Annotated in this window: 50 protein-coding genes, 1 pseudogene and 1 riboswitch; of the genes and pseudogenes, 26 read left to right on the top strand and 25 right to left on the bottom strand. The window is 66.1% G+C overall.

The genetic code is table 11. From position 1 onward, the window contains the following. Positions 1-9 precede the first annotated feature (9 nt). Positions 10-372 carry a hypothetical protein gene (locus IE097_RS09455; RefSeq protein ID WP_189460096.1) on the top strand — a complete coding sequence of 121 codons (363 nt, stop codon included), beginning with the start codon at positions 10-12 and terminating at the stop codon, positions 370-372. Here IE097_RS09455 and IE097_RS09450 read toward each other — a convergent pair. The 6 genes from IE097_RS09450 to IE097_RS09425 form a co-directional block, all read right to left on the bottom strand. Further along, on the bottom strand, positions 361-1,041 hold the full coding sequence (locus IE097_RS09450) for a Dph6-related ATP pyrophosphatase (RefSeq protein WP_189460094.1): 681 nt from the start codon (positions 1,039-1,041) through the stop codon (positions 361-363). The two genes, IE097_RS09455 and IE097_RS09450, sit on opposite strands and share 12 nt — an antisense overlap. Positions 1,042-1,092: 51 nt before the next feature. Beyond that, positions 1,093-1,818, bottom strand: a complete 726-nt coding sequence (locus tag IE097_RS09445; RefSeq protein ID WP_189460093.1) for a hypothetical protein — start codon at positions 1,816-1,818, stop codon at positions 1,093-1,095. Between the two features lie 149 nt (positions 1,819-1,967). Beyond that, complete coding sequence (locus IE097_RS09440; protein WP_189460091.1) at positions 1,968-3,518, bottom strand: DHA2 family efflux MFS transporter permease subunit; 1,551 nt, start codon at positions 3,516-3,518, stop codon at positions 1,968-1,970. A gap of 12 nt (positions 3,519-3,530) precedes the next feature. Further along, positions 3,531-4,691: an HlyD family secretion protein gene (locus IE097_RS09435; RefSeq protein WP_189460090.1), complete on the bottom strand. Its 1,161-nt coding sequence runs from the start codon at positions 4,689-4,691 to the stop codon at positions 3,531-3,533. 13 nt (positions 4,692-4,704) lie between these two features. Then, on the bottom strand, positions 4,705-6,159 hold the full coding sequence (locus tag IE097_RS09430; RefSeq protein ID WP_189460088.1) for an efflux transporter outer membrane subunit: 1,455 nt from the start codon (positions 6,157-6,159) through the stop codon (positions 4,705-4,707). A 63-nt stretch (positions 6,160-6,222) separates the two neighbouring features. Then, positions 6,223-6,744 carry a MarR family winged helix-turn-helix transcriptional regulator gene (locus tag IE097_RS09425; RefSeq protein WP_189460086.1) on the bottom strand — a complete coding sequence of 174 codons (522 nt, stop codon included), beginning with the start codon at positions 6,742-6,744 and terminating at the stop codon, positions 6,223-6,225. Between the two features lie 461 nt (positions 6,745-7,205). On the opposite strand from IE097_RS09425, the gene IE097_RS09420 reads away from it, so the two are divergent. Both IE097_RS09420 and IE097_RS09415 read left to right on the top strand, forming a co-directional pair. Continuing rightward, the gene (locus tag IE097_RS09420) at positions 7,206-7,931 is read left to right on the top strand and encodes a pseudouridine synthase (protein ID WP_189460083.1); all 726 of its coding nucleotides are present in this window, start codon (positions 7,206-7,208) and stop codon (positions 7,929-7,931) included. Further along, a complete protein-coding gene (locus IE097_RS09415) occupies positions 7,928-8,989 on the top strand; it encodes a patatin-like phospholipase family protein (protein WP_189460082.1) in 1,062 nt (353 codons plus the stop codon). Before IE097_RS09420 ends, IE097_RS09415 begins: the two co-directional genes overlap by 4 nt. A 91-nt stretch (positions 8,990-9,080) precedes the next feature. On the opposite strand, the gene IE097_RS09410 is transcribed toward IE097_RS09415, so the two are convergent. Continuing rightward, positions 9,081-9,989 (bottom strand): Rossmann-like and DUF2520 domain-containing protein, encoded by a 909-nt coding sequence (locus IE097_RS09410; protein ID WP_229797513.1) that lies wholly within the window; start codon positions 9,987-9,989, stop codon positions 9,081-9,083. Positions 9,990-10,073: 84 nt separating this feature from the next. Here IE097_RS09410 and IE097_RS09405 point away from each other — a divergent pair, with 84 nt between their 5' ends. Further along, the gene (locus IE097_RS09405; RefSeq protein WP_189460195.1) at positions 10,074-10,502 is read left to right on the top strand and encodes a tetratricopeptide repeat protein; all 429 of its coding nucleotides are present in this window, start codon (positions 10,074-10,076) and stop codon (positions 10,500-10,502) included. Between the two features lie 137 nt (positions 10,503-10,639). Here the strand turns inward: IE097_RS09405 and gnd are convergent, their stop codons facing one another. Beyond that, positions 10,640-11,551 carry a phosphogluconate dehydrogenase (NAD(+)-dependent, decarboxylating) gene (gene gnd / locus IE097_RS09400; RefSeq protein WP_189460078.1) on the bottom strand — a complete coding sequence of 304 codons (912 nt, stop codon included), beginning with the start codon at positions 11,549-11,551 and terminating at the stop codon, positions 10,640-10,642. Positions 11,552-11,845: 294 nt separating this feature from the next. Between gnd and ubiU the strand changes: the two genes are divergently transcribed. The 4 genes from ubiU to IE097_RS09380 all read left to right on the top strand — a co-directional run bounded on the left by ubiU (position 11,846) and on the right by IE097_RS09380 (position 15,473). Beyond that, positions 11,846-12,847 (top strand): ubiquinone anaerobic biosynthesis protein UbiU, encoded by a 1,002-nt coding sequence (ubiU, locus tag IE097_RS09395; RefSeq protein WP_189460076.1) that lies wholly within the window; start codon positions 11,846-11,848, stop codon positions 12,845-12,847. Between the two features lie 14 nt (positions 12,848-12,861). After that, on the top strand, positions 12,862-13,737 hold the full coding sequence (locus tag IE097_RS09390) for a U32 family peptidase (RefSeq protein ID WP_189460075.1): 876 nt from the start codon (positions 12,862-12,864) through the stop codon (positions 13,735-13,737). A 2-nt stretch (positions 13,738-13,739) separates the two neighbouring features. Next, a complete protein-coding gene (ubiT, locus tag IE097_RS09385; RefSeq protein ID WP_189460073.1) occupies positions 13,740-14,168 on the top strand; it encodes a ubiquinone anaerobic biosynthesis accessory factor UbiT in 429 nt (142 codons plus the stop codon). Between the two features lie 195 nt (positions 14,169-14,363). Further along, the gene (locus IE097_RS09380; RefSeq protein WP_189460071.1) at positions 14,364-15,473 is read left to right on the top strand and encodes a porin; all 1,110 of its coding nucleotides are present in this window, start codon (positions 14,364-14,366) and stop codon (positions 15,471-15,473) included. Positions 15,474-15,544: 71 nt separating this feature from the next. Here the strand turns inward: IE097_RS09380 and IE097_RS09375 are convergent, their stop codons facing one another. Together IE097_RS09375 and IE097_RS09370 are read right to left on the bottom strand one after the other, a co-directional pair. Beyond that, positions 15,545-16,201, bottom strand: a complete 657-nt coding sequence (locus tag IE097_RS09375; protein WP_189460069.1) for a thiol:disulfide interchange protein DsbA/DsbL — start codon at positions 16,199-16,201, stop codon at positions 15,545-15,547. A gap of 48 nt (positions 16,202-16,249) precedes the next feature. Beyond that, entirely contained in the window at positions 16,250-16,927 is a 678-nt protein-coding gene (locus IE097_RS09370; protein ID WP_189460067.1) for an SPOR domain-containing protein, read from the bottom strand. A gap of 235 nt (positions 16,928-17,162) precedes the next feature. On the opposite strand from IE097_RS09370, the gene IE097_RS09365 reads away from it, so the two are divergent. The 6 genes from IE097_RS09365 to IE097_RS09340 all read left to right on the top strand — a co-directional run bounded on the left by IE097_RS09365 (position 17,163) and on the right by IE097_RS09340 (position 22,683). Further along, positions 17,163-17,693 carry an iron transporter gene (locus tag IE097_RS09365; RefSeq protein ID WP_229797512.1) on the top strand — a complete coding sequence of 177 codons (531 nt, stop codon included), beginning with the start codon at positions 17,163-17,165 and terminating at the stop codon, positions 17,691-17,693. 266 nt (positions 17,694-17,959) lie between these two features. Next, a complete protein-coding gene (locus IE097_RS09360; RefSeq protein WP_229797511.1) occupies positions 17,960-18,283 on the top strand; it encodes a cupredoxin domain-containing protein in 324 nt (107 codons plus the stop codon). 67 nt (positions 18,284-18,350) lie between these two features. Further along, on the top strand, positions 18,351-19,169 hold the full coding sequence (locus tag IE097_RS09355; protein WP_189460063.1) for an FTR1 family iron permease: 819 nt from the start codon (positions 18,351-18,353) through the stop codon (positions 19,167-19,169). Between the two features lie 3 nt (positions 19,170-19,172). Further along, positions 19,173-20,546, top strand: a complete 1,374-nt coding sequence (locus tag IE097_RS09350) for a 4Fe-4S binding protein (RefSeq protein WP_189460061.1) — start codon at positions 19,173-19,175, stop codon at positions 20,544-20,546. A 104-nt stretch (positions 20,547-20,650) separates the two neighbouring features. Beyond that, positions 20,651-22,036, top strand: a complete 1,386-nt coding sequence (argH, locus tag IE097_RS09345) for an argininosuccinate lyase (protein WP_189460059.1) — start codon at positions 20,651-20,653, stop codon at positions 22,034-22,036. A gap of 197 nt (positions 22,037-22,233) precedes the next feature. After that, positions 22,234-22,683, top strand: a complete 450-nt coding sequence (locus IE097_RS09340; protein WP_189460057.1) for a GNAT family N-acetyltransferase — start codon at positions 22,234-22,236, stop codon at positions 22,681-22,683. A 3-nt stretch (positions 22,684-22,686) separates the two neighbouring features. Here IE097_RS09340 and IE097_RS09335 read toward each other — a convergent pair whose 3' ends face one another. Beyond that, entirely contained in the window at positions 22,687-23,190 is a 504-nt protein-coding gene (locus IE097_RS09335; RefSeq protein WP_189460055.1) for an MgtC/SapB family protein, read from the bottom strand. A gap of 143 nt (positions 23,191-23,333) precedes the next feature. Here IE097_RS09335 and IE097_RS09330 point away from each other — a divergent pair, with 143 nt between their 5' ends. Then, positions 23,334-24,605, top strand: coding sequence for a D-amino acid dehydrogenase (locus tag IE097_RS09330; protein WP_189460053.1), 1,272 nt, complete (start codon positions 23,334-23,336; stop codon positions 24,603-24,605). 75 nt (positions 24,606-24,680) lie between these two features. Continuing rightward, positions 24,681-25,694 carry a porphobilinogen synthase gene (hemB, locus tag IE097_RS09325; protein ID WP_189460051.1) on the top strand — a complete coding sequence of 338 codons (1,014 nt, stop codon included), beginning with the start codon at positions 24,681-24,683 and terminating at the stop codon, positions 25,692-25,694. A gap of 55 nt (positions 25,695-25,749) precedes the next feature. On the opposite strand, the gene IE097_RS09320 is transcribed toward hemB, so the two are convergent. The 4 genes from IE097_RS09320 to IE097_RS09305 all read right to left on the bottom strand — a co-directional run bounded on the left by IE097_RS09320 (position 25,750) and on the right by IE097_RS09305 (position 31,187). Next, on the bottom strand, positions 25,750-27,405 hold the full coding sequence (locus tag IE097_RS09320; protein WP_189460049.1) for a M30 family zinc metallopeptidase: 1,656 nt from the start codon (positions 27,403-27,405) through the stop codon (positions 25,750-25,752). 82 nt (positions 27,406-27,487) lie between these two features. Next, positions 27,488-28,687 carry a GGDEF domain-containing protein gene (locus IE097_RS09315; RefSeq protein WP_189460047.1) on the bottom strand — a complete coding sequence of 400 codons (1,200 nt, stop codon included), beginning with the start codon at positions 28,685-28,687 and terminating at the stop codon, positions 27,488-27,490. A gap of 80 nt (positions 28,688-28,767) precedes the next feature. Continuing rightward, a complete protein-coding gene (locus IE097_RS09310) occupies positions 28,768-30,075 on the bottom strand; it encodes an NAD(P)/FAD-dependent oxidoreductase (protein ID WP_189460045.1) in 1,308 nt (435 codons plus the stop codon). A gap of 137 nt (positions 30,076-30,212) precedes the next feature. Next, positions 30,213-31,187 carry a bile acid:sodium symporter family protein gene (locus IE097_RS09305; RefSeq protein ID WP_229797510.1) on the bottom strand — a complete coding sequence of 325 codons (975 nt, stop codon included), beginning with the start codon at positions 31,185-31,187 and terminating at the stop codon, positions 30,213-30,215. A 136-nt stretch (positions 31,188-31,323) separates the two neighbouring features. Further along, a riboswitch (TPP riboswitch) is annotated at positions 31,324-31,423 on the top strand. A gap of 18 nt (positions 31,424-31,441) precedes the next feature. Here IE097_RS09305 and thiM point away from each other — a divergent pair. The 3 genes from thiM to thiD are packed head-to-tail and all read left to right on the top strand — an operon-like array spanning position 31,442 to position 33,755. After that, complete coding sequence (gene thiM / locus IE097_RS09300; RefSeq protein ID WP_189460041.1) at positions 31,442-32,311, top strand: hydroxyethylthiazole kinase; 870 nt, start codon at positions 31,442-31,444, stop codon at positions 32,309-32,311. Continuing rightward, a complete protein-coding gene (gene thiE, locus IE097_RS09295) occupies positions 32,308-32,958 on the top strand; it encodes a thiamine phosphate synthase (protein ID WP_189460039.1) in 651 nt (216 codons plus the stop codon). Before thiM ends, thiE begins: the two co-directional genes overlap by 4 nt. Further along, positions 32,955-33,755, top strand: coding sequence for a bifunctional hydroxymethylpyrimidine kinase/phosphomethylpyrimidine kinase (thiD, locus tag IE097_RS09290; protein WP_189460037.1), 801 nt, complete (start codon positions 32,955-32,957; stop codon positions 33,753-33,755). Before thiE ends, thiD begins: the two co-directional genes overlap by 4 nt. A 33-nt stretch (positions 33,756-33,788) precedes the next feature. On the opposite strand, the gene IE097_RS09285 is transcribed toward thiD, so the two are convergent. Beyond that, positions 33,789-34,691: a DUF2950 domain-containing protein gene (locus IE097_RS09285; protein ID WP_189460035.1), complete on the bottom strand. Its 903-nt coding sequence runs from the start codon at positions 34,689-34,691 to the stop codon at positions 33,789-33,791. Between the two features lie 18 nt (positions 34,692-34,709). Beyond that, the gene (locus IE097_RS09280) at positions 34,710-35,942 is read right to left on the bottom strand and encodes a DUF3300 domain-containing protein (protein WP_189460033.1); all 1,233 of its coding nucleotides are present in this window, start codon (positions 35,940-35,942) and stop codon (positions 34,710-34,712) included. 247 nt (positions 35,943-36,189) lie between these two features. On the opposite strand from IE097_RS09280, the gene IE097_RS09275 reads away from it, so the two are divergent. Continuing rightward, positions 36,190-37,278 (top strand): NADH:flavin oxidoreductase/NADH oxidase, encoded by a 1,089-nt coding sequence (locus tag IE097_RS09275; RefSeq protein ID WP_189460031.1) that lies wholly within the window; start codon positions 36,190-36,192, stop codon positions 37,276-37,278. Here IE097_RS09275 and IE097_RS09270 read toward each other — a convergent pair. Together IE097_RS09270 and hslU are read right to left on the bottom strand one after the other, a co-directional pair. Then, positions 37,275-37,934, bottom strand: a complete 660-nt coding sequence (locus IE097_RS09270; protein ID WP_189460029.1) for an alanyl-tRNA editing protein — start codon at positions 37,932-37,934, stop codon at positions 37,275-37,277. The two genes, IE097_RS09275 and IE097_RS09270, sit on opposite strands and share 4 nt — an antisense overlap. A 71-nt stretch (positions 37,935-38,005) precedes the next feature. Continuing rightward, a complete protein-coding gene (hslU, locus tag IE097_RS09265; RefSeq protein ID WP_189460027.1) occupies positions 38,006-39,334 on the bottom strand; it encodes an ATP-dependent protease ATPase subunit HslU in 1,329 nt (442 codons plus the stop codon). 122 nt (positions 39,335-39,456) lie between these two features. Here hslU and yedA point away from each other — a divergent pair, with 122 nt between their 5' ends. Both yedA and ilvA read left to right on the top strand, forming a co-directional pair. Then, a complete protein-coding gene (gene yedA / locus IE097_RS09260) occupies positions 39,457-40,323 on the top strand; it encodes a drug/metabolite exporter YedA (protein ID WP_189460025.1) in 867 nt (288 codons plus the stop codon). Between the two features lie 57 nt (positions 40,324-40,380). Continuing rightward, positions 40,381-41,955 (top strand): annotated as a pseudogene (ilvA, locus tag IE097_RS09255) (threonine ammonia-lyase, biosynthetic); the annotation flags it as partial. Positions 41,956-41,999: 44 nt separating this feature from the next. Here ilvA and IE097_RS09250 read toward each other — a convergent pair. The 3 genes from IE097_RS09250 to IE097_RS09240 all read right to left on the bottom strand — a co-directional run bounded on the left by IE097_RS09250 (position 42,000) and on the right by IE097_RS09240 (position 45,705). Continuing rightward, positions 42,000-42,374 carry a lysozyme inhibitor LprI family protein gene (locus tag IE097_RS09250; protein ID WP_189460021.1) on the bottom strand — a complete coding sequence of 125 codons (375 nt, stop codon included), beginning with the start codon at positions 42,372-42,374 and terminating at the stop codon, positions 42,000-42,002. Positions 42,375-42,493: 119 nt separating this feature from the next. After that, on the bottom strand, positions 42,494-43,258 hold the full coding sequence (gene fabI, locus IE097_RS09245) for an enoyl-ACP reductase FabI (protein ID WP_189460020.1): 765 nt from the start codon (positions 43,256-43,258) through the stop codon (positions 42,494-42,496). Beyond that, positions 43,255-45,705 carry a DUF3141 domain-containing protein gene (locus tag IE097_RS09240; protein ID WP_229797509.1) on the bottom strand — a complete coding sequence of 817 codons (2,451 nt, stop codon included), beginning with the start codon at positions 45,703-45,705 and terminating at the stop codon, positions 43,255-43,257. The genes fabI and IE097_RS09240 overlap by 4 nt, the downstream gene beginning before the upstream one ends. Before the next feature lie 168 nt (positions 45,706-45,873). Here IE097_RS09240 and metH point away from each other — a divergent pair, with 168 nt between their 5' ends. Both metH and IE097_RS09230 read left to right on the top strand, forming a co-directional pair. Further along, on the top strand, positions 45,874-49,620 hold the full coding sequence (metH, locus tag IE097_RS09235) for a methionine synthase (protein ID WP_189460018.1): 3,747 nt from the start codon (positions 45,874-45,876) through the stop codon (positions 49,618-49,620). Positions 49,621-49,669: 49 nt separating this feature from the next. Then, a complete protein-coding gene (locus tag IE097_RS09230; RefSeq protein ID WP_189460016.1) occupies positions 49,670-50,497 on the top strand; it encodes a hypothetical protein in 828 nt (275 codons plus the stop codon). Between the two features lie 88 nt (positions 50,498-50,585). Here the strand turns inward: IE097_RS09230 and IE097_RS09225 are convergent, their stop codons facing one another. Beyond that, positions 50,586-51,323, bottom strand: coding sequence for a sporulation protein (locus tag IE097_RS09225; RefSeq protein WP_189460014.1), 738 nt, complete (start codon positions 51,321-51,323; stop codon positions 50,586-50,588). Between the two features lie 266 nt (positions 51,324-51,589). On the opposite strand from IE097_RS09225, the gene IE097_RS09220 reads away from it, so the two are divergent. Both IE097_RS09220 and IE097_RS09215 read left to right on the top strand, forming a co-directional pair. Then, positions 51,590-52,096 (top strand): SRPBCC family protein, encoded by a 507-nt coding sequence (locus IE097_RS09220; RefSeq protein WP_189460012.1) that lies wholly within the window; start codon positions 51,590-51,592, stop codon positions 52,094-52,096. A 225-nt stretch (positions 52,097-52,321) separates the two neighbouring features. Next, positions 52,322-53,527, top strand: coding sequence for a glycoside hydrolase family 18 protein (locus IE097_RS09215; RefSeq protein WP_189460010.1), 1,206 nt, complete (start codon positions 52,322-52,324; stop codon positions 53,525-53,527). A 21-nt stretch (positions 53,528-53,548) separates the two neighbouring features. On the opposite strand, the gene IE097_RS09210 is transcribed toward IE097_RS09215, so the two are convergent. Both IE097_RS09210 and IE097_RS09205 read right to left on the bottom strand, forming a co-directional pair. After that, a complete protein-coding gene (locus IE097_RS09210; RefSeq protein WP_189460008.1) occupies positions 53,549-54,739 on the bottom strand; it encodes a GGDEF domain-containing protein in 1,191 nt (396 codons plus the stop codon). Positions 54,740-55,038: 299 nt separating this feature from the next. Then, positions 55,039-56,370: a methyl-accepting chemotaxis protein gene (locus tag IE097_RS09205; RefSeq protein ID WP_189460006.1), complete on the bottom strand. Its 1,332-nt coding sequence runs from the start codon at positions 56,368-56,370 to the stop codon at positions 55,039-55,041. Positions 56,371-56,506 lie beyond the last annotated feature (136 nt).

The raw sequence follows: 56,506 nt of genomic DNA, 5'->3' as shown, positions 1-56,506 counted from the left end.
TTTCAAACCATGACTTTCGATCCGACGCTGGCCTTCGGTCTGGCCGCCGGCTTTGCCTTCGCGGCGGGCTGGCTCGAATGGTCCGGCTGGCGCCGGCGCCGGCATGCGGTGCGCCAGCATCACCGGCTGGAGCGCCTGGCCGAACAGAGTCACAGCCGTTTTCTTGCCACGCTGATCCCCGAACCGGCCGCCGCACCCGGTTTCCGGCTCTGGGTCGACGACCGCAGTACCGATTGCGATGATGCGCAGCTGACGCTGCTGCTGTTCGTGCTCGGCGCCGACGAACAGCTGGCGGTCCGGCAGCGCCTGATGAACGGCACGCCGTTCCGGGTCGCCGGACGCACGGTGAAGATCGAGGCGCTACCGGGCTGAATCGTCCGAGGCGGGTTCGAGTTCGATGAACCAGTAGTGGCCGTGCAGCTGCTTTTCGCCGGTCGTCACGCGCAATGGCGCGGCAAAGCGCGGTGCATCGAGCACCAGTGTGTGGTACTCGCCGTTCTCGCCGCAAACGTCGACGCCGGCCGCGTCGAGATCGGCGACCGTCTGCGCATCGATGATCCGGCCGAGGAAGTCCGGCCCCAGCGTTTCGTTGCACGACACGATCATCGTGCGGATGCCGGTGGCTATCATTTCTTCGACCAGCGCCCGGCGGTCCTGTTGCCACAGCGGCAGATGGGCGGTGAGCCCGGTACGCTTGCAGACCATTTCTTCCCAGTCGCGGTGTGCCTGCAGGTCGATGTCGCCGAACACGGCGGCCTGCGCGCCGAATTCGTCGCGCGCCCTGGCCAGGCGCAGGATGAATTCGGCTTCGTAGTCGGACCAGCTGGCGTCGCCGGTGATCAGCGGTACGCCGAGCGCGGCGGCCTGCTGCCGCAACAGGATCGGCGGGATGCCGTGCGAGCGCGAACGCGAGCCGGTTTCGTCGAGCATGGTGATCAGCGCCACCGGTTCGTGGCCGGCGGCAACGGCACGGTGGAAGGCCAGGCAGCTGTCCTTGCCGCCACTCCACGAGCCGACAATGGGAGGGAGAGTCGTCGTCATCGGGCGATGATACGCCGGGACCGACGCGGGCTCACCCTGTTCCGTACCGGCCTAGCGGGGGGGCAGTCCGCAGACCTGACGGTGGAATTCGCTCAGCGACGGCCATTCGCCGCTGGTGCAGCGGCTGACGCAGCGGGCATCGAGCGCGCGGCGGTCGAAGCCCGGGTAGTTGCTCATCCGGTTCAGCGCCCGTTCGACATACATCGGCCGTTCGCCGACGACCTTGCTGCAGTCGCGGCCATCCTGCGGTGCGCAGACATTGCCGGCTTCCTGGTGCAGCCAGTCGCAGTCGGCGATGTCGACGCGCGCCTGCGTGGCCGAGGCATAGTCGAACGACAGCGTATCGCCCTTGAGCGTGGCGGTGCGCTGCAGCCCGTCGCTCAGGCCGAGGTCGATGCGCAGCGTGCTGCCGTCGACCGACAGGCGCGGCGGCGCCGTCTGGCTGACAAGGCGCGGATCCTGCAGGACGCGGGCCTTCTTGCGATCGAGCACGACGAGGATGTAGCGGCCGCCACCGCCCGAGCCGCCGTCACTGACGAAAACCAGCGCGACGTCGCGGCCGGGCAGCTCGGCGATGCTGTCGAAGCTCAGATACTGGTCGGGGGCCTTGAACAGGGTCTTCCCCTGATGGCGCAGCGTGCCGAAGGGGCGGGCCGGCACGTCGCGGACGATGCGCAGCGGGCCGAAGCGCGTGCTCTCCCAGGCGATCTGTTCGGCGGCGGCATGCGCACCGGCAGCGGTCAGCATCAGCAGCAGCGCGGTGAGCCAGCGTCGCATCGTCGAGACTCCTGAAAGCGGGGGGCGGATTTCTTACATTCTAGCGAGTCGTTGCGATTGTGCTGGCGGAACGATTCACGCGCCCGATGTGGGCCGGCTCATTGCGGCGGACGCAAAAAAAGCCGGTGCAGGCACCGGCTCCGTCCGCGTCAGTGGCCTCCGCCGGCCCCGGCGGCGCCGAACGGCGGCCGGGTCAGCCAGACCACGGCGATCATGGCGAGGAAGATCACGCCCATCATCCAGAACACCTCGCTGGTCGCGATCTGGAACGCCTGCTGGGTGATGGTCTGGTCGATCTGCGCGTAGGCGGCGGTGCCCCGGATGCCGAGCTGGTCGAGCTGGCCGAGATAGCTGCTCGTTGCCGGGCTGGCACTGGTGACGTGCTCGGTCAGCCGCGCGTGATGGAAGATCTCCCGCTTCGTCCAGATGTAGGTGACGATGGCCGTGGCGAAGCTGCCCGACAAGGTGCGGAAGAAGTTCGACAGCCCCGACGCCGCCGCCATCCGCTCCGGACCGATGCCCGAGAGGATGATCTGGTTCAGCGGAATGAAGAAGCAGGCGATGCCGATGCCCTGGAACAGCCGCGCCACGACCAGCTGGTTCAGTGCGGTTTCCAGCGTGAAGCTGGCAAACCAGAACATCGTGATGCCGAACACCATGAAGGCGAACGACGTCAGCATGCGCAGATTGATCCTGTGGATGTTCTTGCCGATCAGCGGCGAAAGGAAGAACGCCAGAATGCCGACCGGTGCGGTTGCGACGCCGGCCCAGGTCGCCGTGTAACCCTTCACCGTCTGCAGCCACAGCGGGAAGATCACGGTGCTGCCGAAGAAGCAGAACATCCCCAGCGACAGCGACACCACGCCCCAGAGGAAATTGCGGCTCTTGAACAGCGACAGGTCGACGATCGGATGGTCGTCGGTCAGCTCCCAGGCGACGAGGAAGCTCAGCGCGACGGCGGCCAGCATGCCCATCGTGACGATGAAGCCCGAGTTGAACCAGTCGAGGTCGTTGCCGTTGTCGAGCATGATCTGCAGCGCGCCGACGCCGACGATCAGCAGGACCATGCCGACGACGTCGATCGGCTGTTTCACCGTCTCGGTTTCGCGATCCCGGAGCAGCCGCCACGATACCGCGGCGGCGAACAGCCCGACCGGCACGTTGATGTAGAAGATCCACGGCCAGCTGTAGTTGTCGGTGATCCAGCCGCCGAGCAGCGGGCCGCAGATCGGCGCGACGACGACGGTCATCGACCACAGCGCCAGCGCCAGCCCTTTCTTGGCGGCCGGATAGTTGGCCAGCAGCAGCGTCTGCGACAGCGGCACCATCGGCCCGGACACCAGCCCCTGCATGAAGCGGAACGCGACCAGCTCGGGCAGGCTGTGGGCAAAGCCGCACAGCACCGAGGCGAGCGTGAACAGCAGGACCGAAATCACGAACAGCCTGACCTGGCCGACGCGCTTGGCGGCCCAGCCCGTCAGCGGCACGGCGATCGCCGCGGCCAGGCCGTAGGAGCTGATCGTCCACGTGCCCTGGGTGGTGCTGGCGGCCAGGTCGCCGGCAATGTGCGGCACCGAGACGTTGACGATGGTCGTGTCGAGCACCTCCATGAAGGTGCCGAGCGCGACCGCCGCGGTCATCAGTGCCAGCGCACCGCCGTGCAGTGGCGGCGGCGGCGCGGCCTGTTGCGGTTCAGACATGGATGACTCCGCTCAGCGTGCGCCGGCCAGGTTCTTGGCGATGATGGCGTCGGCCAGCTTCTCGGCGTTCAGCAGTGGCTCCTCGAAGGCCTTGGTCGTGTAGACCGGCTGCTGGGCCGGTTGCGTGGCCAGTACCGGACCGTTGCGGTCCTTGGTGTCGACCTCGACCGTGGTCGACAGGCCGACGCGCAGCGGGTTCGCCGCCAGTTCCTTTGGGTCGAGCGCGATCCGCACCGGCACGCGCTGCACCACCTTGATCCAGTTGCCGGTGGCGTTCTGGGCCGGCAGCAGCGAGAACGCACTGCCGGTACCGGCCGCGAGACCGATCACCTTGCCGTGGTACTCGACCGAATTGCCGTAGATGTCGGCGCGCACCTTGGCGGCTTGGCCGATGCGGATGTTCTTCAGCTCGGATTCCTTGAAGTTGGCGTCGACCCACAGCTGGTCCAGCGGCACGATCGACAGCAGCGAGGCGCCCGGTGCGACGCGCGAGCCGACCTGCACGCTGCGCTTGGCCACATAGCCCGAGACCGGCGCGACCAGCGCATTGCGCTGCGACACCAGCCAGGCCTGCGTGTAGTTGGCGCGGGCGGCGAGCACGCTCGGGTTGTCGGTGATCTTCACCCCGTCGATGCCGGCATGCGCGGCTTCGGACTGCTTCTGCGCGACATTGAGTGCGGCGCGGGCATTCTCGACCGCGTCCTTGGCATGGGCGATTTCTTCGGCCGACACGGTGGCGTCGCCGGCGAGCGGCGCGCGGCGGGCGAGGTCGGCTTCGGCCTTCTGCAGGTCGATCTTGCGCTGGGCCAGCGTCGAGTCGACCTGATCGGCATTCGCGTACTGCTGGCGCAGCTGGCGCACGGTTTCGCCGAGTTTGGCCTCCATCTGGCGCAGCGACACGGCGGCGTCGGCCGGGTCGAGTTTGACCACTTCACGGCCGGCTTCGACCAGCTGGGTTTCGTCGGCATTGATGCCGATCACGGTGCCGGTGACCTGGCTGGTCAGCGTGACGAGGTTGCCGCCGACGTAGGCGTTGTCGGTTTCTTCGCGCTGGCTCAGCACCAGGCTGTAGTAGACGGCGTAGCCGATGCCGGCCACGACGAAGGCGCCGGCAATCGCCAGCATCAGGCCGCGTCGCTTGCCGCCGTTCGGATTCTTCTGTTCGGTGCTCATGGGTATCTCCGGATCAGTTCTTGTGTTGTTCGACGTGGGCCTGTTCGGTGCTGCTGCCCGGATCGGCGCGGTAACCGCCACCCAGTGCCTTGATCAGCGCGACGTCGGCGGTCAGCCGCTGGCTCTGCAGCTGCAGCGACTGGTCGTCGAGCCCGCGCAGCGGCAGCTCGGCGGCGAGCAGGCTGCCGCGGTCGGTCAGGCCCTGCCGGAAACGCTTCTGCGTGCTGGCATACACCGCGTCGGTCGCGGCCCGGTTGCGCTTGAGCGCGTCGCCTTCGCGCTCGATCCCCTGCACCGTGGCCGCGCCCTGGGCGACGTCGCGTACCGCGTTCAGCACGTTCTGGTTGTAATCGGCGACGGCGGCGCTGCGCTGGGCGTTGGCGCCGTGCAGCTGCGCGTCGAGCCGGCCGTTTTCGAAGATCGGCAGGGTGAAGTTCGGGATCAGGTTGATCTGCCGGCTGCCGCGGTCGAACAGGTCGGCCATCGAGATCGTGTCGAAACCGGCAAACAGGTTCAGGTTGACGGTCGGGTAGTACGCGGCCTTGGCGGCGTCGATCTGGTTCATCGACGCTTCGACGCGCCAGCGCGCGGCCTGCAGGTCCGGACGGCGGGCGAGCAGCTCGATGCCCAGCGTCTTCGGCAGGCCGCCGACGCCCTGCGGCAGGGCTTTCGGCGTCAGCCGGTCGACCACGGCATCGCCGCCGACCAGTGCGCGCAGCGCCTCGCGTTCACGCACGGCGGCGCTGTCGAGTGCGGCGATCTTCTGCTCTGTGGCGGCAACGTCGGCTTCGACCCGCTTCTGCGTATCGATGGCGGCCAGCCCCTGCGCGACCAGTTTCTTGCGCGTGGCGGCCAGTTCGGCCTGCGCCTGGCGTTCGCGGACGAAGTTGGCCTGGCGTGCCCAGTCGGCCAGCAGCGTAAAGTAGCTCTGCGTCACCGCGGCAGCGAGTGCCTGTTCGGCGCTGGCGCTTTCGGCCAGTCGCGCGTTGGCTTCACCGAGCGAGGCGGCGACACGGGCGCGGTTCTTGCCCCAGAAGTCGAAGTCCCAGTTGCCGTTGAAGCCGACCTTGCCTTCGGTGTACCACTCGCCGCCGATCGGTGGCGGGAACAGGCCGGTGGCCGAGATGTACTGCCGGTCGACCTGGGCGCTGAAGTCGACGGTGATGCCGTCGGCGGCGCGCTGTTGCAGCAGCGCGGCACGCGCGGTGCGCAGCCGGGCTTCGGCAGTGGCCAGGCTCGGCGCGTCCTTGATCGCGGCGTCCATCAGCGCATCGAGCTGCGGATCGCCGTAGGCGGTCCACCAGCGCGCTTCGGGCCAGCCTTCGCGGGCCAGCTTGATGTGCTTGGGCAGCTCGGCACTGGCGATGTCGCGTTGCGGCAGCGGCGCCTCGTCCTTGGGCATGAAGGCGCAGCCAACCAGCAGCACCAACGCCAGCGGCGCCATCCTTTTCAGTGGTAGATATTTCATTTTTTGATTATCCGGGTAAAAAAACGCGCACCGTGCGGGTGCGTGCCGGCCTTGCGGCCGGGTTCATCCCAACTCGGTCAGAACGCGCTTGAGCAGGTTCTCGAGCGTGTTGCGCTCATCCTGGCTCAGGACGTTGAACACGTTATGAACCCGATCACGCATTTGCGGCAAGAAACGCTGGACCAGTTCTTCCCCTTCCGGTGCCAGCCGCAGGTCGACGCGGCGGCGGTCTTCGCTGTTCGGCGAGCGCGTCAGCAACTTTTTGGCGACCAGCTCGTCACAAATCCGCGTGACGTTGGCGCGCGATTCGCCGGTAGCGTCGGCCAGCTCGGACGGGTTCAGTGCACATTCCGGCGAGCTGAACAGCATCATCAGTGCGGTGAAGCTCACCGCGTTCAGTTCGTACTCGCGCAGGAAGGCGTTCGACTGGGTCGCCTGGGCCATCTGGATGTGGCGGATCAGGTGGCTCAGGATCACGTTCTGCCGTGTCTGTTGCGCGTCGGGTGCCGTGGCGCGGACGCACACCCGGTCGATCTTCTGTTCGACCGGGACGAAACTGAGGGGCGTGCTGATTTTAGCGTTCATATTTTGATAATATCATTTCGAACTAAATCGCGGCAAGTGCTTCGACCGCGTCTGTTGGAAAAGCGCCGCAACGGACTGAGCCGGCGCGAGGCAACAACGCAAAACCAGACGGAGAAAGCAGGGCGTCAGTCTGTGGGCAAGACCCCGGCAGCCCAGGCCCGCCGGTCCGGTTGCGACGTACCAGCTTATGAAAAGCCGGTCCGGCAAGGCTTTGACCTGTGGCAAGCCGGGGGTCATGCCGGTGCTCCGGCCATGGCTCCGGTGGCAACCGAACGTAAGCGGAATGCCCGGTTGCGGCCGATCGGCAGAATGCCGCCTGCGTTGTATGCAAAGCCAGCAAAACCGCGAATTGTGACCATTTCCGCAACAACGTCGGCCAAACCGCACCATCCCGCCACGCGGACGGACGTGCACGCGCCAAGGCTGTACGCGCTGGCGCGCATGCGCTAGCCTCTGGCCGCATGAAGAAACAGACACTCGACCGCATCCTGCAAAGCCAGGGATTCGGCACCCGCAAGGGCTGCCAGCAACTGATCAGCGACGGCGACGTGCTCGTCAACGGCGAGCCCGCCAGCGGCTACAAGCTGCCGCTGGACCCGACCGGCATGGTGCTGACCGTGTTCGACGAGGAATGGCCGGTGCGCGAGCACGTCTACCTCGTGCTGAACAAGCCGGCGAACATCGAATGCTCGCGCAAGCCCAGCCATCACCCCGGCGTGCACACGCTGCTGCCCGAGCAGTTCCTCTGGCGCGACGTGCAACCGGTCGGCCGCCTTGACCACGACACCACCGGCATGCTGCTGCTGTCCGACGACGGTGCGTTCATCCATACGCAGGGTCATCCGAAGCACCACCAGAACAAGGTCTATGTGGCGACGCTCAAGCATGAAGTCGACGAATCGCTGGTGGCGCAACTGCTCGCCGGCGTCCAGCTGATCGACGAGCCGGCACCGATCGCCGCGCTGGCGGCAAGGCTGATCGACCCGCTGCACGTCGAGATGACGCTCGATCAGGGCAAGTACCATCAGGTCAAACGGATGCTCGCCGCCGCCGGCAACCGCTGCGAGGCGCTGGTGCGCTCGCAGATCGGCGGGCTGACGCTGGCATCGCTCGGTCTGGCCGAGGGCGAGTGGTGCTATCTCGACGACGCAATGCTGGCCAGGCTGAACCAGAACGACGCGGCATGAATGCGCTGACGCTGTACGCCGGTACCGAGGCACTGGCGCGGATCCGGCGTGACGGTTTCGATCCCGGGCTGTTCAGTCACGTCGGCGCCGCCGCCGGCGGGCCGAAATGGCTGGTGCTCTCGCGGCTGGACCGCGCGGTGTTCGGTGAATGGCAGGCGCAGCGGCGCACGCCGCTGATCGCCGTCGGCGCGTCGATCGGCGCGTGGCGGCTTGCCTGTCTGGCACAGCGTGACCCGCTCGCGGCGCTGGCCCGCTTCGAAACCGCCTATCTCGGCCAGCGTTACAGCGAACGGCCCGATCTTGCCGAGGTGACCGCCGAGGCGCGCCGCCTGCTCGACGTGCTGCTGGGTGACACCGGTGCCGACGAAATCGTCGCCAGCCGGCGAATGGCGCTGAATGTCATCGTCGCCCGGCGCGTCCACGGCCGCGATACCGGCTGGGGCGAAAAGGCCGCGCTGGCGCGCATGGTGTTCGCCAACGCCCGGAGCCGGCGGGCGCTCGGCGGTCACCTGCACCGGCACATCCTGCATGCCGGCGAACCGGTGCATTACCGCGACGACGGCATTCCGACCGGCCATGCGCCGCTGGCCGCAGGCAACGTCGCCGCTGCCCTGATGGCGACGGCGGCGATTCCCGGGGTGATCGCGCCGGTGCACGACCTGCCGGGGCTGCCGGCCGGGGCCTGTTACGACGGCGGGCTGATCGATTACCACATGGACCTGCCGCTGGCGGAGCCGCCGGGACTGATGCTGCTGCCGCACTTTTCCGGGCGCGTCGTCACCGGCTGGCTCGACCAGTTCCTGCCGTGGCGCAAGCCGCAGCATCTCGACCGCACGCTGCTGCTGGTGCCGTCGCAGGACTGGATCGCCCGGCTGCCGGGTGGACGGATCCCGAGCCGCACCGATTTCAAGCGCTTCCACGGCCGCGACGCCGAGCGCATCCAGACCTGGCAGACCGCGCTGTCGGCCGGCGACTGGCTGGCCGACGAGTTCCGCGGTCTGGTCGAGAGCGGCCGGATCATCGACGCGATCCAGCCGCTGCCGGGCCGGCACCGTTAACAAAACGCTGCTGGCTGCGTTGGACTCGCATGCCGTACTTGCTTGTACGTGTCGTGACCGCAGGGAATCCCCGTGGGGCGCCTCGTCCGCCTTAACCGGCAAGCAGCCCCGCCAGTGCTTGACGCTGCGCGTCGTCGAGCTTCGCCAGTGGCAGGGTCGCGCGGCCAAGCGCCCGATAGGCGTCGCGGACGGTTTCGTCGTCGAGTACCGCCAGATGCCGGGCGACGGTGTCGGTGTCGCCACGGGCAATCGGCCCGGTCAGCGCAGCGGCGGGGCCGAGTTCGAGTGCGTTGGCCAGTGTCTGCCGCATCAATGGTCCGAGTACCGTCAGCGCCGTGTCCGGCGCAATGCCGGCCTGGCCGGCCAGCTGCTGCGCCAGTGCGGTCAGCGCCACCAGATAGTTCGAACCCATGACCATGGCCGCGTGATACGCGGCCTTGCCGCCCGGTGCCAGCCTGAACGGCTTGCCGCCGAAGGCGCGCACCAGCGTGTCCAGCAGGGGCAGTGCAGCGGCGTCGCCGTCGAGCGCACAAGGTGTACCGGCCAACTGGCCGAGCGCGCGCGCCGGGTCGGCGAAGCTCAGCGCCGGATGCAGGCTGCCGGTCAGTGCGCCGATGCGGGCCAGTGGTGCCAGCACGGTGCTGTCGAGGGCGCCGCTGGCGTGAAAGACCAGATCGCCGGCGCGGATCGCGCCCTGTGCGGCGAGATCCGTGGCGACGGTGGCGATCTCGCCGTCCCCGGTGGCAAGCAGCCAGCACCTGGCCGGCGGCAGACCGGCCAGCGTGCCGTGGGCGCGGCCGCCGCCGATGAAGGCCACGGCGGCGTCGGCGGTGGCAGGCGAGCGGCAGACGACGGCACCGATGTCGACGGCGCCGGCATCGCGCCAGGCGCGGGCCAGCGTACGCCCCAGCCGGCCGCCGCCGATCAGGTTGAGCTGCGGTTTTGCGGCGGCAGGCGGCGATTCGGATACATTGCGGAGAGCTAAAGTGGAAGACGACACGGCGTGGCTAGCGGTTTCGGAATCGTCCGATAGTGCACGCCGCGTCGCGCGACGACAATGCCCGGCAACACTGGAGGCCAAGCGATGGGGGCACCCGAATCGACGACCGAGGCGTTCCGCTGTGCCTGTCTGGAATTTGCCGATCCCGCGACGCGCGATCGCGCGATCGACCGGTTCCGCGGGCTGGCGGACACCGGTCATGCCGCGGCGTGCTACAACCTGGCGGTGCTGCTGCTGGCCGGGCGCGACGTCGCACGCGACGATGCCGCCGCCGAGCACTACCTGCGCCGCGCGGCATCGCAGCGTTACCCCGGCAGTTACCGGCCGCTGGGCATGATGGCATTGCGCGGCAGGCTGACGGCTACCCGCACGGCCGGTGGCGATGTGCGCCGCTATCTGGCCGGGCAGTGGTTTGCGCGCGGCTGGCTGGCAGGCGATGCCGAAGCCCACACGCTGATGCTGCGGCACGTGCCATGCCTGTTTGCGTGCATGGTGCTGTGTCCGTGGCGCTGAGTGCGCGCGGATGGACGCAAAAAAGGCCGCAATTGCGGCCTTTTTCTCCGATCGGCTTCGCCCTGTCGGGGACGGAACCGATCGTTTGCTTTTTCGCGATCGCGTGACCGCTCACTTCTTGGCGAGGGTGTGGCCGCTCACTTCTTCGCAATGGCGTGGCCGCCAAAGGCATTGCGCATCAGCTGCAGCAGCTTCATGCCGTAATCGTCGTTGCCGCGGCTGGCGAAACGGGCGTACAGCGCGCTCGCGGTCACCGGGGTCGGCACGCCGAGTTCAACCGATTCGAGCACGGTCCAGCGGCCTTCGCCCGAGTCGGTCACGTACGGCTGCAGGCCGTCGAGCTTGCTGTCTTCCTTCAGCGCCTCGGCGGTCAGATCGAGCAGCCACGAGCGCACGACCGAGCCGTGACGCCAGGTTTCGGCGATCTCGGCAACGTCGAGACCGAAGTCCTTCTTGGCTTCGAGCAGCGCGAAGCCTTCGGCGAAGGCCTGCATCATCCCGTACTCGATGCCGTTGTGGACCATCTTGGTGAAGTGGCCGGAACCGGCCGGGCCGCAGTGGATCCAGCCCAGATCCGGGCCCGGCGCCAGCAGCTTGATGAACGGTTCGACCTGGGCCACGGCATCCTTGTCGCCGCCGAGCATGATCGTGTAGCCGTTGGCGAGGCCCCAGACACCGCCCGAAACGCCGGCGTCGACGAACTTGAAGCCCGCGGCGTTCAGTTCGGCCGCATGACGCTGGCTGTCCTTGTACATCGCGTTGGCACCGTCGACGATCAGGTCGCCCGCGGCCAGCAGGCCCTTGAGCTGCGTGAACATCGACTCGCTGATTTCACCCGACGGCAGCATCATCCAGACGACGCGCGGCGCCGGCAGTTCGGCGATCAGCGCTTCGACCGAATCGAAGGCGCGGATATTGGTGTTTTCGGCCGACAGCTGTGCGCGGGTGTCCGCGCTGACGTCGAAACCGTAGACGGTGGCGCCGCTACGGGCGAGACGACGGGCCATGTTGCCGCCCATTTTGCCGAGGCCGATGAGTCCGATGTTCATGCGAGTATCCTTTTTCTGGTGCGGAACGGGACAAGGCGGTCGCGCTTGTCGGGCCCGCAGGGGCAGGGGCACCGGTTGGGTGCCGCATCACGGTTGCGGTCGGTGGTGCCGCTCAAACGCTTAGTTTGGCACCGGTGTTGCAGTCGCTGCATCGGGAATTATCGCATCGGGGATGCCCCGTAGTGGCAAACACTTCATTACGCCGCGGCGCAACACCGCGATGAAGCTTGATCTGGATTAAGTCGTGCCGACGGATGCGGGTCTATGTTCTTGCCCCAAACGCAAGGAGCGCCCATGTCCGCCAAGCCGCAGCTCGTTTGTCCCGCCGGCAGCCTGCCGGCACTGAAGGCCGCGATCGACCACGGTGCCGATACCGTCTACCTCGGCTTCAGGAATGCCACCAATGCCCGCAACTTTGCCGGGCTGAATTTCGGCGATGCACAAATCCGCGACGGCGTTGCCTATGCCCACGCCCGTGGCCGCGAGGTGCTGGTCGCGATCAACACCTATGCCCAGGCCGGCCGCGTCGCCGACTGGCACCGCGCGATCGATCAGGCCGCCGATCTGGGTGTCGATGCCGTCATCCTCGCCGACCTCGGCCTGCTGGCGTACGCCCACCGCACCCACCCGCAACTGCGGCTGCACCTGTCGGTGCAGGGCTCGGCGACCAATGCCGACGCGATCAATCTGGCGCACGAATGTTTCGGCGTGCGCCGCGCCGTGCTGCCGCGCGTGCTGACGCTGCCGCAGGTCGAAGCGGTGATCGGCAAGACGCCGGTCGAGATCGAGGTGTTCGGTTTCGGCAGCCTGTGCGTGATGGCCGAAGGCCGCTGCATCCTCAGCAGCTACGCGACCGGTCAGTCGCCGAACACCCACGGCGTGTGCTCGCCGGCGGGGTTCGTGCGCTGGGAGCCGCAGGGCAAGGCGATGGACGCGCGGCTCGCCGGCATCCTGATCGACCGTTATGCCGAAGGCGAACCCGCCGGTTATCCGACGCTGTGCAAGGGGCGCTTCGACGTCGAGGGCGACACCTATTACGCGCTCGAGGAACCGACCAGCCTGAACACGCTGGCCGTGCTGCCCGAGCTGATCCGCATCGGCGTCGCCGCGATCAAGGTCGAAGGCCGTCAGCGCAGCCCGGCCTACGTGACCGCGGTAACCAGAACGCTGCGCGCCGCGATCGACGCCGCCGGCGATGCCCGCTACAGCGTCAGGCCGGCGTGGCTCGACACGCTCGCGCCGCTGTCCGAAGGCCACCAGCAGACGCTGGGTGCCTACAACCGGCCGTGGCGCTGATGGAGGAAGAACGCATGCAACTCACGCTTGGCCCTTTGCTGTACTACTGGCCGCGCCAGACGGTGCTCGACTTCTACGCCGAAGCCGCCGGCTGGCCGGTCGATACCGTCTACCTCGGCGAGGTCGTCTGCGCGCGCCGGCACGAACTCAAGCTCGCCGACTGGCTGGCGCTGGCTGCCGATCTGTCCGGCGCCGGCAAAGCGGTCGTGCTCAGCTCTCAGGCGCTGCTCGAATCATCGGGCGATCTGATCGGGCTGAAGAAGCTGATCGAGTCGGGGTTTGCCATCGAGGCCAACGACCTCGGTGCGGTCAAGCTTGCCCGCGACGCCGGCCGGCCCTTCGTCGCCGGCCCGCACCTGAACATCTACAACGGCCCGACGCTCGACTGGTTTGCCGAAGCCGGCGCCAGCCGCTGGCTGCCGCCGCTCGAGGCCAGCCGCGATAGCGTCGCGGCGGTGCTCGCCGAGAAGACCCGGCCGATCGCGACCGAGGTGTTCGCCCACGGCCGGTTGCCGCTGGCGTTCTCGGCGCGCTGCTTCACCGCCCGGCACTACGACCTGAACAAGGACGCCTGCGAGTTCAAGTGCATCGATCATCCGGACGGGCTGACGATGGCGACGCGCGAGGGGCAGGATTTCCTGTGCATCAACGGCATCCAGACGATGTCGGCAGCCTGCCACGCGCTGTGGCACGACCTGGGCGATCTGGCCGGCATCGATGCGTTGCGCATCAGTCCGCAGCAACACCACACCGGCGAAATCGTCGCCGCCTATGCCGCGAAGCTGGCCGGCAGGCCGGCAACCGCCGACGCTGCGTGCTGGAATCCCGAAGGCTGGGTCGACGGCTACTGGCGCGGCGAGGCCGGCATTCATCCGACACAGGAGCATTGACCATGACACTGACCGGCATGCTGTTTCCGTTGCTGCGCCATCTGCCCGAGGCGCCGCCGAGCCGGACACTGGCCTTCGCGCTCAATCTTGTCCGGCGCCGGCTGTGGCCCGACGAGGATTTCGGCTGGCTGGCCGGCAAACGCATCCGCTTCGAGGTCGCCGATCTCGATCGTGGCGTGACGATCGGGTTTTCGGGCATCCGTTTCCGCGGCGAGGCACCGCCGGCGGACGTGACCTTTGCCGCGTCGTTGGCCGACTACTGGGCGATCGCCCGGCGGGACGCCGATCCGGACACGCTGTTCTTCCAGCGCCGGCTGACGATTGCCGGCGATACCGAGCTCGGCCTGCAGCTGAAGAATCTGCTCGACGCCACCGACTGGGGGCCACTGCTGGCCTTGCTGCCCGCACCGCTCAGGCCTGCGACGGGCTGACCGGGCGCCACGGGCCGAACCAGCTGTGCCGTTGGAACGGCCGGTTTGTCCGCTAACGGACTGATTTGATTGAGGTTTGTTCGGATGCTCCATGTTGCGCCGCCGCAACATGGAGCAGACCAGTTCTTGGGTACATCGCGGCAGCCAACGAAAATGACAATTGATTACGCTTTTGTCATCAAAAGGAAAGCTGCCATGAAGTTGAAGTCCCCGCTCATTCTCCTCCTCGCCGGGCTTGCCGCACCGCTGGCCCATGCCGAAGTCACCATCGGCGGCTCGATCGAGGCCGACATCCTTTTCCACGACAGCAATGCCGCCGGCTACCGCGGTGAAGTCGAGCTCGATGTCGAGCCGCGGCTGTACTTCACCGGCACCGACAAGCTCGACAACGGCTCCGAAGTGATCTGGAAGATCTGGACCGGCGCGGAGAATTACCGCAGCGATGCCGACAAGGGCAACTCGGTCAACTCGATGGGTTCGGTCCGCACCTGGGGCAACCGGGAAGCGTGGGGCGGCTGGCGCGGCGACTGGGGCCAGCTGCAGTTCGGCAAATCGTTCTCGCCGATCTACAACCGCCTCGACGGCACGTATGCGCTCGACGGTTCGGGCCAGTACATCGACGATCCGGGCCTGATCTACTACAACCCGACCAACTCGATCACCTACTATTCGCCGAGCCTGGCCGGATTCACCATCGCCGGCCAGTACAGCTTCCGCGACCAGAACAACCAGAACGAAGGCCAGTCGCAGTCGTACACCTACGAACTGCTGCTCGGCTACGAAGCGCAGACCTTCCGCATCGACGCCGGTTACGAGGAGTCGCGGCCGGAAACCAGCGGCCTCGGCGGCAGCCAGGTCGCCAATGCCGACGGCAAGAAGGACAAGTTCGCCTTCGGCGCCGGCCGGGTGAAGTTCGGCGACTTCGATCTGGCCGCCGGCTACCGCTGGTGGAAACACGATGCACAGGGCGAGGGCGTCGTGACCGTCGTCGACGGTGGTACCGAGCAGAGCAACGCCTTCCTGCAGGCGCTGTACACCTTCGGCAAGAACCGTCTCGGCTTCACCTACAGCTATTTCTGGGATGCCAAGGACGTCAACGGCAACAAGATCGACGACAGCGCGAGCAATGCCTTTGCCGCGCGCTGGACGTACGCGCTGTCGAAGAGCACCAGCGGCTATGCCGACTTCCACTACACGATGAACGACAAGCACGGCGCGGTCGGCGCCGACGGCCCGGGCAATCCGTCGTACACCAACGACGCCGATACCTACCGCGTGCTGTTCGGGACCTACACCGACTTCTGATCGCGGCGCCGGCATGCGCCGGCCATGAAAAAGGGCGACCGAAGTCGCCCTTTTTCATGGCCGGCTGACGCTTACTTCTTCGCCTTGGCCGCCGGCTTGGCGCCGGCCTTGTCCTTGGCGATCAGCTCGTCGATCACCTTGGTGATCGTGCCGTCTTCACGACCGATCATCCCCGGGCTGGTCACGTACTTGCCGTTGACGACGAAGGTCGGCACGCCGTCGATCTTGTAGGTGTTGGTCAGGTCGGACAGCTTGCCGATTGCCGCGCTGGTCGAGAAACCGGTATAGATCGCCTTGAACTTGGCGACGTCGATACCCTGTTTCTGGATCCACGGATACAGGTCGCCTTCGCGACGCAGTTCGATGCCGTCGCGCTGGACCGCGTCGAATACTGCCTGCTGGTACTTGGCCTCGATCCCCATCTGCTGCAGCGTGGCGAACAGCTTGGCGTGGCCTTCCATGTCGCTGCGGCCCGGCCACATCACGTGGACGCGGCGGAAGTTGACGTCCTTGGGCAGCTTGGCGGCCCAGCTTTCGACGTACGGTTCGACCTTGTAGCAATGCGGGCAGCCGTACCAGAAGAACTCGATGACTTCGGCCTTGCCGGCCTGGGCGACCGGCTGTGGCGTTGCAAGGCGCTTGTAGTCGGTGCCTTCGCGCACTTCGGCGTGCGCAGCGGTGGCGGCGACGAGGGCGAAGGTCAGGCCCGTCATCCAGCGTTTGATCATTGTTGTTCTCTCCTGATTGGGTGATGGGTCTGATTCGCCTCGCGGGACTCAGTTCCCTTTGACGACGGTGCTGTCGATCCCGCTGGCCTTGAGCTGGCCACGGGCCTTGTCGAGGTCGGCGAGGTTGGTGAACGGGCCGATCCGGACACGGTGCCACAGGCCCTTGTCGGGCGTGCTGCTCGACTGGATCGTCGCTTCGACACCGACCAGCGCGAGCTTGGCCTTGAGGTTGTCGGCTTCCTGCTCGCTCTGGAACGCACCGACCTGCAGGTAGGCCCCCTTGGGCGCTTCGACCTTGGCAGGCGGGCTCGATTCGGGCTTCTTCGCCGGCGCGACGGGCTTGACGTCGGTCGCCGCCGGTTTGCCGTCGTTCTTGTTCAGTTCGGGCAGGACCTTGTAGAAGTCGAAACGCTCGGCGCCGCTGGCCTCGGCCGGTGCGCTGGCCGGCTTGGCCGCTTCGGGCAGGGCCGGCGTGGTGGTGTCGTTGCCGCCCGGGTGCAGCACTTCGGGCTGCTTGGTCGTCGGCTGGGGCGCCGAGCCGATCGCATCCGGCGGGGTGTCGGCTTTCTTGGTGAACGGGCTGTCGCTGCGATTGAGGAACAGCGCGACGCCGACGGCGACGGCCACGCCGCCGAGCAGGCCGACGACGAGGCCGGTCACCAGCGATCCGCCGCCACCGCTCCGGCTGCTGCTGCTTGCCCGCGATTTCTTCATGTCTCGTGCCATCTTGGCGTTTTCTCCAATGCGGGTGGGCTGCGCCACCCTGCCTCGTATTATCGGGCAAAGTTGAGCCGGACGATTATACGGGCCAACCCCGGTGTTGCAGCGGACGCTGCAAGGCAAATGGCCGATCGGTGCCGAAAATGGTGAATTCTGCCGGTCGTCAACGAGAACGCTTCTCGCTCGTTTTTATGGGCGTACACTTGCAATGTCTTTTTCGCTCACCCATAGGGAACTTTTGATGAAACGTCTGATCGTTGCCGCCGCCCTGGCTTTGCCGCTGTCCGCATTCGCTGCCGAATACCCGATCGGCAAGCCGGCCATCAAGGCCGGGATGGAAATCGGTGCCGTCTATCTGCAGCCGGTGAAGATGGACCCGCCGGGGATGATGCTCGATGCGGCCAAGTCCGACGTCCACCTCGAGGCCGACATCCATGCCGTCAAGAACAACCCGAACGGTTTCGCCGAAGGCGAGTGGATGCCCTACCTGCTGGTGAAGTACGAGATCCAGAAGGTCGGCAGCAAGAACGTGATCAAGGGCGATTTCATGCCGATGGTCGCCAGCGACGGTCCGCACTACGGTGACAACGTCAAGCTCGAAGGTCCGGGCAAGTACAAGCTCAAGTACACGATCCTGCCGCCGTCGGAAAACCCGATGGCGCACTTCGGCCGTCACGTCGACAAGGAAACCGGCGTCGGCCCGTGGTTCAAGCCGTTCGAACTGAACTATGAATTCACCTATGCCGGTACCGGCAAGAAGGGCGGCTACTAAGCCCGCTCGGTCAGGCGGTTGCGCCTGCGCAGTTTGCTTCCGTGCGGAGCGCCCGGAGCCCACAAAGGGCTCTTCGGGCCGCCCTTATGGGCCGCAGTCATGCCGCTCGGGCGGGAACAAACTGCGTCGGCCCGTTCGCCTGCTGACACAGGTCTGGTCTGCGAGTCGCTTGGCAGCGGCAGATGCTGCACGATTCGTCACCGAAGCGGCTGGCGGATCGCCTTAAGATGCGGCCGCAATACCGACGGGTTTGAATGGGAATGACGATGCACAAGTTCTGGATGGCACTGGCTGCTGCCGCGCTGATGACCGGCGCGCACGCCGAAGACCTGCCGACCTTCAAGGTCACGATCAAGGACGGCACGATTTCGCCGACGCGCTTCGAGGCGCCGGCCGGCAAGCGTTTCAAGATCGAGATCACCAATGCCGGCAAGTCGCCGGCCGAGTTCGAGAGCATCCAGCTGCGCAAGGAAAAGGTGCTCGGCCCCGGCGTGACGTCGTTTGTCGTCGTCAACGCGACCAGCCCGGGCGAATACGTGTATTTCGACGACTTCCATCCGCAAGCGCGCGGCACCGTCGTCGTCAAATAAGGTTTTCCGCCGTGGCCTCCGGCCGCGGCCGTGACGCCGCCGCAGTCGCGACGGCCAAGGATTCAGCATGGATCAGGTACTGTTCATCGTCTGGCGTGAAAGCGTCGAGGCGCTTCTCGTCGTCGGCATCCTTTACGCCTGGCTCAAGGCCAGCCCGGCCGCGGGCCAGCGCGGCCTGCGTTTCCTCTGGGGCGGCGTCGCTGCAGGTCTGGCGTTGTCGGGCCTGCTGGCGCTCGGCATTCTCGGCATTTCGCAGTTCCTGTCCGACGATGGCCAGGAATACTTTCAGGCCGGCATGGCACTGGTGGCCGCAGCGCTGATCGTGCAGATGGTCTACTGGATGAAGAAGCACGGCCGCACGCTCAAGCGCGAGCTGGAAAGCGGCATGAGCGAGCGCGTGCAGCAGCAGAACTGGTGGGGGCTGTTGCTGCTGGTGATGATCGCCGTCGGCCGCGAAGGCAGTGAAACGGTGGTCTTCCTCTACGGTACCGTCGCCGGTGCCGACGGCAGCCAGATGCTCGGCTATGCCGCAGCCGGTCTGGCCGGCCTGCTGCTGGCCTTCGGTACGTTCTGGCTGCTGCAGCTCGGCGGCAGGATCTTCACCTGGCGGCGTTTCTTCCAGTTCACCGAAATCCTGCTGCTGCTGCTCGCCGGTGCGCTGCTGGTCAGCGGGCTCGAGCGGCTGGTGTCGATCGGTGCCTTGCCCGGACTGGTCGATCCGCTCTGGGACAGCTCGCACCTGCTCGACGATTCGGCCGGCGTCGGCAAGCTGTTCGCCGACTTTGCCGGTTACCGCTCGCACCCGGCGCTGCTGGTGCTGGGCGTGTGGCTGGCGTACTGGGTGGCGGCGGTCGGTTTCCTGCGCCGCGTCGGCCGCAAGGCGTAAACCATGAGTGCGATGTCGCTCCGCGTCGCCCGTTTCGGCGACTTCCTGCGCGATCACAAGGGCGCGCTGCGAATGCTGCAGTGGGGCGTCGTCGCCGTCTACGTGTTCCTGATCGTCGTGCCGGTGTTCCTGCCGCTGCCCGACGAAACCGCACACGTGTTCAACAACCTGACCGTTGCGGCCCAGTTCGCCTTCTGGGGCATCTGGTGGCCCTTCGTGCTGGTGTCGATGCCGCTGATGGGGCGCGCGTGGTGCGGCTGGTTCTGTCCCGAGGGCATGCTGGCCGAGTGGATGAGCGAGCGCGGCCGCAACCGGCCGATTCCGAAATGGATACGCTGGGGCGGCTGGCCCTTCGTTGCCTTCGCCTGTACCACCATCTACGGCCAGCTCGTCAGCGTCTACCAGTACCCGCTGGCGGTGCTGCTGGTGCTCGGCGGTTCGACCGTGGCGGCGATCGGCATCGGCTTCTGGTACGGCCGCAGCAAGCGCATCTGGTGCCGCTACCTGTGCCCGGTCAACGGCGTGTTCCAGCTGCTGTCCAAACTCGCGCCGTGGCGTTACAGGGTCGACGAGCAGAAGTGGCGCGATTTCGCCGGCTCGGGCAAGAAGGTCATTCCGATCAACTGTGCGCCGCTGGTGCCGCTGCGCCACATGCAGGGCGCGGCCGAATGCCATATGTGCGGCCGCTGCTCGGGCCACCGCGACGCGATCGCGCTCACCGCGCGTTCGCCGGAAGCGGAAATCGTCGACGTTGCCCACGGTGACGGCTGGCAGACGGCCCTGCTGGTGTTCGGCATGATGGGCATCGCGCTCGGTGCCTTCCTGTGGAGCGCCAGCCCGTGGCTGGTGAGTGCCAAGCAGTGGGCGGCCGAATGGCTGATCGACCGCGACATCCTCTGGCCGCTGAACGATACGGCGCCGTGGTGGCTGCTGACGCACTACCCGGAAGTGAACGACAGTTTCAGCTGGCTCGACGGTGCGGCCATCCTCGGTTTCATCGCCGCGACGGCGGTGGTTGTCGGTGGCCTGCTGTATCTGGCGTTGCAGATCGCCGACAGGTTGTTGCCGCAGCGCAACAAGGACAGCGTGCACCGGCTGGCGCAGGCGCTGATTCCGACCGCGGGCTGTGGCGTCTTCCTCGGCCTGTCGGCGACGACGGTGACCCTGCTCAAGCACGAAGGCATGGGCACCGGCTGGGTCAACGACGCGCGCTTCACCCTGCTGGCGCTCGGCCTGGCGTGGACCCTGAGGCTGGCGTGGCGGGTCGCCGGCCGGCGGGGTGCGGGCGTGCTGGCGCGGTTGCCGGCGCTGGCGGTGTACGCCGCCGGTCTCGTCCCGTTCGCGTATGCATGGTGGCTGTTCTTCGCCGGCTGGTGAGGCCGTAAGAAAACCGCTGCATCCCGACGGGGTGTTGCCCCGAGCGTGCCGTACATCCGTATAATCCGCAGGTTTGAAGCTCAAGCACTCTCGGGATTAAAGCCATGCAGGACGCCGTCAACAAAACCTGGTCCGGCCGATTCAACGAACCGGTCTCGGAACTCGTGAAGCGTTACACCGCCTCGGTGACCTTCGATAACCGCATGGCCGAGGTCGACATCCAGGGCTCGCTGGCGCACGCGACGATGCTGAACAAGGTCGGCGTGCTCTCCGGCGACGACCTCGCGGCAATCCAGCGCGGCATGGCCGAGATCCTCGACGAAATCCGCAACGGCACGTTCGAATGGTCGGTCGACCTCGAAGACGTGCACATGAACATCGAGCGCCGTCTGACCGACAAGATCGGCGACGCCGGCAAGCGCCTGCACACCGGCCGTTCGCGCAACGACCAGGTCGCCACCGACATCCGCCTCTACCTGCGCGGCGCGATCGACGCCATCGTCGGTCTGGTGCGCGAACTGCAGCGCTCGCTCGTCGATCTGGCCGACGCGCACGCGTCGACGGTGCTGCCGGGCTTCACCCACCTGCAGGTGGCACAGCCGGTGACTTTCGGCCACCACATGCTCGCCTACGTCGAGATGCTCGGCCGCGATGCCGACCGTTTCACCGACGCCCGCAAGCGCGTCAACCTGCTGCCGCTCGGCTCGGCCGCGCTCGCCGGCACCACCTACCCGATCGACCGCGTCTACACCGCCGAACTGCTCGGCTTCGACGGCGTGACCCAGAACTCGCTCGACTCGGTGTCCGACCGCGACTTCGCGATCGAATTCACTGCCGCCGCCGCGCTGACGATGACCCACCTGTCGCGCCTGTCGGAAGAACTGATCCTGTGGATGAGCCCGCGCTTCGGCTTCATCGACATCGCCGACCGCTTCTGTACCGGCAGCTCGATCATGCCGCAGAAGAAGAACCCGGACGTGCCGGAGCTGGTGCGCGGCAAGACCGGCCGCGTCAACGGCAGCCTGATCGGCCTGCTGACGCTGATGAAGTCGCAGCCGCTGGCGTACAACAAGGACAATCAGGAAGACAAGGAACCGCTGTTCGACACCGTCGACACGCTGAGCGACACGCTGCGGATCTACGCCGACATGATGCGCGGCATCACGGTGAAGCCCGAGGCAATGAAGGACGCGGTCAAGCAGGGCTTCGCCACCGCGACCGACCTGGCCGACTATCTGGTGAAGAAGGGCCTGCCGTTCCGCGATGCGCACGAAGCCGTCGCGCTGGCGGTGCGTTATGCCGAGGAAAAGAAACGCGACCTGTCCGAGCTGGCCATCGTCGAACTGAAGACTTTCTCGCCGCTGATCGGCGACGACGTTGCCGAAGTGCTGACTGCCGAGGGCAGTCTTGGCGCACGCAACCACGTCGGCGGTACGGCGCCGGTGCAGGTGAGGGCGCAGGTCGCCCGCTGGCGCGCGCTGCTGGCCTAACCTTGCTGCGCAAGTCCGGTACGGCGTCCCCCAAGGGGACTTGCTCCGCGGCGTCGGGCGCTCCTCGCAATCCTCATGGACATGACGTCCATCCCGGTTGCTGCGGTGCTGCCTCCTTGTCCCGGACTTGCTCGCAGCGGTTTCACTAGTCAGGACCCCGGGCCACGTTGTGGCCCGTTTGTTTTTCGAGGTACGGAATGACGATCAACTGGCGCTGGTACCGTTTCGACGAGTTCGATGCCGCAACGCTGTACGCCTACCTGAAGCTGCGCGTCGACGTCTTCGTCGTCGAGCAGACCTGTCCGTATCCGGAACTCGACGACCACGATCAGACCGCGCAGCACCTGCTCGGCACCGACGAAGACGGGTCCATCGTCGCCTGTCTGCGGCTGCTGCCGCCCGGTGCCAAGTACGCCGAGCCGTCGATCGGCCGGGTCATCGTCACCCCGGCCGCACGCGGTACCGGAGCAGGACATCAGCTGGTCGCCGAGGCGCTGGCGCGGTCGACCGCGCTGTACCCGGGGGCAGGCAACCGGATCGGCGCACAGGAGCGGCTGCAACGTTTCTACGCCATGCACGGTTTCGAACCGGTCGGCGAGCCCTACCTCGAAGACGACATCCTGCACATCGACATGCTGCGCGCCTGAGTTTCAGCCTTCCTCGCGCCGGTCCTGCTGGCGCCGTTCGTGGTCGAGGTCGGCGTCGTCCTCGCGCCAGCGGTGCAGCCGGCGTTCGGCCAGCCGCTCGAGGTTGCCGCCGAAGTTGATGACCACCAGCGCGAGCAGCATCACCCCGAGTGCCAACCCCCCCATGCCCGCACCGCAGGCCATGCCCAGAATGGCCGTGACCCAGATCGATGCGGCGGTCGTCAGACCCTGGATCCGGTATTTCTGCGGATGGTGCAGGATCACGCCGGCCCCGAGGAAACCCACACCGGTGATCAGCCCCTGCGCGACACGCGAATACGCCTGCGCATCGGCGCCGGGCAGCCTGAACACCAGCAGTACCGCCAGCGCCGCACCGAGCGAGACCAGTGCGTGCGTGCGCACACCGGCCGGCTTGCGGTGCAGGAAGCGGTTGATGCCGATCAGCCCGCCGATCAGCACCGCAATGCACAGCCGGCCGAAGAGTTCCGATTCCAGCGTCCAGTCCATGGGCGGCTACCCAGTCGAAGGTTGGCGCCGGCCTCGGGTCGGCACCTTAGCGGCTTCCCCTGATGGGCGGCGGCGGCGGAATCGCCGACATTGAAGGTCTGAATACATGCTACGCCGAAACGGCGTACTGGCGAGGAGCTGGAATGAAGGTGATTGTGGTCGGGGCGGGCGTGATCGGTGTGAGCAGCGCGCATTACCTGAATGCGGCCGGCTGTACGGTCACGCTGCTCGACGCGCTGCCGGGGCCGGCACTCGGTACCAGCTATGCCAACGCCGGCCAGGTCTCGCCGGGCTACGCCGCGCCGTGGGCGGCACCGGGCATTCCGTTCAAGGCGCTGCGCTGGCTGTTCGACCGCGACGCACCGCTGAAGATCCGCCCCGACGGCTCGTGGTTTCAGCTGGTCTGGATGGCGCGGATGCTTGCCAACTGCAGCCACGCCGCCTACGACCGCAACAAGGCGCGCATGGTGCCGCTGGCCGAGTACAGCCGCGACTGCCTGCGCAGCCTGCGTGCCGAACTCGGCCTGCATTACGACGAGCGCAGCCTCGGCACGCTGCAGCTGCTGCGCGATCCGGCCCAGCTGGTCGCGGCGCGACGTGATGCGGCCATCCTCGAACGCATCGGCGTGCCGCACCAGCTGCTCGACGTTGCCGGCGTGCTCGAACACGAGCCGGCGCTGGCACGTGTGGCCCACCGCGTTGCCGGCGGCCTGCGGCTGCCGAACGACGAAACCGGCGACTGTCGCCGCTTTACCGAACGGCTGGCCGAGCATGCGGCCAGCGCGGGTGTGCAGACGCGCTACGGCAGCGACATCGCCGCGCTGTTGTACCGCAACGGCCGGGTCACCGGCGTCCGGCTCGCCGACGGCGAGGAACTCGCCGCCGATGCCGTCGTGCTCGCCGCCGGTTGTGCCAGCCGTGCGCTGGCGCAACCGTTGCGTCTGGCGCTGCCGGTCTATCCGGTCAAGGGTTACTCGATCACCTTGCCGTTGACCGATCCGGACGCGGCACCGCGCTCGACGGTGCTCGACGAAACCAACAAGGTGGCGCTGACACGTTTCGACACCCGGCTGCGCGTCGGCGGCATGGCCGAGGTCGCCGGTTTCGATCTGCGCATCCGGCCCGAACGTGTCGCCGTGCTCAAGCGCGTGACGACCGAACTGTTTCCCGAGGCCGGTGATCTGGCCGAAGTCGAAGCGTGGACCGGCCTGCGGCCGATGACGCCCGACGGCACGCCGCTGGTCGGTGCGTCGGGTGTGCCCGGACTGTGGCTGAATACCGGTCACGGCACGCTGGGCTGGACCATGGCCTGCGGTTCGGCGCAGCTGCTGGCCGACCTGATGCTCGGGCGGCCGGCCGCCCTGCCGGCACGCGACTACACGCCGGCCCGGTACAGCCGGGCAGAGAAATCGTAGGCCGTTGTATCCGGAGCTCCGCGGCAGGCTCGGGTAAAATCGGGGGATCGAAGACATTCCGCTCCCGAGGCTGACATGACCGCTTTCCGCGCCTTTCCCGCCACCCGCATGCGCCGGATGCGCCGCGACGATTTCTCGCGCCGGCTGATGCGCGAATCGGTGCTGACCAGTGCCGACCTGATCCTGCCGGTGTTCGTGCTCGACGGCGAGGGGCGCGAGGAGTCGGTCGCGTCGATGCCGGGGGTGAAGCGCCAGAGCATCGACCTGCTGCTGCAGACTGCCGCCGAGGCGGTAGCGCTCGGGATTCCGGCACTGGCGCTGTTCCCGGTCATCGACGCCAGCCTCAAGAGCCTCGACGCGGCCGAGGCGTGGAACCCGCACGGTCTGGTGCCGCGCACGGTGCGCGCGCTGAAGGAAGCGTTCCCCGAACTCGGCGTGATCACCGACGTCGCACTCGATCCGTACACGATCCACGGTCAGGACGGCATTCTCGGCACCGGAGGGGACGACGAGGGCTACGTGCTCAACGACGTGACCGTGGCCGCGCTGGTGAAGCAGTCGCTGTGCCATGCCGCCGCCGGCGCCGACATGGTCGCGCCGAGCGACATGATGGACGGCCGCGTCGGCGCGATCCGGCACGCGCTCGATATCGACGGCCACCTCCACACGCGCATCCTCGCCTATTCGGCCAAGTACGCCAGCGCCTTCTACGGTCCGTTCCGCGATGCGGTCGGTTCGAGCGGCAACCTCGGCAAGGCCGACAAGTCGACCTACCAGATGGACCCGGCCAACAGCGACGAAGCGCTGCACGAAATCGCGCTCGATCTGGCCGAGGGCGCCGACATGGTGATGATCAAGCCGGGCATGCCCTACCTCGACATCGTCCGTCGCGTGAAGGACGAGTTCAGGGTGCCGACCTTCGTCTATCAGGTCTCGGGCGAATACGCGATGCTGCAGGCGGCGATCCAGAACGGCTGGCTGGCCGGCGACAAGGTCGTGCTCGAATCGCTGCTCGCGTTCAAGCGCGCCGGCGCCGACGCGATCCTGACCTATTACGCGCTCGACGCCGCGCGCTTGCTGCGCGGCTGAACGACAATCAGGCGCCGGAAAAGGGAGGCCGGGCCTCCCTTTTTTCCAACCGCCGTTACTGGATGACCACCGACAGCGTCGTGTGTGCCGGTACGGTATAGGTTTCGTTGAGCGTCACCGGCAGGTTGATCCGCACGAAGGGGAAGTGGCCGTAGCCGTACAGCGTGCTTGGCAGCGACGTCGGCAGACGGCGCTTGCCGGCGTAGTCGGGGCCGCTGATCGGCACCAGCGAGAAGCCGGCCTCGGTGCGCGCGGGATAGCCGAAACCGGCCGGTGATGCGGCCGCGGGCAGCAGCGCAATGCTGGTCCCCCAGCGCTGGAAGGCGACATTCATGCCCGTCCCCCCGGACTGGCGGATCGCATCGTCGAGCAGTGCGATCGAGTCGGTCGACGCCCGGTCGCGCAGCAGGCTGGTGTAGAACCCGATGCCGTACTGGCGCAACAGGAAGCCGCCGAAGCTGCCGGACAGGTCGTAGCCGAAGCAGCTCGGCGTGGTCTGCCACACCGTCAGCGGGCAGTTGTATTCGGCGTTGGCCAGCCAGCCCGGAAAGCGTTCGTCGCGCACCGTGTTGTAGCCCGGTGTGACCTGGGTCGAGACGACGTCCTCCATCATGATCGCGGTCATTTCCTCCAGCCAGGTGGCGAAGGCGTAGCTGCTGCCGATCTGCACCGCGCGCTGGTAGAAGTTGATCATGTGCGTCAGTTCGTGCGCGAGCGTGCTCTTCGAGAACGTCAGGCCGCTGCTGCCGTCGAGATACAGCGTTTCCGAGTCGACGAAGATCGCCAGCGCCTCGTTGCTGGCGGGTGTGGCGCTGCTGCGTACGAAGTTGTTGCCGCTGTAGAAGTAGGCCACGACGCCGTAAGGCTTGCCGTTGTTGTCCTGATTGACGATGACGAGGTCGATGGCCTGATCGGGGCCGATCAGCGATCCGGCCGATGCCGCCGGCACGCTGCCCCAGGGCTCGCCGGCGAGGCCGGTCACCAGGGGGTAGATGGCCGCATTGCCGCTGGCGAAGGTGGTGATCAGCGTGTCGAGTATCGTGTCGCTGACCTTGTTGTTGGCGTATTCGCCGTTTTCGACCCAGAGGTTGACCTGCCGGCCGCTGCTGGTCGATTGTTGCCGCCGCAGTGTCGTGATGCGCTGGCTGACGCCGCCGTCATCGTCCTGGTTGTACCAGACGCGGCTGGCACCGATGCCGAATTCGTTGGTCCGGCTGGCCAGCACCCCGGCAGTGGTGCTGCGTTGCTGACCGAGCAGGCCGGCAAAACCGCCGGCGTTGAACGCGTCGACCTGCGGCGGCGTGTGACGGTCTCGCGTCTGCGCCTCGGCCTGGCGACTGCCGTTCTGCGCCGTCGCGTTGCCCAGTGCCACCGTCGGCAATGCGATGTCGCTGGTCGATTCGTTGCTGTAGACCAGCGTCGCCGTCCTGCCGTTGACGTTGTCGATGCGGACCTGAACGCTGACCGGGCCGGTACCGACATTGCGGAAGCGCCAGAGACCGACGCCGCTGCCGCTGTAGCGATTGGCATTGTCGGCGCCGCAGAAGCTCCCGGCGCAGTCGGCCGAGAACGGCTCCTGCGGGATCGGGGTTGGCGTCGGCGTGCCCGGGGGGGAGACGGATATCCCGCCGCTACCGCCGCCTCCGCCGCATCCGGCGAGCAGTGCTGAAGCAAACAGGACAAGCAGGAGCTGGCGCGCGGATCGGGTCATGATGGCGAACGTCGGTTGGAGGCTTTCAATGTAGGCAGGAAGCGGCCGGAATGCCCGGCCGGCTTCTGCAGGTATCGCCGGCTCAGTCGGCGTGCGCCGGGCCGTCCGGCGGTGCCGCGATGGCGCGACCGCGTCCGGCGGCCTTGGCGGCGTAGAGCGCGGCATCGGCGCGCGGGTAGCTGGTCTGCAGCGACTCGTACGGCAGCAACGGCGTATAGCCGGCGCTGACCGAAACCGGCTCGCCGTCCGGCGTACGGAGCTGCGCGGCCACGGCGTCGGTCAGACGCCGGCCGATCACGCCTGCGGTGTCGACCGAACAGTCGTGCAGCAGCAGTACGAATTCGTCGCCGCCCAGTCTGGCGTATAGGTCGCCATTGCGGCCGATGTGGCGCAGCACGCCGGCCAGTGTGATCAGGACCTGGTCGCCCGCCTGATGGCCGAAGCGGTCGTTGATGGCTTTGAAGTGATCGACGTCGATCAGCAGCAGCGTCTGCGGCAGGTGCTGCCGCCGGGCCTGCGCCTGCATCACCGGCACCGTGTCCTCGAAGTAGCGCCGGCTGCCCAGACCGGTGAGCACGTCCTCGTTGGCACGGCGCAGCAGCTCGCCCTGAACGTCGCGCAGTTCGGCCTCGATGCGGGCATGGGTAAAGCACAGAAAGCCCATGTCGCGGGCGATCATCAGCAGCGCGGCCACCAGCAGGCTGGCGTTCAGCCAAGGATCGCGGCTGAGGTACTGTATGGTTTCCAGCGACAGCAGCCGCGTACCGCGAGCCAGATGCAGCACGGCGAACAGCAGGTAGATGGCAGCAACGACCTGCAGCGGCAGCGAATCGCGCGCCCGCTGGAACAGCAGGACAACGACACGCAGGTTGAGGGCGATCATGCCGGCGGCAATGATGACGCTGCGGTACTGCAGCGACAGCCCGGCGACGAAGGACGCCAGCCAGATCAGGTAGCAACCGCTCCAGCTGCCTAGCATGGCCTTGCGCGCCGCCGGGGTGTCGCAATCGAGTGCCTTTCGCAGCGCCCATTCGCTCATCGGCGGCATGGCCAGCAGCAGGGCGCTGCCGACGATGGCCGTGGGAAAGGGCGGCAGCCACTCGCGGGAAAGCAGGACCAGCAGCGCGGCGCCGAGCATCAGGTCGGACCAGGCCCAGAGTCCGAAGCCGGCCTGGACGCGCCGTGTCCGCCAGATCAGCAGCAGAAAGGCGCCGAGCGTCAGGTAGATGGCGACCGACAGAAGCAGCAGGCTGCGGCTGTCGCTGATCAGGCTGGAGAACATGACGCGGCTCGCGCTGGGGGTTGCTACAGCCTAGTTGATGCTTACATTGTCTGCAGCTTGTCAGCGAGCTGCTGACGGGCTCAATGCAGCTTCAGTGTCGGCCGTGCCGCCTTCTTCAGCTTGTCGCCGGCCCACAGCAGCATCGCCATCGGCCAGCCGTGGATCGCCGCCTGATGCATCCGGTACAGCGAGACGTACATCATCTTCGCGCTGCGACCTTCGACGTGATAGTCGCGCTTCGGGCCGACGATGGCGGCGAGACTGCCGACGGCGCGGTATTTGCCCAGCGAGACCAGCATGCCTTGCGGCTTGAACACGAAGGGCTCGGGCGTATGACCGTTGACGGTATCGGTCAGCGCATCTGCAAGCCATTCGGCCTCCTGCCGGGCCGCCTGTGCGGTCGCCGACAGCGTCTTGCCGCTGTCGCCGTCGGGTGCGGCGGCGCAGTCGCCGATCACGCGGATCGCCGGATCGTCGACACAGCGCAGATCCTTGTCGACGACGATCTGGTTGGCGCGGTTGGTCGTCAGGCCCAGCGTTGCCAGCCAGTTCGGCGCCTTGACCCCGGCGGCCCAGATGCGCAGTGCGGCGTCGATGCGGCGACCGTCGGACAGCGCGAAGCCGCGCGCGTCGGCCGAGGCGACCCGGACGCCGGTGACGACATCGATATGGCGCTTGCCGAGCTCTTCGGTTGCGTACTGGCTCATCGACTCCGGCGCACCGGCGAGGATGCGCGGCGCACCTTCGATGATGTAGATCTGCAGCTGTTCGGGCCGGAACTGCGCACCGTAGGCGTGCAGCTCGGTCACCGTATGGTGGATTTCGGCTGCCAGCTCGACGCCGGTGGCGCCGCCGCCGACGATGCCGATGCGCAGCTCGCCGGCCGGATCGTCGCCGCTGGTCACCGAGAAGGCTTCGGAGAGGATGCGTTTGCGCAGCCGTTCGGCGTCGTCCTGGGTATTGAGGAACAGGCAATGCTCGGCCACGCCGGGCGTGCCGAAATCGTTCGGCACCGCGCCGACGGCGAGCACCAGCGTGTCGTAGGCGAGTTCGCGCGCGGCGGCAATCTGGTGGCCGTATTCGTCGGTGACCGGCGAAATCCGGATCACCTTGCGCTCGCGGTCGAGCCCGTCCATCCAGCCGTATTCGAATTCGTAGCCGTGGTGGTGGGCGTGGGCGAAGTAGTTGACCTCGTCCTCGCCGGTGTTCAGCGCGCCGGTGGCGACTTCGTGCAGCAGCGGTTTCCAGATGTGCGTCGGTGAACCGTCGACGAGGATGATGCGGGCACGCTTGCTGCGCCCGAGCCGCTTGCCCAGCCGGGTGGCGAGTTCCAGTCCGCCGGCACCCCCGCCGACAATGACGATGCGCTGCTTGTTCGTGTCGCTCATGTGCACGCTCTCCGGAAGGACGGGCCGCCATCGCCGGCTGCCGCGAATGGGAATGGCTTCATCGTAACGGCGCGGGCGTTTGTAGGCCATGCGCCGTTCACTTCATGCCCGGTGAATAGTGCCGGACCGGGGAAGGCTCAATCGGGACGGGCTGCGTAGCGCCGGGCGATGATCGAGCAGACGAAGAGCTGGATCTGGTGATAGAACATGATCGGCAGCACGATCAGCCCCAGCGCCGGGTGGGCGCCGAAGATCAGCTTGGCCATCGGGATGCCGGCGGCGAGGCTTTTCTTCGAGCCGCAGAACACCGCGGTGATCTCGTCTTCGGTATCGAAGCCGAAGCGGCGCGCGGCAAAGCGCGTGGCCTGCAGTGCGACGAAGAGCACCACGCTGACGAGCGCGGCCACTGCGAGCAGCATGCCGGCGCTGTAGTTCGACCAGACGTGCGCCATCGCCGAATCGCAGAACGAGTTGTAGACGATGAGCACGATCACGCCGCGGTCGACGTAATTGACCAGCTGGCGGTGCTTGAGCAGCGCGTCCTTGAGCCACGGCCGCGCCAACTGGCCGACGACGAAGGGCAGGAAGAGCTGGATCGCGATCGAGCGCAGCTGTGCGAGCAGAGACATGCCCTCGCCGCTGTGACTGAACAGCAGGCCGACCAGCAGCGGTGTGATCAGCATGCCCAGGAGGCTGGACAACGTGGCGTTGAACACCGCGCCGGCGACGTTGCCGCGCGCCATCGACGTCATCGCCACCGACGACGACACCGTCGACGGCAGTGCGCACAGGTAGAACACGCCGAGCAACAGCGCCGCCGGCAGCCAGTGGCCGAGGCCGAAGTAGAGCGCGGTGCCGATCAGCGGGAAGATCACGAAGGTGCTGGTCGTCACCAGCAGGTGCAGCCGCCAGTTGGCCGCCCCGGCCTTGAGCCGCTCGGGCGCGAGCGAAGCGCCATTGAGGAAGAACACCACGCTGATGCCGACGGCGGTGACCCAGTCCATGTGCAGCACACCGCCACTGGCGCCGAGCGACGGCGCGAGGTTGGCGAGCACGATGGCGATCAGCAGTGACAGCAGGAAGCCGTCGACGAGTTTGCGCAGGCGGTTCATCGGAGATCCTCGGGTGAGCCGCCCATTGTGGCCGAGCATGACAAACTTGTCACAGGCGAAACTATTGCCGTCTCAAGCAGCATGCGCCGGCTTGCGCTGCGTCATTGACCGCCTTGTGCTCCGCGCCGGACAATCGAAGCCTGACTCGGGGCGCCGCCTGCAATGCAGCCGGCTGAGATGTACCCGTACCACCTGATCCGGATCATGCCGGCGTAGGGAAGTCGTCCGGCTTCCCCGTTCGGCCGGGAGCCTCCATGCCTAGCAAATCCCCAAGCAAGTCGCCGCGCAAGTCGTCCGCCAAGACCACCACGCCACCCGCCGGCACGGTCACGCCGGTGCCGCTGTCGCTGGTCGGCAGCGAACTCGCCCGGCTGCGCGCCACCGCGCCGCTGACGCACTGCCTGACCAACGAAGTGGTGCAGGGCATCACCGCCAACGTGCTGCTCGCGCTCGGCGCCAGTCCGGCGATGATCGTCGCCGAGGAAGAAGTCACCGCGTTTGCCGGCATCGCCGGCGCGGTGCTGGTCAACGTCGGCACGCTGTATCCGGAGCGCTTTGCCGCGATGCGCCGCGCCGCGCAGGCCGCGCAGCAGGCCGGCACGCCGTGGGTGCTCGACCCGGTCGCTGTCGGCGTGCTCGATTACCGCACCGGCGCCGCGCGCGAGCTGCTGGCGTTCCAGCCGGCGGCGATCCGCGGCAATGCGTCGGAAATCCTCGCGCTGGCCGGCTTCACCGGCGGCGGCAAGGGCGTCGACAGCACTGCCAGCGCCGACGCCGCGCGCGAGGCGGCCGAACAGCTGGCGCGCGATACCGGCGCCATCGTCGCCGTCACCGGCGAAACCGACTACATCACCGACGGCGAGAAAACCTGGGCCGTGCCTTGGGGCAACCCGCTGATGACCCGCGTCGTCGGCACCGGTTGCGCGCTGTCGGCCGTCGTTGCGGCATTCTGCGCCGGCGCGACAAACCGGCTCGACGCCGTCGCGGCCGCGTGCGCGGTAATGGCGATCTGCGGCGAGGTCGCCACCGGCGAATCGCACGGCCCGGGCTCGTTCACACCGGCCTTCCTCGACGCGCTGTACCTGATCCAGCCCGAGCAGCTGGCGAGGACCGTGAACGCATGAACCCGGTCAATCTTTCGCTCTACCTCGTGCTCGACCCCGACCTGTGCGGCGGACTCGACGGCATGGTTGCGACGACGCGGACCGCGGTCGCCAACGGCGTGACCGTGGTGCAGCTGCGTGCGCCGCAATGGAAGAAACGCCAGTGGTTCGATGCTGCCGTCGCGCTGAAGGCCGTGCTGGCCGGCAGCGGCGTGCCGCTGGTCATCAACGATCACGTCGACATCGCGCTCGCCGTCGATGCCGAAGGCGTCCATGTCGGCCAGTCCGACCTGCCGGTGGCCGAGGTTCGCCGCCTGGTCGGTCCGGACAAAATCGTCGGCCTGTCGACCAGCAATGCAGCGCAGCTGGCGGCGGTGCCGCTGGCGCTGATCGATGGCGGGATCGACTACATCGGTGTCGGTCCGGTTTACCCGACCGGCACCAAGAAGGACGCGTCACCGGTGATCGCGCCGGCCGATTTTGCCGCAATGATGCTGGCGAAGCGTTGCCCGGCAGTCGCGATCGGCGGCATTGCACTCGGCAAGGTTGCGCCATTGATCCGCGCCGGAGCCGACGGCGTTGCCGTGGTTTCGGCGATCTGCGGCCAGCCCGACGTCGCGGCGGCGACGCAAGCATTGTTCAACGAAATCACGGAGGCCCGCGCATGAGCCGCGTCCACGCACTGACGATCGCCGGCTCGGATTCGGGTGGCGGTGCCGGCATCCAGGCCGATCTGAAAACCTTTTCGGCGCTCGGCGCCTACGGTATGAGCGTACTGACCGCGCTGACTGCGCAAAGCACGCAAGGCGTATTTGCCGTCCACCCTGTGCCGCCGGACTTCGTCGCCGCGCAGCTCGATACCGTGCTCGCCGACATCCGCGTCGACGCCGCCAAGCTCGGCATGCTCGCGAACGCCGAGATCGTCCACGCCGTCGCAGACGGCCTGCGCCGGCACGCCATCGAACACGTCGTGCTCGACACGGTGATGATCGCCAAGGGCGGCCATCCGCTGCTGGCTTTGGATGCGGTTGAAGCAATCCGCACGCAGCTGCTGCCGCTGGCGTCCTTGATCACGCCGAACCTGCCTGAAGCCGCTGCCTTGCTCGATTGCGACGTCGCGACCACCGAGACCGAGATGTGCCGGCAGGGCCGGGCGCTGTGCGAGGCCGGTGCGCGCGCGGTGCTGATGAAGGGCGGCCATCTGGACGGCGACATCTGCCCGGACTGGCTGATTACTGCCGACGGCGAGCACCGCTTTGCCGATGCGCGCATCCGGACGAAAAACACCCACGGCACCGGCTGCACCCTGTCGGCGGCGCTGGCGGCACTGCGCCCCCGCCACGCGGACTGGACCACGACCGTCGATGCCGCCCGTGCTTATCTGCGCGCGGCGATCAGCGAGGCCGATGCACTGCAGATCGGCAATGGCATCGGCCCGGTCCACCATTTCCATGCGTGGTGGTGAGCAGGGCGCGACGCCGAGACGCGAGCCACGCCGCTAGGGGCGGCTGACCGGCTCCCAGTCGCTGTCCGGGTTGAAGCTGTCGATGGCGCGAACGGCTTCGCCGGTGTGTGCGCCCAGATTGCGTTGGTAGATCCGGCCGTCGTGGCTGGTGATGAAGGTCATCACGCCCGACTTGCCGTAGTCCGCCGGCCAGGCGATGACCGCGTAGCCGCCATACAACTGCCCCCGCACCAGATAGCTGTAGGCGCCGCCGGGGGCATCCTTGCCCTGCCGGTCGAGCAGGCGGTAGTAGTAGCCGAAGAAGGGCCTGGCCGGTTTGTCCTTGCCGGCCATGTCACGCGCGGCACGGGCGAACAGCGGGCCGATCGGGCTGGCAGCGTCGCCTTCGCCGCCGGGCCAGTACAGCCCGTCGCGGGTATCGGGGTGGCTGTCGATCCGGCCGGCGTAATGCGGGATCGGGCTCCGGTCCGGATTGCGGCGGAAGTACTCGCTCTGCGCGAGCTGCAACTCCTTGAGCGCCTCGATCGTCGACAGCTCGTTGGCGCCGATCTCGCGGTTGAGCAGCTCGTCGCGGCCGGCGGCCGGATCGAACTGCCACTGCCCGTGGGTGGCCACCAGCGGGATCGCGAACGGCCAGTTGTCCGCGCCGGTCTTGAGCACCTTGCGCTGTGGCGACACATCGCGCCAGACGTGGCTTTCGCGGTACTGCGCGACAAAGCGCCCGATCCGTTGCCGGGCCGCGTCGCCCGGACCAAGGTCGAAGAAATCACCGTACTGCGGCCCGAACAGCCGCTCGAGCGCGGCCCGGTCGCGGTGCGCGATCGCCGTGACCAGCGCGTCGCCGGCGTCATCCGGCGTGACAAAGTGCTCGACCGCCAGCGCCGGCAGGCTGGCCAGTCCGGCCGCACAGCACAACAGCATCGTCCTGATTTTCATTGCGGTTCTCCGGTTGACTCAGCGGCGGCCGGTACGGGGCGGGCGGCTGATGCTGGCGCGGCTGGACCGGCCGCGATCGCTGGCGGCACGATCGATGCCCGGCGACTGGACGTTGCGCAATGCGTCGTTGCCCTGACGCGATTGCAGCGACCGGCCCATGTCGCCGCTCGAAGGACGTGTCACGCCGCCGGCATCGCGCCGGTCGCGCTGGCGATCGGCGGTCTGGGCACGGTCGCCGCCGCCGCGGTTGATCGCATCGCGTTGTGCCGGATCCAGCCGGTTCAGATCCTGCCGCCCCTGCTCGGCACGGCCGCGGAAGGCATCGCGGTTGCGGTCGTGCGTGGCCGGCCGTGCGCCGTCCTGGCCGCGGAAGCGGTCTTTGGTGGCGTTGTCGCGGTACTCGACGCCGCGTCGATGCTCGGGCTTGTGCTGCCACTTGCCGTTGGCGTTGTCGCGGTGATGCTCGACCCGGTTGAAGTTGTTGTTGATGTCGATATCGATGTCGCCGCCGCCCCAGTTGCAGTTGCCCCAGCCCCAGAATGCGCCCCCGACGATGATGCCGGCCGTGAACGAGAAGAATGCCGCCCCCGGAACGTAACCCGGCGGGTACCAGTAATACGGCGTGTAGTAGGGGTAAGGCCAGGTGCCGTACACGACGGTCGGGTTGTACACGGGCACGTAGACGGTTTCGGGCTGCGCCGGCTCGATCACGATGATCTCGCCGCCGCTGCCCTGACTGCCCGGGCTGTGTTTGACGGTCACGGTCTGCTCGCTGCCCGACTTGAGGTTGCCGGCGGCCTGGGCTCGCTGGCGCAGCACCTGGACTGCGTCCATCACGCGCTTCTGGTCGGCGAGGAAAGCGTCGCCGAGCTTCTGCGTCCAGTCGAGCTTGTCGTTCATCATCTGCAGCACCTGCGGAAACGCCGTCAGCGCCTTGACGCTGGCATCCCACGGCTGCTGGTTCACGGCCGTTTCCAGCGCCTTGCCGGAGAGCTTGGCGTTGCTCTGGCGCCAGCGCTGCGCCTGCACGACTTCGAGCGGGTAGGTCGATGCCATGAAGATCTGCGCCAGCAGCGAATCCGGATGCAGCGCGATCGGCGCGACCAGCTGTTCGATTTCCGCCTGCGTGAACCCGGGGGTGGTGGCCGGCGCCGAAGCCGGTGCATCGGCGGCATGCGCCGGGACGAACGTGGGCGGCAAGGCACTGATGAGTGCCGCAGTCAGCAAAGAAGCCTTGAGCAGTCGGGACATGGTTTCCTCGATGCCGTGCGCCGGGACGGCGAACGAAGCAGGGATGGATATGACTGTATGCTGATGCAGTTTTGCCGTGCCCGCTTGGCATAAATAACGTTGTGTAACACAACAAAATACCGATCTGAGACCGCCGTCCGGGGCGGGGGCGTACCACCGGAACGCGAGCGGCATGCGGGGTGCTGAAAACGGCCGCGGCGTCCCCATCTATGATGGTTCAGATATTGATCACATCATGGAGTCCATCATGGCCCGACTGTTCGAACCGCTGACGCTGCGTCAGACCCGTTTGCCGAACCGCATTGCCGTTTCGCCGATGTGCCAGTACTCGGCAGTCGACGGCATGGCCGACGACTGGCATCTGGTGCATCTGGGCAGCTTTGCCCGTGGTGGTGCCGGGCTGGTGATCGCCGAGGCCACCGCCGTATCGCCCGAAGGGCGAATCAGCCCGCAGGATCTCGGCCTGTGGCACGACGGCCAGATCGGGCCGCTGGCGCGCATCACCCGCTTCATCGAATCGCAGGGCAGCGTGCCGGGCATCCAGCTGGCGCACGCCGGCCGCAAGGCCAGTACGTACCGGACGTGGTCGGGCAGTGGCAGCGTGCCGGTGGCGGAGGGCGGCTGGGCAACGATCGCGCCGTCGGCGCTGGCATTCGGCGACTATGCGGTGCCGGTCGCGATGTCGGTTGCCGACATCGGTCGTGTCGTCGCCGATTTTGCCGCCGCCACCCGTCGCGCGCTGCAGGCCGGCTTCAAGGTGGTCGAAATCCATGCCGCGCACGGCTATCTGCTGCACCAGTTCCTGTCGCCGCTGGCCAATCGCCGCGACGACGCCTATGGCGGCAGCTTCGACAACCGTGCACGGCTGCTGTTCGAGGTCGTCGAGGTCGTGCGAGAAATCTGGCCGGCGGCGCTGCCGCTGTTCGTGCGCCTGTCCGCGACCGACTGGGCCGACGGCGGCTGGAATGCCGACGATACGGTTGAACTGTCGCGCCGGCTCAAGGACGCCGGTGTCGACCTGATCGACGTATCGACCGGCGGCATGGTACCCGACGCGGTGATTCCGGTCGGTCCCGGCTACCAGACACCGTTTGCCGCGTGGGTACGGCGCGAAGCCGGCGTGCCGGCGTCGGCGGTCGGCATGATCACGGCGCCCGAGCAGGCCGAACAGATCATCGCCAATGGCGACGCCGATCTGGTGATGCTGGCGCGCGAACTGCTGCGCGATCCGCACTGGCCGCTCAACGCCGCCGCGGTCCTGAAACAGCCGGTGCCGTGGCCGGCACAGTACGAACGCGCGGCGCGCAGTCGCCACGACGTGTCCGGCCGGCGCTAATCCGATGCCGGGGCGGGGTCGGCGACGCTGATTTCGATCCGCTCCTTGCCGCGGCCGACATTCCTGCGCCGGAGTGAAATCGCGCCGATCTCGCCGGTGCGCTTCACGTGCGTGCCGCCGCACGGCACGCGGGCGAAGCCGTCGATCTGCCAGTAGCGGCGCTCGGCCGCTTCGTCCGAAAAGCCGGTCCCGATCGCGAGGTCGGCGGCGACGATGGCGTTGGCCTGTGCGGCAAGCGCGGCCAGCAACGGCGTGACCGGTTCGGGCCATTCGAAGTCGATCCGCGCCTTGTCCGCAGCGATGTGGGCGCCGATCTTGGCGACGCCGGGCAGTCGCGCGCAAACGAGTTCGAGGACGATCTCGGCGGCGAAATGCAGCCGCATCAGGGCGTGGCGGCGCGGCCAGTCGATTTCCACCCGGACCGGCTCACCGGGCCGCAGGCCGTGGCCGGGCGCCAGCGTGTAGACGATGTCGAGGCCGCGCTTTTCGGCACCCAGTACCGGCCTGCCGCCGATACTGCCGGTATCGCTTTCCTGCCCGCCCGAAAACGCGAAGAAGATCGTCGACGCCAGCGTGAGCGTATCGCCGTCGACACCGGCGACGGTGGTGTCGAGTCCGGTCTGGTAGGGGTCGACCCAGAACTGCTTGAAGCCCATGTCGTTCGCCCGCCTGAATGAAAAAACCGGTGCACGGGCACCGGTTTTCGAGTGCACAAGCTTGTACGGATTCAGAGTACGAAGCGCGCCAGATCCTCGTTGCCGGCGACTTCGCCGAGCTTGGCTTCGACCGCGGGGGCATCCATCACTACCTTGCCGGTCTTGGCTTCGAAGGAGATTTCCTCCAGCAGCTTTTCCATCACCGTGTACAGCCGGCGCGCACCGATGTTTTCGGTCGCTTCGTTCACCTGATACGCGATTTCGGACAGGCGCCGCACGCCGTCTTCGGTGAATTCGACGTCGACGCCTTCGGTGGCCAGCAGGGCCTGATACTGGCGGGTCAGGCAGGCGTCGGTTTCGGTGAGGATGCGGCTGAAGTCGTCGACCGACAGCGAGCCGAGTTCGACCCGGATCGGGAAGCGGCCCTGCAGCTCGGGAATCAGGTCCGACGGCTTGGTCAGCGCGAACGCGCCCGAGGCAACGAAGAGGATGTGGTCGGTGTTGACCATGCCGTACTTGGTGCTCACCGTCGTGCCTTCGACCAGCGGCAGCAGGTCGCGCTGCACGCCCTGGCGGCTGACTTCGCCGCCGCCGGTCTCGGCGCGGCTGGTGACCTTGTCGATTTCGTCGATGAAGACGATGCCGTTCTGCTCGACCGCCTTCAGCGCTTCGGCCTTGATGTCGTCGTCGTTGACGAGTCTGGCGGCTTCCTCGTCGGTGATCAGCTTCATCGCGTCGATGACCTTGAGCTTCTGCGGCTTTTTCTTGTCGCTGAACGCGCCCTTGAACATCTGCGACAGCTGGCCCGACAGATCGTCCATGCCGGGCATGCCCGGTGCGAACACGTTCATTTCGGGGATGGCCTGGGCGACTTCGATTTCGACTTCCTTGTCGTCGAACTTGCCCTCGCGCAGCATCTTGCGGAATTTCTGCCGGGTTTCCTTGCCCTGCTCGTCGTCATTGGCGCTGGCGTAAGCCTTGTTCGGCGGCGGCAGCAGCACGTCGAGGATGCGTTCCTCGGCAGCGTCCTCGGCGCGGACGCGGTTCTTCCTGATCGCCGTATCGCGCACCTGCTTGAAGGCGATTTCCATCAGGTCGCGGATGATGCTGTCGACGTCCTTGCCGACGTAGCCGACTTCGGTGAACTTGGTCGCCTCGACCTTGATGAACGGCGCATCGGCGAGCTTGGCCAGCCGGCGGGCGATTTCGGTCTTGCCGACGCCGGTCGGGCCGATCATCAGGATGTTCTTCGGCGTGATCTCGTGCCGCAACGGCTCGGCCACCTGCTGGCGGCGCCAGCGGTTGCGCATCGCGATCGCCACGGCCTTCTTGGCCGCAGCCTGGCCGACGATGTGCTTGTCGAGTTCGTGGACGATTTCCTGCGGGGTCATCTGGCTCATGGTGCAATCCTTGCGGCGTCAATCGCGGTCGGTCTCAATCCACAGCAAATGGGGCTGTGACGGCATATTTAAAGCCGCGCTGTGACGTGTGGATTACCGTCGCTGCCGGTAATCTGTTGAAAATGAAATCATTCGACTCGCGCCTGATCGTTTCGCTCCTGCTGATGTACGTCGTCTGGGGCTCGACCTACCTCGGCATCCGCTACGCGGTCGAGGACCTGCCACCATTGATGATGGCGTCGATGCGCTTCGTCATCGCCGGTGCGCTGATGCTGACGTGGCTGAAATGGCGCGGTGCACCGTGGCCGAGCTGGCGGCAGGCGCGCTCGGCGATGCTGATCGGCACGATGATGCTGGCGTTCGGCAACGGCGCCGTCTGCGTCGTCGAGACGGAGGTGCCGTCCGGGCTGGCGGCGCTGCTGCTGGCGGTGGCACCGCTGTTCGCCGTGCTGTTCGACTGGGCGTGGGGCAACCGGCCGCACCGGCTCGAATGGCTGGGGGTCGCGCTCGGTCTCGGTGGCGTGGTGCTGCTGCAGCAGGACACCCGGTTCGGCGGCGCACCCTGGGGGTTTGCGCTGCTGCTGGCGGTGGCGCTGGTGTGGTCGTTCGCCGCGGTCTGGCAGCGCCGGCTGCCGCTGCCGCCCGGGCCGATGTCGGCCGGCATCCAGATGCTGACTGCCGGCTGCGTGCTCGCGGTGGTGTCGCAACTGCGCGGCGAGGTCATGCCCGACCACGTCGGCTGGCAAAGCTGGACCGCGCTCGCCTACCTGACCGTGTTCGGCTCGCTGATCGCGTTCAACGCCTTCGTCTACGTGCTGACCCATGCCAAGCCGGTGCTGGCGTCCAGCTATGCCTACGTGAATCCGCCGGTGGCGGTGCTGCTGGGCTGGCTGATCGCCGGCGAGCACGTGTCCGGTGTGATGCTGACCGGCATGGGGGTGGTGCTGGCCGGCGTGGTGCTGCTGATGCTGGCCAGCCGTCGGCACTGAGGACCGGTGCCGGTCGATGTTGCACTGCGATTGGCGCTGGCCTGATCCCGCCATCCCCGCTACAGTAGTTTCCCGTATTCAACGTCGCCAAAAAGAAGTGAATCCGCCATGACCCAGCCGCCGAACGATTACCTTGAACGCATCCTCACCGCCCGCGTCTACGATGCGGCGATCGAAACGCCGCTCGAACTTGCCCCGAACCTGAGTCGCCGCATCGGCAACCAGATTCTGCTCAAGCGCGAAGACATGCAGCCGGTGTTCTCGTTCAAGATTCGCGGCGCCTACAACCGCATGGTCCGGCTGTCGCGCGCCGACCTCGACCGTGGCGTGATCGCCGCCTCGGCCGGCAATCACGCGCAGGGCGTTGCGCTGTCGGCGCAGAAGCTCGGCTGTCGCGCGACCATCGTCATGCCGGCGACGACACCGCGCATCAAGGTCGACGCGGTCACCCGCCGCGGCGCCGAAGCGGTGCTGGTCGGCGATTCGTATTCCGACTGCTATGCGCATGCGATGAAGCTGGTCGAGGAAACCGGTGCGACCTTCATCCATCCGTTCGACGATCCGGACGTGATCGCCGGGCAGGGTACCTGCGGGATGGAAATCATGATGCAGCACCCGGACCCGCTCGACGCCGTGTTCATCCCGGTCGGCGGCGGCGGCCTGATTGCCGGCGTGGCGGCCTACATCAAGCGGCTGCGGCCCGAAGTGAAGATCATCGGCGTCGAGCCGACCGATGCCAACGCGATGTACCTGTCGCTCAAGCTCGGCGAGCGCGTCAACCTGCCGCAGGTCGGCATCTTTGCCGACGGCGTCGCGGTCAAGCAGGTCGGAGAGGAAACCTTCCGCCTTTGCCAGCAGTTCGTCGACGACGTGATCCTGGTCGATACCGACGCCATGTGTGCGGCGATCAAGGACGTGTTCGAAGACACCCGCTCGATTCTCGAACCGGCCGGCGCGCTGGCGATCGCCGGCGCCAAGGCGTGGGCGGCACGCGAGAAGGTCGAAGGCAAGACGCTGGTGGCGATCGCCTCGGGCGCGAACATGAACTTCGACCGGCTCCGTTACGTGGCCGAGCAGGCCGAACTCGGCGAGGGCCGCGAAGCCGTCGTCGCCGTGACCGTCCCGGAAAAGCCGGGCGCCTTCCGCCAGTTCTGCAGCCTGATCGGCGCACGCAACGTCACCGAGTTCAACTACCGCTACGGCGACGATACCCAGGCGCATGTCTTCGTCGGCCTGTCGATCCAGAACCGCTCGGAAGTCACCGAGCTGATCGAGAAACTGGCCGCCAACGGCCTGCCGGCGACCGACCTGACCGACAACGAACTGGCCAAGCTGCACGTCCGTCATCTGGTCGGCGGGCACGCACCGCAAGTGAAGAACGAGCGCCTGCTGCGTTTTGAATTCCCCGAGCGCCCGGGCGCGCTGCTGGGCTTCCTCGAAAGCATGAGCGTCGGCTGGAACATCAGCCTGTTCCACTACCGCAACCACGGTGCCGATTACGGCCGCATTCTCGTCGGCATCCAGGTGCCGCAGGAGGACGACGCCGAATTCGCCGCCTTCCTCGACAAGCTGGGCTACCCGTACTGGATCGAAACCGACAACGAGGCGTACCAGCTCTTCCTCGCTTCGTGACGGAGTGATCCGAACCGAGAACCGGCCTGATCAGGCCGGTTTTTTTACAGCTTGCTGTTCATGCAACCCGAACTGCGGCACTCGCGGATGCGGTCGGTGAGGAAGGTGTTGCGGTCGATCGTCGTACGCGCGGCACAGTCGAGATTGACGTAGAAGCCCTTGGCGTCCTTGTAGCTGCAATCGGTGTTGCGTTGGGCAATCCAGGCGAGCTGGCCACGCTTCAGGGCGCTTTTGCCGGCAGCGTCGAGCTGCTTGCTGAGCGTGCCGTAACTGGCGTTGAGGTCCTGATCGGCCTGCTGATAGACCTTGTTCAGGCAGTACAGGTCGTCAAAGTCGTTCTTGGGCTTGTCGCAGCTTGAATTGGCCCAGACAGGTACCGAAACGAAGGCGGCAACGGCGGCCAGAAGGCGGATGTTCATGACTTGGCTCCAGATGATGGTGCGCCAATCTAATTTTTCTTACTTCATCAGTCAATATTTGTATGGAATGGAAAAAGCCGGCGAAGCCGGCTTTTGTCGTTTGCGGACATGCAGCCCATTCAGGACACGATGTTGATCCCGCCATCGACGTAGAACACCGACCCGGTAATGCGCTTGGCGCCGTCCTCGCACAGGAAGGCCGTGGCTTCGCCGACGTCGTCGATGTCGATCAGCTCGCGCAGCGGCGCGTGCTGGATCGAGTTCTCGATCAGGAGGCCGAACTCGCGGATGCCGCTGGCGGCGCGCGTCTGCACCGGACCCGGCGACACCGCGTGGACGCGGATCTTTTTCGGCCCCAGTTCGTTGGCGAGATAACGCGCGGTGCTCTCGAGCGCGGCCTTCACCGGGCCCATCACGCCGTAGTTCGGCACGACCTTCTCGGCACCGTAGTAGCTCATCGTGATCAGCGTACCGCCGTCCTTCATCAGCGGTTCGGCACGGTGGGCAATGCGCACGAAGGAATGGCAGGAGATGTCCATCGCCTGCATGAAACCTTCGCGGCTGGTATCGACGACGCGCCCGTGCAGGTCGTCCTTCTGCGCGAACGCGATCGAGTGCAGCGCGATGTCGAGCTTGCCGAACTTGTCGGTGATCGCGGTGAAGGTGGCGTCGAGCGAAGCGTCGTCGCTGACGTCGCACTTGAGCACCAGCGCCGGATCCAGTTCGGGCAGCAGCGGCTTGATGAAGTCGAGCGTGCGGTCGTTGACATAGGTGACCACCAGCTCGGCACCGCGCGCTTTCAGCGCCCGGGCCACGCCATAGGCGATCGAGTTTTCGTTGGCGATGCCGGTGATCAGCGCAATGCGGCCTTCAAGCGTCTTCATTCCTTGTCCTTTTTGGTGGTGGCCGTTTTGGAGGCGGTCGGGCGCCGGCGCGCCGCCTTGGCCGGTGTTTCGGTTGCGGCAGCCGTGGTGGCCGTCACGGTGGCCGGCTTGGCGGCAGCCGGCTTGGTCGCGGTACGTCGGGTGACGGTCCGGGCCGGTTTGGCTTCCGCGGCCGGTGCGCCTGGCTTGGCCGGGGCAACTGCGGGCGCCGCAGACGGCCATTCGGCCTTCGGTTGTTCCGGCAGCACTTCGGCCCGCAGCTCGCTCAGGTTGTCTAGGGCTTCGGTGGCATCCGGAATCACGTGGATCAGCGCGTCGAAATGTTCGAATGCCGTGACCAGCGCCTTGTGGCTGTCGAAGAGCTTGGGAAGCGTCTTGCGTGCCTCGGCCGGGAAGCGCCAGACCAGCAGCGATTGCTCGCGGATCTTGGTGTGCCGTTCGGCCGGGTCCAGCGCGGCCAGCGTGCGTTCCTGCACCAGCCATTCGTACGCCGAGCTGCGGCGCTCGACCTTGATCGACGACAGGCCCTGGGTGATCAGGATGGCCAGCCGGATCATGCCGTCGGCGTTGTCGCCCACGGGCAGGCGGGCAAGCAGCGCCGCATCGTCGAACTCGGCGTCGGCCTGGCCGTCCTTTTTCAGGTAGTCGGGAATGTTCTCGACACCGATGCCGCCAAGCGCCAGCAGGCCGTAGGTATTGAAGAACAGCAGCTCGCTGGTCGCGTCGCGCAGGTCGCGGTACAGGTCGAGCGAGGTGGCCAGCTGTTGCGATGCCCAGCGCTCCAGCGGGCGCAGATCGGGATCGCGCGGCGTGCGGTGCGCGCGCACGACCTCGGCGACACCGGCGTTGAGTCTGGCCAGCGGGTTGTAGCTCGACCAGCCCCAGTGCTGCACGCGCAGCGGATGGAGCTGGCGGCCGATCTCGGCGGCGTCTTCGGTCACCAGCGGCGCCAGCCACGGCCGGACCAGCGTCGAGTAGATCGACGTGCCGAGCGTGGACACGGCTTCGACCGCGGCGAACGGCGCTTCGTCGTGACGCTCGAACTTCTGCAGGCCGCGCAATTCCTCGACCGAGCGCTCGATCAGCTCGGCCTCGTAGCGCGGCTTGCCGTCGCTACCGGTGACGGTGTCGATTTTCAGCTGGTACAGGCCCGGTTCGAGCGTCTCGATCACTTCGAGCAGTTCGACGATCTTGGCATGTTCCTTCAGCGCGATCTTGGCCGACACGAAGATGCCGAGGTGGCCGGTGGTCTTGTGCTCGAGCCCGACGACGACCTGGCCCGACTGCTTGAGCGCGGCCGTGGTCGGATACAGGTCGAGAATCCAGTTGAACGCCTGTTGCGGCGGGGTGATGTTGTCGCCCATCGACGCGAATACGACCACGGGGGCGCGCAGCTGGCGCAGGTCGAACGCGCCGTGGCTGCTGACGGCCTTGCCTTCGGTCAGGTTGTTGCCGACGAAGAGGTTTTCGACGATCCAGCGGATTTCTTCCTCGTTCATCAGGAAGTAGCCGCCCCACCAGCGCTCGAATTCGAGGAAGCGCGGCGGCTCGGTATCGATCTGGTCGTACAGGTGGTAGTTCTTTTTGACCAGCGTGTTGGCCGGATCGAGTCCTTCGAAATTGTCGACCAGGTAGGCACCGTCGAACTTGCCGGCACCAAGGTCGGACGCCAGCAGCGCCGTCCAAGCGCCGCCGAGATTGCCGCCGGCGTAGCGCATCGGGTTGCCGCCGTCGTTGCCGGCCCAGTACGACACCGGTGCGCCGTTCATCACCAGCGCGCCGACGAGTTCGGGATTCTGCGCCGCGACCAGCATCGCGGCCCAGCCGCCCTGGCAGTTGCCGACCAGCGCCGGCTTGGGCGAACCGGGGTGGCGGCGGATCACTTCGCGCAGGAAGTCGGCCTCGGCCGCGGTGACGTCGGCGAGCGTCTGGCCGGCTTCGGGTTCGGGGAAAAAGATGCAGAAATACACCGGGCTGCCGGCGCGCATGGCCATGCCGACTTCCGAGTCGTCCTTGAAACCGCCGATGCCGGGGCCGTGGCCGGCGCGCGGGTCGATGATCACGTAGGGGCGGGCGTCCGGATCGATCACGACGCCTTCGGGCGGAGCGATCGCGGCCAGTGCATAGTTGACCGGGCGCTTGAACTGCCGGCCGTCGACGATGATCTCGTAGTCGAAATGCAGCAGTGGCGGCTTGCCGGCCTTGGCATGCTCCAGATAGTTGTCGCCGCGCTGGCGGAAGGTGTCCCAGAACAGCGTCTGGCGCTCGAACGTATCGGCGAGATAGTCGGCCGCGGCAAAGAAGGGATTGGCCGTGAACGGTACTTGCGGCAGCGTCTGGGCGTGGGCAAAGCGGGTCAGGGCGTCGCGAAGGCGGCGCTGCCACAACAGTCCGAGGCGGACGGGCAGCGTGGAAGCGGTGGCGAGGCGCTCGGAAGAACTCATCATTCTGGTGTGTCTCCTTAGTCGCAAATACCGTTATGGCAAGCCCTTTCGGCTGCCGCAAGGGTGATTGTTGCACTGCAATGTGACATCGGGATAGCACCCCGTGCAGAAAGGCGCGGAGGCGATGTGGTAAAATTGCCGGTTTTCGCCGTCGAATCAACCGGATAAGCCATGAGCATCGCCGCCACCCGCACCCAGACCCTGCAAGCCTTGTTGCGCGAGCGCATCCTGATGCTCGACGGCGGCATGGGTACGATGATCCAGCAGTACAAGCTGAACGAAGCGCAGTACCGCGGCGAGCGCTTTGCCGACTGGCCGTCCGACCTCAAGGGCAACAACGACCTGCTGGTGCTGACGCAGCCGCAGATCATCGCCGAGATCCACCAGCAGTACCTCGATGCCGGCGCCGACATCATCGAGACCAACAGCTTCAACGCCACGTCGATGGCGATGGCCGACTACGAGATGCAAAGCCTGGTGTGGGAGATCAACCACACCGCCGCCAGGCTGGTGAAGGACCTGTGCGTCGCCGAGACGGCGAAGAACCCGGCCAAGCCGCGCTTCTGCGCCGGCATTCTCGGGCCGACCAGCCGCACCGCGTCGATTTCGCCGGACGTGAACGACCCGGGTTTCCGCAACGTGACCTTCGACGAACTGGTCGAGGCCTACCTCGAATCGATCGACGGCCTCGTCACCGGCGGCGCCGACATCCTGATGGTCGAAACGATCTTCGACACGCTGAACGCCAAGGCGGCGGTGTTCGCGATCAAGAAATACTTCGCCGACCGCCCGGACATCGAAGAACTGCCGGTGATGATCTCCGGCACGATCACCGACCAGTCCGGCCGCACGCTGACCGGCCAGACGACCGAGGCGTTCTACAACTCGCTGCACCATGCCGACGCGATCTCGTTCGGCTTGAACTGCGCGCTCGGCCCGGACCTGCTGCGCCCGTACGTCGAAGAAATGAGCCGGATTTCGGACACCTTCGTCTCGGTGCACGCCAACGCCGGCCTGCCGAATCCGCTGGCGCCGACCGGCTATGACCTGCTGCCCGAAGACATGGCGCCGCAGGTGCGCGAATGGGCCGAGTCGGGCCTCGTCAACATCATCGGCGGTTGTTGCGGCACCACGCCGGCGCACATCAAGGCGATCTACGACGCGGTGAAGGACCTGCCGCCGCGCAAGTTGCCGGAGATCACGCCGAAGTGCCGGCTCTCCGGCCTCGAGCCGTTCAACATCGGCGACAGCGACCTGTTCGTGAACGTTGGCGAGCGCACCAACGTCACCGGCTCGAAGGCGTTCGCGCGGCTGATCCTCAACGGCGATTACCCGGCCGCGCTCGAAGTGGCGCGCCAGCAGGTCGAGAACGGTGCGCAGATCATCGACATCAACATGGACGAGGGCATGCTCGATGCCCACAAGGCCATGGTCACCTTCCTGAACCTGATCGCCGCCGAGCCGGACATTTCGCGCGTGCCGATCATGATCGACTCGTCCAAGTGGGACGTGATCGAAGCCGGCCTGAAGTGCGTGCAGGGCAAGTGCGTGGTCAACTCGATCTCGATGAAGGAAGGCGTCGAGGCGTTCAAGCACCACGCGCGGCTGCTGAAGATGTACGGCGCCGCGGTGATCGTGATGGCGTTCGACGAGGTCGGCCAGGCCGATACCTATGCGCGCAAGGTCGAGATCTGCGGAAAGAGCTACCGCATCCTCGTCGACGAGGTCGGTTTCGATCCGGCCGACATCATCTTCGACCCGAACATTTTTGCCGTCGCCACCGGCATCGAGGAACACGCCCGCTACGGTCTCGACTTCATCGAAGCCACCGGCTGGATCCGCCAGAACCTGCCGCACGCGAAGATTTCCGGCGGCGTGTCGAACGTGTCGTTCTCGTTCCGCGGCAACAACAAGGTGCGCGAAGCGATCCACGCGGTCTTCCTTTACCACGCGATTCGTCAGGGTATGACGATGGGCATCGTCAACGCCGGCGCGCTGGAGAACTACGACGACGTGCCGTCGGAGCTGCGCAATGCGATCGAGCGCGTGGTGCTGATGGATGGCGAAGACGCCATGGCCGACACCGAAACGCTGATCGCGCTGGCGGAAAGCTTCCGCGGCGACGCGACGCAGAAGTCCGGCGAGGACCTGAGCTGGCGCACGCTGCCGCTGCAGGAGCGCATCACCCACTCGCTGGTGAAGGGCATTACGACCTACATCGTCGAGGACACCGAAGAAGCACGCCAGAGCGTCGAGCGGCCGATCCACGTGATCGAAGGCCACTTGATGAACGGGATGAACGTCGTCGGTGACCTGTTCGGCGCCGGCAAGATGTTCCTGCCGCAGGTGGTGAAATCGGCCCGCGTGATGAAGGCTGCCGTCGCCCACCTCGAGCCGTTCATCGAGGAAGAAAAGATCCGCATGGGGCTGGCCGACGCACCGGCCAAGGGCAAGATCGTGATGGCGACGGTGAAGGGCGACGTCCACGACATCGGCAAGAACATTGTCGGCGTCGTCCTGCGCTGCAACAACTATCAGGTGTTCGACCTCGGCGTGATGGTTGCGTGCCAGACCATCCTCGACAAGGCGAAGGAAGTCGGCGCCGACATCATCGGTCTGAGTGGCCTGATCACGCCGTCGCTCGAGGAAATGGCCTACGTCGCCAAGGAAATGCAGCGCCAGGGCTTCGATCTGCCGCTGCTGATCGGCGGCGCGACCACGTCCAAGGTCCACACCGCGGTGAAGATCGAACCGGGCTACGACAACGGTCAGGTGATCTACGTGCCCGACGCGTCGCGCGCCGTCGGCGTGTGCTCCAGCCTGCTGTCGGACGAGTTGAAGCCCGACTTCGTCGCCAAGGTGAACGCCGAATACGAGAACATCCGCACCATCCACGCCAACAAGGACCGCACCAGGTTCCTCAAGATCGAGGACGCGCGCGCCAACGGTTTCGCCCCGGCCACCGGCTTCGACTGGGTCGGCTACACGCCGCCGAAGCCGAAGCAGCTGGGCGTGCTGAAGTTCGAGAACGTGCCACTGGAAGAGATCGAGCCGTACATCGACTGGAGCCCGTTCTTCAACGCGTGGGAGCTGTTCGGCAAATACCCGAAGATCCTGCAGGACGAAGTCGTCGGCGAATCGGCGCGCGCGCTGTTTGCCGATGCACAGGCCATGCTCAAGGAGCTGGTCGCGCAGAAGTGGATCTCGGCCAACGGCGTCGTCGGCCTGTTCCCGGCCAACAGCATCGATGAAGACATCGAAATCTACGACCCCGCTTCTACTCAAGAAAACCCGGGCAAACCGCTGATGGTCTGGCACAACCTGCGCCAGCAAAACATCAAGGCCGCCGGCAAGCCGAACTGGTGCCTCGCCGACTTCATCGCGCCGAAGGCCTCGGGCGTGCAGGACTACATCGGCGCGTTCGCCGTCACCGGCGGCATCGGCATCGACCCGCACGTGAAGGCGTTCGAAGACGCCAACGATGACTACAGCGCCATCATGGTGAAAGCACTGGCCGACCGCTTCGCCGAAGGCTTTGCCGAATACATGCACGAAAAGGTGCGCAAGGAGCTGTGGGGCTACGCCGCCGATGAGTCACTGACAGTGGACGACCTGACCGACGAGAAATACACCGGCATCCGCCCGGCCCCCGGCTACCCGGCCTGCCCGGACCACACCGCCAAGACCGGGCTGTTCGAGCTGCTCAACGCGCCGGGCATCGGCATGACGCTGACCGAAGGCTACGCGATGCTGCCGACCGCAGCGGTCAGCGGCTTCTACTTCAGCCACCCGCAATCGCAGTACTTTGCCGTCGGCAAGGTGAACAAGGATCAGGTCGAGGAGTATGCGAAACGGCGCGGGGTGAGTGTGGAGCAGGCGGAGCGGGATTTGGCGCCGAATCTTGGATACAACAGTTGAAAAACTAAAAAATAATTTGTTTGATATCTATTGATTTTATGGTGTCTAAATGAAGCGTATTTTTTGTTCATTTTTGTTGCTTTTTTATTCTATGGGTAATGCTTTGGCCGCCGAAAGCCAGCGGACCCAAGTTAAGTTTGACTTGAGTTCAGCAAAGGACATCAAGTCTGTAATCGTTCTGGAGAATAAAGGCGTTGAACAGTACGACGTCACCACTGGGTTGAATCCTTGGGTCTCGTTTGGACTGCTCGGCGCAATTGTCGGCGGGCTTGACCAGGCTGGGGGCTCAGGGCCGTTCATGCCCAATTCAATTTCTCTAAAAGGCGGCCAACTTACCAAAGCACTTGATCCAAATGTGACCAAGCTGCAAACACTGCTTGCCGAGAAAGTAGTGGAGGGCTTGAGTCAGCGAGGGTATGAGGCAAAAGGGCTTGGTTATAAAGATCAGGAAAGCTTGTCGTTGACGGTTAAGGACATTAAAAATCGAAAAACGGCGAATGCATATCTGGTTACGCAGCTTTACGCTGCATATATTTGCATGACGTCCTTTGATCCGTATTACCCGTATCTTCGAGCCCAAGTTGCTTTGATCGACGCACAAACTGGAAAGACGCTGTACCAGGACGTTCTGACTTACGGGTTTGCATTTCAGAACCAAAAAACGCAGCACGTCGGCAGCGGTTTGAGTTTTTCTTTCGACAATATGAGCACCTTGACTGATAACCCGGCCGCAAGTCGGAAAGGTCTTCGACATGGGATTCAGATGATTTCAGATCAGATTGTTTCTGATCTGGGGAAATTTGCCCCTGTCATTCCTGACGGTCCCCCGGATGCTGATGTGCAAGTGGATACTGATTCCGTTGAGATTAATCCCTGATTTTCAACGATCGCATAACGAACAAAGGCCCCTGTGAAGGGGCTTTTGTTCGTTATGCGTGGCAGCCTAATCCACTGAAGCCGGGACTTTACACGAACAGCGCCGCCAGCTGCCGCTGCACATTCGCCGTGCTCAACCCCGCATGCGGCACGCTGACCACGCGGTAGCTGTCGCCGCGATGGCGGCGGTCGACTTCGATGACGAGGTGGGTGGCGTGGCTGTCGTAGAGGAAGGAGATCTCGACCTCGGCGATGCCGCCGTAGCCCTGCGGGCGGAATTCGAGTTCCTGGTAGCAGCCGCTCTGGCTGTTGGCGACGTGGGTGCGCAAATAGCCGGCTTCGACATCGGCGCGCACCAGCGTGTAGCCGAGCGCGCCCATGGCGGCGATCACGCACTGCATCGCCTCGGTCGGCTCGACCTGCAGCGGGTCGCGGTCGGAGGCGTCGACGCCGCTGGCGATGGCCAACCGGGTTTCGATCCACACGCGCGTACGGTTGTCGCGGCACGGCAGCGCCGTCACCGGGGTTTCGTCGGGCAGCTTGCTGTTGAGCGGAATCGTCATGGATTCGCCGGCGCGCAGCACGAAGCGTTCGTTCAGCGGCCAGTGCGCCAGCACGTGCGCGGTGGTGTATTCGCCGTTGTCGCTTTCGACCTCGGCTTCGGTGCACAGCACCAGCTGCAGCCCTTCGATGGTCTGGTCGACCGCGCCGCCCTTGAGCACGACTTCGCCGATCAGCATGCCGCCCGGGACGAGCCGGGAGCGAACGATGCGGGTATCGACCTGGGCGCCGCCAATGCCGGCGGCGGCTAACAGACTGCGAAACATGGACCACTCCTTTGTTTGTTCGATTGCGGCAGCGATGCCGTTGATCGCATCGCCCGGGACAGCCCCGCACCCGCGTCCGCTTCGAGTGCGCCAATACGCTACAGTTCCATGCACACAGCATGTTGTGCCGGGACGGGGGACCGGGCGTCGCGCCGGCATGCCCGGACCAGCCTGTTTTTGACACCGAAGATCACGGTGCCGGCGGTTCGCGACGAAGCCCTTCGTTCCGCATGGCTTTGCCGCAGCGAACCACAAGGAGAACGACGATGACCGTGCCGACGCCGGACCCGAATCTGGACCTGAGCTTTACCCGCGATGTGCCGCTGCCGCCCGAAGCGATCTGGACCGCGTGGACCGTACCCGAGCACCTGCTGCCATGGTTCTGTCCCAAGCCGTGGCAGACGGTCGAATGCGGGATCGAGCTGCGGCCGGGCGGGAAGTTCTACACGGTGATGCGCTCGCCGGAGGGCGAGACCTTCCCCGGCACCGGCTGCTATCTCGAGGTCATTCCCAACCGCCGGCTGGTGTGGACCAATGCCTTGCTGCCGGGCTTCCGTCCTGCGCCGGTCGAGGCGGGCGAGGGCAGCTGCGGTGATTTCCACTTCACCGCGATCGTCGAACTCGAACCGATCGCCACCGGTACGCGCTACACCGCGACGGTGAAGCACCGCGACGCGGCCGGGCGGGCGCAGCACGAGGGCATGGGCTTCGAGGCCGGCTGGGGTGCGGCGCTGGCCCAACTGGTCGAGTACATGCAGGCGAAATCCGGCTGATCCGCGTATTGCCATACGGCGCCGTCTGCCGCTGATCGGTGCTGAATGGCCATATTTGGCCGAGCTTGTCGTCCATTTGCCGGAATCTTTCCCTGCTTGCCCAGTCTCGCGCCACTGGCGGATCTGCGATAGACAATGACTATGTCATGGCCGGTCTTTATGTAGAGAACCGATGCCATGGCAACGGACCTGGTCCGTTTCCACTGATCTGGAGGAGTCAAAACAATGCAGATTCGCAAACTGGTGCTCGGCTGGCTGCTCGGTGCCACCACGGTCCTGCCCGCGCAGGCCGGCGCCCATGATCGCGACGACGATGAGGCGCGTGATCGCTCGCGCCTGGTGGTCGCCGCCTACATCCGCACCTGGCCGATGCCGGATGGCCGCCACTGGCGTGCCGAGGATATCGACGGCAAGTCGATCACCCAGCTCAACATCGCCTTCGGCGCGTTGCGCAATGGCGGCGAGGTGTACGTGCCTGCCACCGAACCGAGTACCGGCGCCGACGGCAAGCCCGCGCCGGTATTCAAAACCCTGTGGCAGGAGGTCGCCAAGCTGCAGCGGCGCCATCCGCGGCTGAAGGTGAACCTGTCGATCGGCGGTTATGGCGCCGACGGGTTCTCGCAGATGGCGATGACCGCCGAGGGGCGCAAGCGCTTCGTCGACAGCGCGGTGGCACTGGTCGAGCGCCACAAGCTGTCCGGCCTCGGCATCGAATGGCAATACCCGGTCGGGCCGGACTGGGGCCAGCCGATCGGCAGCGATCCGAAGGACCGCGACACCTACCCGCTGCTGATCGAGGAAACCCGCGCCGCGCTCGACGCACTGTCGGCGAAAACGCAGCGCCGCTACCAGCTGACGTCGGCGGTGCCGGCCGGGCCGTGGTTCGCACAGAAGAACGATCTGGCGCGCGTGGCCCGCAGCGTGGACTACTTCACCGTCACCGCCTACGGTGCCTACGGCAGCTGGAGCGCGACGACCGGGCACTTCTCCAACCTGTTCCAGCGCCCCGACGATCCGGCCTACGGCGGCTGGAGTTCGGACCAGGCGATGCGCACCTACACCGACGCCGGCATCGCGCCATCCAAGCTGCTGATGGGCGTACCGTTCTACGGCCCGGTGTGGACCGGCGTCGGCAGCGCCGGCAACGGCCTGTTCCAGAAGTTCAAGGCGGCCGCTGCCGATGTATCGTGGAGCGAGATCAAGGCGAACTACCTGAACCAGCCCGGCTATGTGCGCTACTGGGACAACGTCGCCCGCTCGCCGTGGCTGTACAACGGCGATACCGTCGTCAGCTACGAGGATCCGCACAGCCTGCGCGAAAAGGTACGCTACCTGAAGGCGCAGCGCCTTGGCGGGCTGACCGTGTGGGAATACGCGCACGATCCGCAGCGCGAGCTGCTCGGGGCGATCAACGACGAGATCCGCGACTGACGGCTGCCGGTTCGGGGGCGCTCAGGCCGGCTGCGGCGAGGCCATCGCCTTCAGCTGGTTCCGTCCGGCGCCCTTGGCCGAATACAGCGCCATGTCCGCCCGCTGGTAGGCGCTGGTGAAGCGCTCGCCCGGCTGCAGCAGCGTCAGCCCGCCGCTCAGGCCGATGGCGTTGCCGGGGGTGGGCAGCTGCTTGACCTGCTCGCGCAGCCGGTCGGCAACGGCTTCGGCGTCGGACAGGTCGCAGTTGTAGAACAGCACGGCGAACTCGTCGCCGCCGAGCCGGCCGACGAGATCGCCATCGCGGACCGCGGCACGGGTCAGCTGGCCGATGCGCTGCAGCAGCGTGTCGCCGGCCTGATGGCCGTGACTGTCGTTGATGTGCTTGAAGTGGTCGATGTCGAACAATAGCAGCGTGATCGGGCAACCGGCGCGTGCGGCGTTGGCCTGCAATAGCGGCACGCTGGATTCGAAATGGTCGCGGCTGGCCACGCCGGTCAGCCAGTCGGTATTGGCGCGTTCTTCCAGCCGGGCCTGGGTACGGCGCAGTTCGGTTTCGATGCGCGTGTGGACCAGCATCAGCGTGGCGCAGGTACGGCAGAAGCCGGCAAAAATGGAGGTGATGTTGAGCAGCGCCAGCGCGGTGTCGTGCTGGATGTCGAACTGGCCGCCGAGTTGCGGTGCCAGCACGGCCATTCGCGCCAGCAGCGCGACGGTGAGCAGCAGCACGCTCGCCAGCATCAGGTTGACCGGCAGCCGCATGGCGCCGCGCTCGACCCGCCACAGGTAGTGCAGCGAAATGCCGGCCTGCAGCAACAGTCCGCCGGAAAACCACATTGCGCGCGAGGCCATGCTCCAGCCCGTCAGCAGCGCGAACAGCAGGCCCAGATAAACGATCGCGGCCAGCCCCCAGATGCGCAGCATGGCGCCGCGGGTCTGCTGGCCGAGGAAGATGCGCAGCCCGGTTTCGACCATCGGCACGCTGAAGATCAGGCAGGCGTTGGCAACGACCAGCGTCCACGGTTCGGGTGACCAGGCGCGCGCGACGGCGGTGAGCTGGCCGGCCGCGATCATCGCCTCGCACGCGACCCACCAGCCGAAGCCGAGCCCGGTGCGCCGGTTGCGCCAGAACAGCAGCAGCACGCCGGCCATCATGGCATGGCAGATGCCGGCGAACAGCAGCGTGGTGGCGACGTCGAGTGTGGCGTGCGGCAAGATCGTTCAGAAAGTTGTTTGTAATCTGAACAGTAAAAGATACGCGCTGTTTGTGCCGATGTCTTTACGCAGTTTCACTCTTCCTGACCGAATCAAAGTCATCGAAGCTGCTGATTGAAAATGCGATTCGCATAATGTGCAGATGGAAAAATGCAGAACAGGCGGCAATGCCGCTGTCAGCTTGGCATTGCGACGCGCATGGTCCGATGCCAAGACTGACAGTGCATGCTTTTGAGTCAGATTGTAGAAATCTGATGATAGGTGTTTCTACTTAGTCGATGACGTTGCATTGCCGCGACTCAGGCCTGTTTTTGCCGGACCGATGCGACCGCGGTGAAGGTGTTGATGACGTCGACCACCTGCTTGCTGCTCTCGCGGATCTTGTTGATCGCCACGCCGGCATTGTTGGCATGGGCCACGCCCTGCTCGGCCTGCTGCAGCATCTGGTTGACACCGGTAATGGCCGACGTGGTGCCGCTGCGGATGATGTCGATCATTGCGGAAATCTCGCTCGTCGACGCGGTGGTGCGCTCGGCCAGCTTGCGCACCTCGTCCGCCACCACGGCAAAACCGCGGCCCTGTTCGCCGGCGCGGGCGGCCTCGATCGCGGCGTTCAGCGCCAGCAGGTTGGTCTGGTCGGCGATTTCCTTGATGGTGTTGACGATCGACGAGATGCTGGCCGATTTGGCGCCCAGTTCCTCGATCAGCTGGGCGGAGTTCTTGGCGCTGTCGGCGATGTGCCGCATCTCGATCGCGGCGGTTTCGATGACGCCGGCGCCCTGTTGCGAGACGAGGTCGGTCTGCTCGGACAGCCGGTAGGCTTCCTTGACGTGCTCGACGTCGTTGCGGATGTTCTGCTCGCGCTGGGTGGCATCGGTGGCGAACTTGATCACCTTGTAGAGCTTGCCGTCGTCGTCGAACATCGGGTTGTACGAGGCTTCAAGCCACAGCACCTTGCCGTGGGCGCCGCGGCGCTCGAACTGGCCGGCAATGTATTCGCCCTGGTTGAGCCGGCGCCAGAACTGCGTGTATTCGCCGCTGTTGGCATAGCCCTCGTCGCACAGCACGCGGTGATGCTTGCCCTTGAGCCAGTCCAGCGAGTAGCCGACGGTACGGACGAAGTTGTCGTTGGCGGTGAGGATGAGGCCGTCGGGCGAGAATTCGATCACCGCCATCGAACGGTTGATCGCGTTGATCTCGTTTTCCCGCTCCTGTGCCTGACTGACCCGCTGGCTGATGTCCTGGGCGAACTTGACCACCTTGACGAGCCGTCCGTCCTGGCCGAATACCGGGTTGTACGAGGCCTCGAGCCAGACGGTCTGACCGTCATGCCGGACCCGCTTGAACTGGCCGGAAATGAATTCGCCGCGCTGCAGCTTCTGCCAGAACGCCGCGTATTCGGCGCTGCCGGCGTGTTGCGGTGTGCAGAAGATCCGGTGGTGCTTGCCGACGATGTCGTCGAGCCGGTAGCCGACGGTGGCGAGAAAGTTGGCGTTGGCGCTGACGATGGTGCCGTCGGGGCGGAATTCGATCGTGGCCATCGCCTTGCCGATGGCGTCGAGCACGGCGCGCTGGTCGGCATTGGCCTGCTGTTGCTGGGCGAGCTGTTGCTTGGTTGCTTGATTGAACATCGTGCACCTCTCCACTGCGCCTTTTATCCGGGTCTGGTACCGCAACGGGGCGGGGGAGCGCGTAAGGTAGCGGCGCGTCGGATGCGCATCCCTGCATCACACTAGTTCAGCGGGGCAAGGCACCCAAGTCCAATTC

Origin of the sequence: Jeongeupia chitinilytica (assembly GCF_014652315.1) — a bacterium.
GTDB classification, from domain to species: Bacteria; Pseudomonadota; Gammaproteobacteria; order Burkholderiales; family Chitinibacteraceae; genus Jeongeupia; species Jeongeupia chitinilytica.
This window is presented reverse-complemented; position numbering and strand designations above follow the sequence as displayed.

Coding starts and splice junctions, on each gene's coding strand:
- IE097_RS09320 (WP_189460049.1), bottom strand. CDS start 27,405: ATGACCCGATCCGCGCGCCAGCTCCTGCTTGTCCTGTTTGCTTCAGCA.
- IE097_RS09440 (WP_189460091.1), bottom strand. CDS start 3,518: ATGTCTGAACCGCAACAGGCCGCGCCGCCGCCGCCACTGCACGGCGGT.
- IE097_RS09415 (WP_189460082.1), top strand. CDS start 7,928: ATGAATGCGCTGACGCTGTACGCCGGTACCGAGGCACTGGCGCGGATC.
- IE097_RS09205 (WP_189460006.1), bottom strand. CDS start 56,370: ATGTTCAATCAAGCAACCAAGCAACAGCTCGCCCAGCAACAGCAGGCC.
- IE097_RS09240 (WP_229797509.1), bottom strand. CDS start 45,705: ATGATGAGTTCTTCCGAGCGCCTCGCCACCGCTTCCACGCTGCCCGTC.
- IE097_RS09450 (WP_189460094.1), bottom strand. CDS start 1,041: ATGACGACGACTCTCCCTCCCATTGTCGGCTCGTGGAGTGGCGGCAAG.
- IE097_RS09405 (WP_189460195.1), top strand. CDS start 10,074: ATGGGGGCACCCGAATCGACGACCGAGGCGTTCCGCTGTGCCTGTCTG.
- IE097_RS09390 (WP_189460075.1), top strand. CDS start 12,862: ATGCAACTCACGCTTGGCCCTTTGCTGTACTACTGGCCGCGCCAGACG.
- IE097_RS09420 (WP_189460083.1), top strand. CDS start 7,206: ATGAAGAAACAGACACTCGACCGCATCCTGCAAAGCCAGGGATTCGGC.
- IE097_RS09375 (WP_189460069.1), bottom strand. CDS start 16,201: ATGATCAAACGCTGGATGACGGGCCTGACCTTCGCCCTCGTCGCCGCC.
- IE097_RS09285 (WP_189460035.1), bottom strand. CDS start 34,691: ATGAAAATCAGGACGATGCTGTTGTGCTGTGCGGCCGGACTGGCCAGC.
- IE097_RS09280 (WP_189460033.1), bottom strand. CDS start 35,942: ATGTCCCGACTGCTCAAGGCTTCTTTGCTGACTGCGGCACTCATCAGT.
- thiE (WP_189460039.1), top strand. CDS start 32,308: ATGAACCCGGTCAATCTTTCGCTCTACCTCGTGCTCGACCCCGACCTG.
- IE097_RS09225 (WP_189460014.1), bottom strand. CDS start 51,323: ATGTTTCGCAGTCTGTTAGCCGCCGCCGGCATTGGCGGCGCCCAGGTC.
- IE097_RS09370 (WP_189460067.1), bottom strand. CDS start 16,927: ATGGCACGAGACATGAAGAAATCGCGGGCAAGCAGCAGCAGCCGGAGC.
- IE097_RS09335 (WP_189460055.1), bottom strand. CDS start 23,190: ATGGACTGGACGCTGGAATCGGAACTCTTCGGCCGGCTGTGCATTGCG.
- IE097_RS09220 (WP_189460012.1), top strand. CDS start 51,590: ATGACCGTGCCGACGCCGGACCCGAATCTGGACCTGAGCTTTACCCGC.
- IE097_RS09270 (WP_189460029.1), bottom strand. CDS start 37,934: ATGGGCTTCAAGCAGTTCTGGGTCGACCCCTACCAGACCGGACTCGAC.
- IE097_RS09445 (WP_189460093.1), bottom strand. CDS start 1,818: ATGCGACGCTGGCTCACCGCGCTGCTGCTGATGCTGACCGCTGCCGGT.
- IE097_RS09275 (WP_189460031.1), top strand. CDS start 36,190: ATGGCCCGACTGTTCGAACCGCTGACGCTGCGTCAGACCCGTTTGCCG.
- IE097_RS09425 (WP_189460086.1), bottom strand. CDS start 6,744: ATGAACGCTAAAATCAGCACGCCCCTCAGTTTCGTCCCGGTCGAACAG.
- fabI (WP_189460020.1), bottom strand. CDS start 43,258: ATGAAGACGCTTGAAGGCCGCATTGCGCTGATCACCGGCATCGCCAAC.
- hslU (WP_189460027.1), bottom strand. CDS start 39,334: ATGAGCCAGATGACCCCGCAGGAAATCGTCCACGAACTCGACAAGCAC.
- hemB (WP_189460051.1), top strand. CDS start 24,681: ATGACCGCTTTCCGCGCCTTTCCCGCCACCCGCATGCGCCGGATGCGC.
- IE097_RS09430 (WP_189460088.1), bottom strand. CDS start 6,159: ATGAAATATCTACCACTGAAAAGGATGGCGCCGCTGGCGTTGGTGCTG.
- IE097_RS09330 (WP_189460053.1), top strand. CDS start 23,334: ATGAAGGTGATTGTGGTCGGGGCGGGCGTGATCGGTGTGAGCAGCGCG.
- gnd (WP_189460078.1), bottom strand. CDS start 11,551: ATGAACATCGGACTCATCGGCCTCGGCAAAATGGGCGGCAACATGGCC.
- IE097_RS09365 (WP_229797512.1), top strand. CDS start 17,163: ATGAAACGTCTGATCGTTGCCGCCGCCCTGGCTTTGCCGCTGTCCGCA.
- IE097_RS09435 (WP_189460090.1), bottom strand. CDS start 4,691: ATGAGCACCGAACAGAAGAATCCGAACGGCGGCAAGCGACGCGGCCTG.
- thiD (WP_189460037.1), top strand. CDS start 32,955: ATGAGCCGCGTCCACGCACTGACGATCGCCGGCTCGGATTCGGGTGGC.
- IE097_RS09250 (WP_189460021.1), bottom strand. CDS start 42,374: ATGAACATCCGCCTTCTGGCCGCCGTTGCCGCCTTCGTTTCGGTACCT.
- ubiT (WP_189460073.1), top strand. CDS start 13,740: ATGACACTGACCGGCATGCTGTTTCCGTTGCTGCGCCATCTGCCCGAG.
- ubiU (WP_189460076.1), top strand. CDS start 11,846: ATGTCCGCCAAGCCGCAGCTCGTTTGTCCCGCCGGCAGCCTGCCGGCA.
- IE097_RS09355 (WP_189460063.1), top strand. CDS start 18,351: ATGGATCAGGTACTGTTCATCGTCTGGCGTGAAAGCGTCGAGGCGCTT.
- IE097_RS09455 (WP_189460096.1), top strand. CDS start 10: ATGACTTTCGATCCGACGCTGGCCTTCGGTCTGGCCGCCGGCTTTGCC.
- IE097_RS09305 (WP_229797510.1), bottom strand. CDS start 31,187: ATGAACCGCCTGCGCAAACTCGTCGACGGCTTCCTGCTGTCACTGCTG.
- IE097_RS09315 (WP_189460047.1), bottom strand. CDS start 28,687: ATGTTCTCCAGCCTGATCAGCGACAGCCGCAGCCTGCTGCTTCTGTCG.
- thiM (WP_189460041.1), top strand. CDS start 31,442: ATGCCTAGCAAATCCCCAAGCAAGTCGCCGCGCAAGTCGTCCGCCAAG.
- IE097_RS09360 (WP_229797511.1), top strand. CDS start 17,960: ATGCACAAGTTCTGGATGGCACTGGCTGCTGCCGCGCTGATGACCGGC.
- IE097_RS09230 (WP_189460016.1), top strand. CDS start 49,670: ATGAAGCGTATTTTTTGTTCATTTTTGTTGCTTTTTTATTCTATGGGT.
- metH (WP_189460018.1), top strand. CDS start 45,874: ATGAGCATCGCCGCCACCCGCACCCAGACCCTGCAAGCCTTGTTGCGC.
- IE097_RS09380 (WP_189460071.1), top strand. CDS start 14,364: ATGAAGTTGAAGTCCCCGCTCATTCTCCTCCTCGCCGGGCTTGCCGCA.
- IE097_RS09310 (WP_189460045.1), bottom strand. CDS start 30,075: ATGAGCGACACGAACAAGCAGCGCATCGTCATTGTCGGCGGGGGTGCC.
- IE097_RS09215 (WP_189460010.1), top strand. CDS start 52,322: ATGCAGATTCGCAAACTGGTGCTCGGCTGGCTGCTCGGTGCCACCACG.
- yedA (WP_189460025.1), top strand. CDS start 39,457: ATGAAATCATTCGACTCGCGCCTGATCGTTTCGCTCCTGCTGATGTAC.
- IE097_RS09340 (WP_189460057.1), top strand. CDS start 22,234: ATGACGATCAACTGGCGCTGGTACCGTTTCGACGAGTTCGATGCCGCA.
- argH (WP_189460059.1), top strand. CDS start 20,651: ATGCAGGACGCCGTCAACAAAACCTGGTCCGGCCGATTCAACGAACCG.
- IE097_RS09350 (WP_189460061.1), top strand. CDS start 19,173: ATGAGTGCGATGTCGCTCCGCGTCGCCCGTTTCGGCGACTTCCTGCGC.